This window comes from Flaviflexus huanghaiensis, assembly GCF_014118685.1.
In the GTDB taxonomy this organism is placed as follows: domain Bacteria; phylum Actinomycetota; class Actinomycetes; order Actinomycetales; family Actinomycetaceae; genus Flaviflexus; species Flaviflexus huanghaiensis.
Genome location: NZ_JACFAK010000003.1, coordinates 1 through 57671, shown reverse-complemented (window position 1 = coordinate 57671; position 57671 = coordinate 1). Strand labels below are relative to the sequence as shown.

The following is a 57671-nucleotide window of genomic DNA, read 5'->3' as shown; positions in this document are numbered from 1 at the left end:
CGACGAGACGTTCGAGTGGGCTGAAGATCAGCTTGCGTCGATCATCGCCGAACAGGAGGAAACGGCTGCAACGCTGTTCGGTCCCGGCACGAGCGTGGCGGAGGCGATCGACCGGCTCAACAAGGATCCGGAGCGCCAGGTGCATGGCAGGGAGAACCTTCGGGAGTGGATGCAGAAGACCGCCGATGAGGCGGTCGAGGGCGTTCTGTCGGAGTTCGATATCCCGCAGGAACTGCGCCGGATTGACGCCCGTGTCCTCTACCCGGGTACCGGCGGCATCTACTACACCCAGCCCTCCGATGATCTGAGCCGGCCGGGTCAGATGTGGTGGTCTGTTCCCGAGGGGGTCGACACGTTCAACACGTGGTTGGAGAAGACGACGGTCTTCCACGAAGGGGTGCCCGGACATCATCTCCAGATCGGCACTGCCGTCGCCTCGAAGCACCTCAACACGTGGCGCAGGGCCGCCGCATGGGTGTCCGGCCACGGTGAGGGCTGGGCCCTCTACGCGGAACGCCTCATGGCCGATCTTGGCTTCCTCGACGATCCGGCGGACTACTTCGGGATGCTCGATTCCCAGCGCCTACGCGCCGCCCGCGTCCGGGTCGACATCGGCGTTCACGTCAAGGGTTGGACAGCCGAGCAGGCATGGGAGTTCCTCACCGAGAACGTCGCCATGGACCGGTCATTCCTCGCGTTCGAACTCAATCGATACCTCGGCTGGCCCGGTCAGGCCCCCTCGTACAAGATCGGTCAACGCCTGTGGGAGGCAGAGCGGGATGCGGCTCTCGCGAGGGGCGAATCGCGCCGCGAGTTCCATTCGCGGGCCCTCGCCCTCGGCACTCTCGGTCTGGACGTCCTGCATGAAGCTCTGTCTCGCTAGCGCCTCGCCCGGCCGGCTCAAGGTGCTGACCGGGGCGGGAATCACGCCCGAGGTTATTGTCTCGACGGTTGATGAGGACGCCATCTTTCAACGCATGTCGGGGTCATCTGCCTCCGATGTTGTCCTTGCTCTGGCACGCGCGAAGGCGACGGCCGTTGCCGAGACGTCGGGCAGGGAGCTTGTCATCGGATGCGATTCGATGTTCGTCATGGACGGACAGATCCTCGGCAAGCCGTACACGGCCGACGTGGCGCGGTCGCGGCTACGAACGATGGCGGACCGGGCTGGCGTGCTCCTCACGGGGCACTGGCTCATCGCTCCGTCAGGGAGCTTTGGCGGCGTGTCCGAGGCAACGGTCTATGTCGCTGCGATGTCGGAGGCGGAGATCGAGTCCTACATTGCGACCGGTGAGCCCCTCCACGTCGCAGGGTCGTTCACGATCGACGGATACGGCGGTCCCTTCATCGACCGTATCGAGGGTGACCCTCACGGTGTGACGGGGTTGTCCCTGCCGCTGCTGCGCCAGCTCCTGGCGCAGGCAGGTCTGTCGGTAACGGAGCTGTGGGATGGGATCTAGCGCCGACGGCATCGTCTACTGCGCATGCGGGAACAGGCATTGGGGCCACGCGGGTGCGGCCGGGATCCTTGCGTGGCGCGACGCCGATGATCCTGAGGTCATCATGCAGCTACGTGCCGGGTGGTCGATGTCGGGGGGAACGTGGGGAATCCCCGGTGGGGCAATCGACTATGGTGAGAGCCCGATCGAAGGTGGCATGAGGGAGGCCCGCGAAGAGGCGGGGCTCGGCCCTTCACGGGTATGGGCGGCGACAACGCTTCACCACCCCGATTGGTCTTATACGACCGGCGTCGCGGAGGCGTCTAAGGGTCAGCGTGCGATCGCAACCGACCACGAATCGGATGCGATGGAGTGGGTGCGCTGGCGGGACCTTGAGGACAGGGTTCTCATGCCCGCCTTCCATCAGAGCATGCCCCTGCTCGAACCGCTTCTCGGTCGCTCTCTTCTCGTTATCGACTCCGATCTACTTGCGGGCGTCGGGCACGGGGCTGTGTCCGAGCTCGGTTACTCGGGGATTCCGTCAACCATCTTGCCGAGCGCTGTCCAGGAACCGATCATTGATGGCCTGGCGGCCGCGAGGGACGGTGACTTTAGGCGGACTGTCGCCCTCTTTCCCGACATCGTCATTCGGGGCCATGCTCCTGCTATTGAGCCAGCCACCCACGTCGGCGCAATCCCGGTCTCAATCGACCAAGCAGACTCCCAAACCGCCAACAGTGCGGCTTACACTCGCGTGTTCACCGTTGGGGCTGCCGTCGACGGCAGTGACCCGATCGATCCCGATGCGTTCTTCTCGGCCCTCGAGAACGCACGCCGGAGCCGCTCTTAGGCACACTGGTACGGCCGTGGCCCGCGAATGTCCGCGGGCCAGGAACAGGGCATCCGTCGCTACACGAGTGGTGCGGCCACGAGCCGCTCCGCGGCTGCGTCGACTGCCTCGTCGCTCGCCGTCAGCGACATCCGGACCTTCATCTTGCTCATCTGACCATAGAAGGTCCCCGGTGCAACGAGAATGCCGCGCTGGGAGAGCGCTCCGACAATGCCCCAGGAATCGAGGGTGCCGCTCTCATCCTCGAGCCACAGGTAGAGTCCGGCCTTCGTCTGCGGATCCGCTGTGAGTCCCGCAGCTGCGGTCGCCCGCATGAGCACGTCTCGTCTCCTGCGGTAAATCTCCCGCTGGGCGGCAACATGCTCGTCGTCGCCGAGAATCGCCGTCATGGCGGCCTGGACCGGGCCCGGCATGAGGAAGCCCATGTGCTTGCGCATTTCGATCAGGGGCGCAAGGATCGCCGGGTCTCCCGCGATCATCGCGGCTCGATAGCCGGCGAGATTGGACTGTTTCGAGGCGGAGTAGAGGGCGAGCAACCCGGTCTTGTCCTCGCCTGCGATGTCGTCCGCAAGGATTGAGGGGACGCCGTCGCTTATATAGGGCTCAGCCCACGGCAACGCCGCGTAGCACTCATCGGACGCGATGACGGTGCCTGTCGCCCTGCCCCACTCCACAATCCTCCGCAACTGGTCAGCATCCAGGACGTAGCCATGCGGGTTACCCGGAGAGTTGAGCCAGACGAGCTCCGCCTCCGGCCACGTTCCCGGGTCGGTCGCTGTGTCGATGGGGATCGGGTCCGCCCCGCTCAGCCGAGTGCCGACGTCGTAGGTTGGATAGGCGATGTCGGGGATGAGGACGTTGCCGGTCACGCCGAGTAGCGCAGGCAGAAGCGCGACCATCTCCTTGCTACCGATCGTCGGTAGCACTCCGTCGAGGGGGACGGTCGCTCCACGAGTACGGGACCACCAGTCGACCATCGCCTCCCGGAGCTCGGGCGTGCCGAGAGCGGGCGGGTAACCCGGGGACTGAATAGATGCTTGCAGAGCGGCGGTGGCGATGGGCGGCGTCGGGTCGACAGGCGTGCCGATCGACAGGTCAGCAGTGACCCCCGGATAGGCGTAGGCGGCCGTCTTGTAGGGCGTGAGAGTATCCCACGGGAAGTCGGGCAGGCCTTCCCCCAGGAGCGGCATCAGTCGTTAATTCCCTCGGGGAGGGCCGCGACGATGGGATGGTCATAGTTGATGACACCCATTTTTGCCGCACCTCCCGGCGAGCCGATCTTGTCGAAGAACTCGACATTCGCCTTGTAGTACTCCGCCCATTCCTCCGGAGTGTCGTCCTCGTAGTAGATGGCCTCGACGGGGCACACGGGCTCGCAAGCGCCGCAGTCCACGCACTCATCGGGGTGGATGTAGAGCATCCGCTCACCCTCGTAGATGCAGTCCACGGGACATTCATCAACGCAGGCCCTGTCCTTGATGTCGACGCAGGGAAGCGCAATAACGTAGGTCACGATTCAGAGTCCTCTCATCCAGATGTGCAGAAAGTATCCCATTTTTCCGTACTTAACCACAGACCGCCGCGTGAACGGGCTGATATGTCCACGAATACGAGTTATCGAAGATCATTTCACCCTCCCTCTTGACAGTGCGACGCACGTCCACGGTGAAGCCAGGACCCCCGGCCGGATAGGGCTCACAGGTCGGGGACGTGTTGACCTCCGTACGTGGCTGACGGAAGTTGTAGGGCTCCGACACGGTGATGTTGACGTCAAAATACTGCGTCGACCAGAGCCGGGATCGTACCTGGCCGCCCTCGACCCACGTCTCGACGAGCGCGCCATACGGGCTCGTGTTGCGCCACTTCATGTCGACGTCAGGCACCCACACGGTGGCCTCAACCCCCATCGGGTATCGATCGAAGTATTTCGAGTGCGGCTGGTGAGCGACGTCCTCCATGCCGGCACGGTAGCCGATGTTGAACGTGTTCGTCGACAGCTGCGAGAGCCCACCGCCAAGCGCGGTCGAGTTGAAGCCGTCCATGACAACCCCGGACGAGACGTAACCGTTCTCCGCCGTGATCGGGCTAATGTGCTCGAGGAGCGAGAAGGTTTCCCCTGGGCGGATAAGTACGTTGTTCGTCCTCGACGTGCCAAGGATAAGGTTCTCAGTCCGCACAGAATCGTTGGTCAGCGGGGTGGAGATTTCAGAGACGACCTCGTTGATGCCGAGAGCTTCGGCATCGGCCGTCGTGAACTCAGGTTCTTCCTCGCTCACCACCGCTGCCACGGTGCGCGTTTCCGTCGTCGCCACATCGACAATGGCCTGGCCGGTCGCCTCCCGGTCGATGACCATGCCCTTTTCGCTCGGTTTGATGACGGGGCCGACCGCGTGGTCTTCAATGATGATCTGAGCGTCCTTCGGAGCATTGAGGTCATCGCCCGCCCCATCGGAAACCCGGTCAACAAGGTCATCCCTGTCGAGCTTCATTGTCAGCTCCCCGTCGACCGTCTCAAAAGAGGCTGCGGCAGCCAGGTCAACCGGCTCGAGGACGACCTCGCGCTCCCCCACGGTCACGGTGAGTGGGGCTGCGACGAGTGGCTCCGCCTGCTCGGCCCTCACCCTCTCAACGTCCTCATCCGTCACCTCGGGTTCCAGGTCGACGGCCTCAAGCTCGATCGGACGGGACTGCGACAACCAGCCGTCAGAGAGCACCGCGACGGCGCTGTCGACGTCGATGCCGGTGCCGTTCATCTGTGGCTCGGTTTGGATCGTCGATCCTGCGAACGAAATCCCCGCATCTGTCGGCTCGGTGCCGAGCTGCTCGTTAAGATCGTCGATCGCGGAAGCGAGCGCACCGTCATCGAACGTGAGAACCGGGGTGAGTTCCGCTGATCCGCTCAGGTGGCGCCACATGTTGACCGGACTGAACGACAACCCGGTAATCCCATCAACCGTGGCCGACCCGTCGATTTCGACGCCTGTCCCAGCGGCGTCGACGACGCCGGAGATGTCGGTGCCGACGACCGTGACGGGCACCGGTTGACGAATGACGTCGTCGAGCTCTGATTCGATGGTCGCAGCGGCATCAGACTCGGACATGCCGCCGATGTCAACGCCGGCGACGGTCGTGTTGGGTGGTATCCGCCCAGCAAACCAAAACGCAGCAAGAACGTACACGACGACAAGCACAGCGCCGACTCCGGCGACGATCCAGGGCCATAGGCGCCTACGTTCGTCGACGGCTCCGTCGTCCTCGACCGTCCACTCGTCATTCCATGTCATGTGGTTCCCTTTCCAACGACAGTCTAACGCGGCTCATGACAACGAAACTGAGCCATGCGAGTAGACCGCCAAGGATAATGGCGAGCGGCCCACCGTAGAACCACCACCGGCTAAGTTCCGGCGACAGTGACCCAAGAGAATCACCTTCGACGGCCACACTCGTTGCGGCGAGGGTGACAAGGTGGCCAAGACCGAAGCCAAGCCAGCCTGGAATGCCAGCGAACAGCGTGAATGCCATCGATCCGAGGAGGACGCTGAGGAGCGCGACGATGAGGCCCGTGGTGCCCCCATCGATCCCTCCCGAGTGAGTGACTGTCCCGAGGAGGGCCGTGAACCCGCCGAGTAGTAGCCCGGCGAAGATGATGAATCGCCTGGCATGAGTCGACTGCTCGGGCCCACGGGCGAGCTCCCGGAACGTGCTCACTGTCGGCCTTGAGCCCGCCTGCGATTGGCGCGTGCCCGCTCGTGCGAGTCGAGGATGACCTTGCGGATGCGAATGATGTCGGGCGTAACCTCGACACACTCGTCATCTTCGATGAACTCGAGAGACTCCTCAAGGGTGAGCTTGCGCGGCGGGACGAGGGACTCGAACACGTCAGCCGATGCGGCTCGCATGTTCGTCAGCTCCTTCTCCCTCACGACGTTGACCTCCATGTCCTCGGCACGCGGGTTTTCTCCCACGACCATACCCTCGTATACCTCTTGGGTCGGCTCAACGAAGAAGGTACCCCGATCTTCAAGTCGCAGGAGCGAGAACGGGGTGACGGCGCCCTGCCGGTCCGCAATAAGGGAACCGGTCACGCGGGATTCGATGGCGCCCGCCCACGCGTCGTAACCGGCGAACAGCGAGGATGCGATGCCGGTGCCGCGGGTCTCCGTCAGGAAGTACGTGCGGAAGCCGATGAGACCCCGAGAGGGGACCGTGTACTCCATGCGCACCCAGCCCGTGCCGTGGTTCGTCATCGTTGTCATCCGGCCCTTGCGTCCAGCCATGAGCTGCGTGACGGCGCCTAAATGCTCTTCTGGCACGTCGACAGTCATGTGCTCGTACGGCTCGAGGAGCTTGCCGTTCTCATCGAGCTTCGTCACAACCTGAGGCTTACCCACCGTCAGTTCGAAGCCCTCTCTCCTCATCTGCTCGACGAGGATGGCGAGCGCGAGCTCGCCCCTGCCCTGGACCTCCCACGTGTCGGGGCGTTCTGTCGGGAGCACGCGTAGCGACACGTTGCCGACAAGCTCGCGGTCAAGACGGTCCTTGACCTGGCGGGCAGTCAGCTTGTGGCCCTTGACCTTCCCGGCTAGCGGGGACGTGTTCGTGCCGATCGTGAGCGAGATCGCTGGCTCGTCGACATGAATCTTCGGAAGGTCAACGGGGTTCTCCGGATCGACGAGAGAATCGCCGATCGTGATCTCGGGGATCCCTGCAATGGCAACGATGTCGCCAGGCCCCGCCTCCGTGTCCGTCACGCGGTCGAGACCGACGGTGCGCAGGAGCTCCGAGATCCGCGCCGACTTCATCGTCCCATCCTGCTGGCGCCACCCGAGAGTTTGGCCCTTTCGGACCGTGCCGGAATGGACGCGGATGAGAGCAAGCCTGCCAAGGAACGGAGAGGCATCGAGATTCGTGACCTGCGCGGCAACTGGCGCCTCATCGTCGTACGTCGGGGCGGGGATGTTGGCGAGGATCGCATCGAACAACGGCTCGAGATCCATCGAGTCAGGCAGAGTTCCGTCCGCGGGCTGGACCGCCGAGGCGCGCCCAGCCTTGCCGGAGGCGTAGATGACGGGCACATCGAGGATCGCGTCGACGTCGACCGTCTCATCGACATCGCCCTCAAGGTCCGAGGCCAAATTGAGCAGAAGATCGGTCGTCTCGGACACAACCTCATCGATCCGCGAGTCCGGTCGATCAACTTTGTTGACGACGACGATGACAGGCAACCGACCCGCCAGTGCCTTGCGCAGGACGAAGCGAGTCTGCGGTAGCGGCCCCTCCGACGCATCGACAAGAAGGACGACACCGTCGACCATGGACAGGGCCCGCTCGACCTCTCCCCCGAAGTCGGCGTGGCCGGGAGTGTCGACAACGTTGATCGTCACACCATCGGGAGCGCCGTGTTTGACTGCGGATGGCCCGCGGTACGTGATTGCGGTGTTCTTCGCGAGGATCGTAATCCCCTTCTCACGCTCGAGATCACCCGAATCCATGACACGCTCGCCCGTCGACTCGACGGAGGCGTGAGAGTCGAAGACGTCCGACTGCCACAGCATGGCATCGACCAAGGTTGTTTTGCCATGGTCGACGTGGGCGATGATGGCGACATTACGGATATCTGATCGAGTTGATTTCACCGGCGTAGCTCGGTTCCTTTCTCGGCGCGAAGCGCGTGCGAATGGCCTCGAATAAGGCCCCGATAAATCGTAGCCGTCGCGGCGAGCGATCACGCGACAGAGCGAGCCAGATCACCACACGTGCACCCTGACAGCCACCGGTGTTCGGGGGGTGCACCGAACTGCCACAATGGAACAATGACAGAACCGATCTATCGCCTGCGATCGACGGGCCAGTTCATCCGTTTCGGGGTCTCGCTCATCTTCATCGCCCTGTTCGTCATCTCGCTTTATATCGATCCGGCCTCGGAGGGCGTCCTTGCGCCCCTCATCATCGCCGCCGGTGCGACGTTGATCGCCTACGTTTTCTTCCTTCAACCAGCACTGCGCTTGGACCGCGACGGCATCCACATCCAGAACTGGTTCGTCGACAGGTGGATCTCGTGGCGTGACTACGACACCCTCGACACTCGGTTTGGGATGCACATCGTCTCCGCCGACCATTCGGACCCGGTGAGCTCCTATCCCGGATCCGGCGGGCTCGCCCGCGGCCGCGAACAGCTGAAGCCCGGCAATCCCCTAGCGAAGAGCGAACCGAAGCGAAACTACATTCCGGTGCACGACGCCGGCCAGTACAGCCTGCACCCCCCGATGAGAGAGGCGAGCTCCCTCATCTCCCGAATGGCACGCGAGTTCACCCGCACCGCGCCCCATCGTCCCCGCACGACAACCGTTAACCTCATGCGGATCGGAATCGTCATCATCGGGCTCGCCCTCATCGTCCTCGAAATCCAGGACATCGTGTCCTGAACGCACGCCGATCTCTACAGCTCCGCAGGCTCCGCGCCAACATCGCAGCAGTGGCGATACTGACCGGCCCTCGAAGGATGAGCCGAACATAAAACAACGAACGAGACATAGAGAAAGGTGCGGACCATGCGGCCCGCACCTTTTCTCGATCTGTCAGATCTTGAGCTCGGAAATATCCTCTCCGAATTCGCGCAGGAGCGCGTGACGCTCCTCACGGCGGCGCTTCTGCTCGAGCGGCTCCGGCACCGGGGCGGCTGCGATGAGGCGCTTCGTGTACTCCTCCTTGGGATTGTGCAAAACGTCGGCGCGCAGGCCCTGCTCGACAACCTTGCCGTTTTGGAGAACGACGACTCGGTTGGCCATGAGGTCGACGACGGCGAGGTCATGGGAGATGAAGAGGCATGCGAAGCCGAATTCGTCTTGCAACTCAGCCAGCATCGTGAGGACCGTGGCCTGGACCGAGACATCGAGGGCCGAGGTGGGCTCATCAGCAATGAGGAGGGCCGGGTTGAGGGCGAGTGCGCGCGCGATCGACACGCGCTGGCGCTGACCGCCGGACAGCTCGTGCGGGAACCGGTTGAAGGTTGACCGCGGCAGCTGGACGGCGTCCAGCAGCTCGTACACTCGATCCTGCTGCTCCTGCTTCGTGCCGACCTTGTGGACAACGAGAGGCTCCGCAATCGTGTCGCCCACGGGGAAGCGCGGGTTGAGGGAGGCGGCAGGGTCCTGGAAGACCACGCCGACGTCCTTTCGGACAGCCTTCTGCTGCTGCTTGTTGCGGCCGATCATGTTCTCGCCGAACAGCTTCACCTCACCGCCAGCGACCGGTTGGAGGCCGAGGATGCACTTGCCAATTGTCGACTTGCCCGACCCGGACTCGCCGACGAGGCCAACAATCTCACGCTCAGCGACGTCGAACGACACTTCATCGACCGCTCTGAAAGGCTCTTTGCCCCAGACTTCGTATTCGACGACGAGGTCCTTTGCCTCGAGCACTGTCTTCGACAGGTCGAGAGAATCCTTCGTCAACTCCTTGAGTCCGAACTGGGCGCGGCCCTGGCCAAGGTGCGGCACGGCCCGCAGGAGGCGCTGCGTGTACGGGTGCTTCGGATGGTTGAGAACCTCCGTCACGCTGCCCGACTCGACGATGTTGCCGCGGAACATGACGTGCACACGATCGGCCATGTCCGCGACGACACCCATCGAGTGGGTGATGAGGAGGATGCCGGTATTGAGTTTGTCCTTGAGGGAACGAAGAAGGTCGAGAATATCGGCCTGAACGGTCACATCGAGGGCAGTCGTCGGCTCGTCCGCAACGATGACTGCAGGGTTGCACGAGATCGCGATCGCGATGACGACGCGCTGGCGCTGACCACCCGACAATTCGTGCGGGTACTGATTGATGCGGCCCTCTGGGTTATCGATGCCAACCATGCGGAGCAGTTCGACGGCGCGCGCCTCAGCGGCGCTACCGTAGGCGATCTCGTGGAGCTCAAGAGCTTCCGTGATCTGGCTACCGATCGTGAGAACCGGGTTAAGGGCTGTCATCGGCTCCTGGAAGACCATGGCGATGTCGCCGCCACGCAGGCGCCGCCATCCTCTCGCAGACATGGAGCGGACTGCATGGCCTGCGACAGTGATCTGACCGTCGACTGCGGCGTTGCCCGGAAGCAGTCCGAGCGCCGACATTGACGTCACTGACTTGCCGGATCCCGACTCGCCGACGAGGGCGACGACTTCGCCCGGGTGGATGTCGATGTCGACACCGCGGACGGCGTGCACACGGCCGAACTCGGTTCCGAACTGGACATCGAGGTCGCTGAACGACAGGACCGGATGTTCAGTCTTCTCGTGGACCTTAATGATGTCCTTGCGGCCCGCCTGCCGGTGAGCCTCTCGGTCCTTCTTCGCTTTCCTGCTGCCGAAGATCATGCCTTGGCCACCTTCTTGAATCGCTTGGACTTGCCCTTCTGACGGGGATCGAACGCATCTCGCAGGCCGTCGCCGATGAAGTTGACGGACAGGGCGATCGCGAGAATAAAGCCCGCGGGCCAGTAGAACAGCCACGGCTGGCTCGAGAACTTCTGCTGGTACTGAGAGATGAGGAGTCCGAGAGACGTGTCAGGGGACTTGACGCCGAAGCCTAGGAACGACAGCGATGTTTCGAGAAGAATCGCTGCGACGATCGCGAGCGTCGCAGAGACGATAATCGTGCCGAGGGCGTTCGGGAGAATGTGCTTGATGATGATGCGGGGTGTCGAGGCACCCAAGGCCTGTGCCGCATAGACGAACTCACGTTCGCGTAGCGACAGGACTTCGCCTCGTACGAGACGGGCGAGGGACGTCCACGAGAGGATGCCGAGCAGGAAGGCGAGCATGATGATGCCGCCCCCAAGTCGCTCGTTGGCGAGCTGTCCGACGACCGCGGCGAGGAGGAGCAGCGGGATGACGATGAACAGGTCGGTGATGCGCATGAGGATTGTTTCTACCCAGCCGCGCAGGTAACCCGACAGCGCGCCGATGACCGTGCCGATAAGGGTCGAGACGATGCCGACGATGAACGCGATAATGATCGAACGCTGCGTGCCGCGCATGATGAGCGCGAAGTAGTCCTTGCCTGCCGTGTCCTGACCCATCGGGTGCTCACCAAGAGTGAACCAGCCGAGGGTCGGTGCGCGATCGTTGATGATCGGGTGCGTCGACTCATAGCCGTATTTCCACCAGCCAGGAACGGGTCCGAAGCCGATCGAGGAGAATGCCAAGATAATGATGGCAATAAAGACGAAAAGAGAGAGCATTGCAGCGCGGTGGCGGACGAAGCGTCGCAGGACGAGCTGTCCCTGCGAGTACGACTTGTTCGTCGTCGAGTCCAAGACTTCGTCATCGAGCTCAGCGACATCGAAATCTCCAGTTGCCGCCACGTAGGCCTTCGGATCGGTGTTATCCATTACGAGTCACTCCTCAAAATTCCATAGACCATGCGACTCACCGTCTGATCCTCGGGTCGATGTACGCGTACATGATGTCGGCCAGCATGTTCATGAGCACGGCGATGCCGCCAGTGACGATAAAGAAGGCCATGACTGGGTCCGGATCGACGTTTCTCAGGCCCGTCTCGAACAGCTCACCCATGCCCTTCCAGCCGAACACCTTCTCGGTGATAACCGCGCCGCCGATAAGAGAGGCGAAGTCGAACGCGACGATGGTGGTGATAGGAAGAAGCGCGTTGCGGAACGCGTGGCGCGTCATAACCGTGTGCTCCGGAAGGCCCTTCGCACGGGCCGTGCGGACGTAGTCCTGGCCGAGGACCTCAAGCATCGACGAGCGCGTGTAGCGCGTGTAGGAGGCCACCGACATGAGGGTCAGCGACAGCGTCGGAAGAATGAGGTGCGTCGAGGTGTCCATGAGGGACAGCCAGAAATCGTCGGCGCCTCGGAAGTTCGGGGACATCGAGCCGATCGTTGAGATCGGCCTGCCCCGGACGAGCTCGACGTATTCATTCCAGTTCCGCGCGAGGTAATCGACGATAACCGCGAAGCCGACGGAGACGACGGTCCAAATGCTCGCCCACGTGATCGAGCGTTTCGCGTACCCGCCGAACACCTGACTAATGACGACGGCAACGGCGATGCCCGCAAGGAGAAGCAAGCCGAGGAAAGACCACGTCGGCTGCTCGAGACGTCCGGCAAAGATGATGACAATGAGGAGCATGGCGCCGGCTGAGCCGAGAGCGCTAAATATTGCACGTTTGTTGGAGATGCTCGACAGGAGCGCAGTGAAGAGAACTGCTGCGGCGATGCCGGTCGTGGTCGGAATCCACAGGCCCGCGACCGGATTGTCAACCCAGGCGGTCACGTCGAGGACGACCAAGACCGCGGCAGCACCAATAAAGGCAGCGGCACCGCTGATCATTCGCTTCCGCAAGTTTCCGGCAATAATCGCTTGCACAAAGACCGCAAACAAGCCCGCCACGAACACGATGAATAACGTGTTAAACGCTGGTTCTGCTAACCAGTTGTTGAATCGGATCGCGCCGAATTCTTTGAGCAGCACCGCGAAGACGAAGGACGGCAGCGAGTAGAAGACAAATGCGATGAAGGTGACGCTGTAGTCGAAGCCGGAGTACTGGCGGATCGCCGCCATGACGCCGAAGAAGACACCGACGAGGATGCCGAGGATCGTCGCGAGCAGGACTAGGCGAATCGTTGACTCGGCAGCATTGGCGAGCAGCGCGTTGACGTCCTGTCCGGAGCGGTTCTCCCCGAAGTCACACTGGAGTCGGACACATCCGAGGATTCCTCGGAGCCAGTCCCCGTAGCGGACTATCCAGGGGTCGTTCAGCCGCATCTGAGCGACGCGCTGATCGATGCGGTTCTGACGATTGGCATCGTTCTGTTCACGAAGATCCGCAAGAGGGTCGCCCGAGTGGACCGTCAGGCCATAGACCAGGAACGATGCGAAAAAGAGAATCATCAGGGATATCCCGATTCTCTTCATTACAAATTTGAACACGTCTCGTACTTCTTTCTGGAAGGTGTGCCCCAAGCTCTCCGGAAGCTGATCCGCCCGCGACAAGTACGTTGAGTGAGGGTGGCCTCGAAACACACTGTACGCATTGTAGGGGGACGTTCCCCCCTGCGCGAAATCTATTTTCCGCCCGTGACCTGCGCCCGGGTCGACGCATAGTCAAAGTGAAGCCGCGCAGCGGCAGGGAGCAGGCTGTGTACTGTTCCCGCCGCTGCGCGGCTTTCAATTGGGACTTTCAGAGTTCGGAGACCCTACCAGGTCCACTCTTCAGCGTTCCACACAACGCCGGTCTGCGTGACGTTGCGCTCAACGTTCTTCAGACCTTCGGTGTGGGCGACGATGCCCGGGTGGGCGTAGATGGGCAGGTTGAAGAGATCGTTCCAGAGCTCGGTCTCGATGATCTTCTTCGACTCGAGCCAGACGTTTTCGTCCAGGCTGCCATTGATCTTGTCCCACTCGGCATCGACGGTCTCGTTCGACCACGCGTGGTAGTTCTGCTGACCATCGGTGTGGTAGATGTTGCGGCCCGAGACGATCTGGCCGGAGCCGGACCATGCGAAGAGCGCAGCGTCGTAGTTACCGGTGTCGAGGGCGCCGCCCGGTGCGAAGAAGTCGGCGGAGCCGATGTCCTCGACAGTGATGCCGGCCTCTGCACACGAGGACTGGATCAGAGCGACGGTGTCGGAGCGACGCTGGTTCGGTGCGGAGTAGCCGATGCGGACGGTCGGGTTCTCGACACCGGAGGCCTCGACGAGCTCGGTCGCACGCTCAATGTCAACGGTGTCGTAGCGGCCGTCGTAGGCTGCGTCGAGGACCTCGTCGTAGTCGGCATCGGTCGGGAAGTACTCGCGGAGGTTCATGACCTCAGTCTCCTCATCGAGGGGACGGACGAGACGCTCGACGATGTCTTCGCGCGGTGCGCAGTAGGCGAATGCCTCACGGAGCTCAAAGCCGCCGTTCGCATCAGAGAAGACGGAGCCTTCGGCCCAGTTGAAGTCGAGGTGCTCCCAGATCATGGTCGGACCCGTGAGGATCTCGATGCCGTCCATCGCCTCGAGCGAGTCGAGTGCGTCCTGGGTGCCCTGCGGCTCGATGACGTTGACGTCCTGGTTCTCGAGTGCCTGGAGCTGACCCTCGCGGGCGATGAAGCGGAAGACGAGCTCTTCAACGCCGGGGGCCTCGCCCCACCAGTCCGGGTTCGGGACGAGCGTGATGTACTCGCCGGGCTGCCAGCCACCCTCCATGTAGGTGAAGGGACCGAAGGACGGAACCTCTTCGATGGGCTGGATCTCGCCGGGGTTCGGGGAGTACCAGTTGTTCCAGGCGTCGGCGACCTGCTGGGCCACCTCGAAGTCCTCGTTCTTGAAGGCCTCGAACAGCTCTTCCTTCGACAGTCCGACCTTCTCGGCCATGACGTGCGACGGAAGCGCGAAGGAGATCACGAGCTCCCAGTCGGGGTTCGGAGCGTTGTAGGTGACGGTGAACGACTTCTCGCCGGTCTCGCACTCGGGGCCGTTCTCAACGGGGAGCGCGTAGGTGCCGGAGTCAGAGACGTGGTCGAAGAGGGGGGCGCCGCTGCCGTCCTCGTTCGTGTTGCCGGCCTCTGCCTGACCGTCGAGGATCCACTGCGGGTTCTGGGAGACCCAGTCCATGTAGTAGTCCTCGCAGGTGATCGGGGTGCCACCCTGGTAGACGGCCTCCTCGTTGATCGTGTATTCCACGGTCAGCGGGTCATCCGAGATCATCTCGTACGAGCCGAGGTCAGTGCCGTTCTGCCATTCGCCGTTCGCATTGAAGAAGCCGAAGCCCGTCGCCATGCGCTCGTTGATGACCGAGTTGTGGGTCGAGTACGTGCTCGACAGGAAACCGTTGTAGCCGTTGTACTCATCGGCGCCCGTCGTGAACGACACGACGCCGTCGGGGCCAGCGGCGTCGCCGTCGGTGGTCTCCGTGTCGGTCCCACCTGTTGTCTCTTCTGCGTCATCGCTATCCGCGGTACATGCGCTGAGCACCAATGCTGCAGCAGCCGTCGCAGCGATAAGCGAGTATGTCTTTCTACGCTTCACTGTGTCACCTTTGATCTGTGTATGGAAATTGCTTCGCGGCATTCATCCCGAGGGACGAAAGCCGCGGAGCCTGCTTGTCCAACAGGGTTGAAACCCAGTTGTCTTAAGTCACTGCAGTATACATAACCACCTGATGCTGTCGACCACATCGACCACGTGACGAGCCGATTTATCAAGTTGTTACAATCCCTCAACCGGACCTCGGAAGGGGTTCCCTCCGAGCTTCTACGCGGACGCACCGCTCCCCGAGCACGTGGCTAGGCGATTTCCCAGAACGCGGCGATGGTCTTCTCCATGGCCTTGATGTCGTCAACGTGGCTGAGCTCGCGCACGGAGTGCATCGAAAGCAATGGAGCGCCCACATCAATCGTTCGGATTCCAAGGCGTGTCGCTGTCAGCGGCCCGATAGTTGACCCGCATGGCACATCGTTTCGCGAGACGAAATCCTGGCCGGTGACGCCCGCACGCCTGAGCACTTTGCTCCAGAGCGCAGCACCCCAGCCATCTGTCATATATGCCTGGTTCGCGTTGTGTTTGAGAAGCGGCCCTGCGCCCAAGACGGGACGATGTGCGGGATCGTGCTTGTCAACGTAGTTCGGGTGAACGGCGTGCCCACAGTCGACGCTCAGACACGTCGAGCGCGCAAAAGCTTGCTGCACTTCTTCCTCAGTCTCAGCACCGAGGGCTGCGGCTGTCCGCCGCAGGACGGTCTCGAGGATAGGACCAGCCGCCCCCGTCGGCGTGCGCGAACCGATCTCTTCATGGTCGAAGGCCGCGAGTACAGCGACAGATCCGCTTGTCTCCGCCAGTTTCTCCATCGCCGTCAGCGCGGCATGAACAGAGAGGAGGTTGTCCTGGCGACCCGCCGCGAAGAACTCCCCCTCGGGCCCGATCCTCTCCGGCGCCTGGGTATCTGCCGCGACCAGGTCGTAGCCAATGATCGGCTCATCGAGATCCGCAGCTGCGCCGATCACGGCGAGGAGGTCCGCCCCGCTGACCGAGAAGATCGGATGAAGGTGCTGCTGCCTATTGAGATCGACCCCATCGCGGGCCGACCGATCGAGATGGATGGCGAGCTGGGGAATGACCATGATTGGGCCCGTGCGGACCATGTGCTCGCCGGAGTCGGTGAACACCCTTCCCGCAAGCGCGAGATCTCTGTTGAGCCACGAGTTGCCGAGCAGGCCGCCGTAGGTCTCGACGTTGACCTGCCCGTACCCTTCGACAGCTGACTGCGGGTTGGGCTTGACCTTGAAGGTTGGCGAATCGGTGTGCGCACCGACGATGGAGAAACGAAGGTCATCGACTTCCGCTGGGACCCACCAGGCGATAGCTGCGCCATCTCTCACCATGACGTGGCCGCCAGGCGAGGCGTTCCATGGAGCCGCCTCTTCCTGTCTGCGATATCCGGCGTTCTCGAGGCGGCGCGCGACCTCGCGCGCCGCGTGGAACGAGGAGGGGCTTGCTGTGATGAATGAAGCAAATAGGTCCATACGAAAACCGTACCGGAGAGCCTGCCCCTCCCCCGCGCCGCCAACACCCGGCTGCGCCATACACACTCAGCCTCGAGGTTGCGCATCTCACACGCTCCTTCAAATCTAAAAGGTTGAAGGTTCAATTACTATCTGGCACACTGGTCATCAGCGCGGCACCCCGCCGCCTCGATACTCATCCGACAGCAAAGGACAATCTCATGGCGAATCTCAACACCCTCTCCGGCACCTACACACTCGACCCGTCCCACACCCAGATCGGCTTCATTGCTCGCCACGCGATGGTGACGAAGGTCCGCGGCGGCTTCACCGAGTTCGAGGGCACGGCATCGACCGGCGAGAACCTTAAGGATGCGAAGATCAGCATCACGATCAAGGCTGACTCGGTCGACACTCGCAGTGAGGACCGCGATAACCACATCCGCGGCGGAGACTTCTTCGACGTTGAGAACTACCCGGAGATCACCTTCGAATCCACCGACGTCACCGCATCCGGCGAGACACTGTCTGTGACTGGTGACCTCACCATTAAGGGCACGAGCAAGCCCGTCACGATCGACTTCGATCTCGTGGGTGTGGCGGTCGATCCCTACAACAACGAGCGTGTCGGCCTTGAGGGCTCGGTCGTCGTCAACCGCAAGGACTGGAACATCGACTTCGATGTCCCGCTCAAGACCGGCGGCCTCCTCGTCTCGGAGAAAATTACCCTTGAGTTCGAGATCTCGGCAATCAAGAACGCCTGATCAACTAGATGCGCGGTGCCCGGCAGTTTACTGCCGGGCACCGCCATGTCCAGGGCACACAAGGTGCCCCCGGTGTGTGCCGGCCTCGTCAGGGCTTGAGGCGAGGGCGCCACATGTAGTACTCCGGCGTGGGCGCTGGCGTCGCCAGCTCGCCGAGGTGGATGAAGCCGCGTGACTCGTACAGCTTGGCGCTTCGCATCGACGTCGCCTCTAGCTTGATCGGATGTGTCCCACACCGCTCAAGCCCCATATCGAGCAGAGCGGATCCGACTCCCTTTCCGCGGGCGGCGTCATTCACCGCGATAACGGCCAGGTACCAGGCCGGGAAGGGCATCCGGACCCGGCTGATCGCTTTGAGATACCTCAGAAGCAACAGCCGCGCACCCTTCGCTTGCCCGAAAAGCGCGAGGGCCTGGGCGGGAGACGGCTCGGGAAGTTCGACGCCGGGCGGTAGCCAGACCGCGCAACCGAGGTATGCCTCGCCCTCTCGAGCGACATCGATGTGGCCAACCTCGAGAACTCGTTCGGTGACGATTCTGTAGTACGCCGTCGTCAGCGCGGCCGGGTCAGCCGCCTTGCGCAAAATCCAACCGATCGAGGGGTCGGCGGCGAACGTGCGCCCGAGATGATCGGCGATGGTCTCGATGTCGCTTGGCCGCGCAGCTTCGATCAACATGACGCCACCCGTGCTTCGATCCGATTGACCGCGGCCTCGAGAGCCGGGACGGGTATCCCCGCAGCCTGCCCTCTTCGTATGAGGTCGTATCCGAGGGCATCGAGCTCGGTCCTACTACCCGATTCAACGTCGCGTGCGAGCGATGATGACGAATCTGGTGCGACCTTCGCCAGGCTCGCCTTAATCTGCTCTGGTTGCGTCAATAATCCGGATGCCGAGGCAATCGCGGCAACCTCGGCGATGAGTGCGTCGCCCCCTTGGCACGCGGGACCAAGGGGTAATCCGGTCGATGCCGTGAGGAGCGCCATCGGGGCAAGGAAGCGCAACTTGCGCCACAGGACATCCATCTCTCCGCCGCCCAGCTGGACCTCGATACCGCTTTGGGTGAGCATGCCGGTCACCTCCCAGTCCGCCGCCGCATCCTCGACCTCGACGACTGTGAAGGTGGAGTGATGGAGAATTTTGCCGGGTGCGACTCGCTCGGCGACGATCCTGATCGAGCCGCATGTGACCCGCGGTGCGGGGAGCTCATGGACGCGCTCGACATGGGCGAGGCCATTGAAGAGAGTGAGGACCTCCTTCGGCCGCGAGCGCGCGACAGTGTCCTCAATGTCGGGAAGTGAATACGACTTCGTCGCGATGATGATCGAAGAGCCTGGGCTCGGCTCCGTTCGCGCATCCACACGTACGACCGCGTTCCCAAACTGAGCGGAGGACAGCTCGAGGCCGCGCTCGTTGATGACCGCGGCTGTGGCAGGGGTAGCGACCACCTCTACGTCGAGACCGCTCTTCTTTGCGAGGACGGCGAGGACGCCGCCCACTCCGCCCGGACCGATAATGCTGAACACGGTTTCCAAATTACTCGCTAGGCCTGACGGGGCGAAATTTCCGCCGTTGCAACGAAAGTCCTACAATTTCGGACATCCGAAACTTTAGAGTGAGATTCGCGAGAGGGGAGATGCGGATTTGGACAATATTCTGTTGGCTTTCGCCGTAACGACTGCCGCGGGCATGGCAACCGCCATCGGCGGGATTATCGCGTTCTTCTCTCGAAAGCAGTCAGCTGGCTTCCTCTCGGCGATGCTCGGGTTCTCCGCCGGCGTCATGATCTATGTGTCGATGATCGAGATCTTCCCGCAGGCGCTGGAGGCGCTGACCTCCGATCATGGGGATCGGATGGGCACGTGGGCTACGGTGCTCGGATTCTTCGGAGGCATCGGCCTCATCGGCTTCATCGACAAGGTCGTGCCGGCGGAAATGAACCCCCATGAAATCACGAACGCGACGACGGGCATCGACGCCAAGCAGCGAGCACGTCTCATGCGCATGGGGCTCCTGACCGCCGCAGCCATCGCCATCCACAACTTCCCCGAAGGTTTCGCGACCTTTCTGTCGACCGCCAACGACCCCGAGATCGGCATCCCGATCGCCATCGCCATCGGCATCCACAACATTCCTGAGGGCATTGCGGTGTCCGTTCCGATCTTCTATGCGACCGGCAGCCGTCGAAAGGCCTTCTGGCTCACTGCCGGATCGGGGCTTGCCGAACCCCTCGGGGCGCTCGTCGGCTATCTCGTCCTCACAGCCTTCGTGTCGGACACACTCATGGGACTGTCACTCGCAGCGGTGGCAGGAATCATGATCTTCATCAGCCTTGACGAGCTCCTACCGTCCGCAGAAGAGTTCGGACAACACCATGTCGCCATATACTCGATGGTCGCCGGAATGGCGGTCATGGCTCTGTCCCTTCTTCTCATGATGTGAGGCTCGGGTCGACTGCATCTCTCCCGCGGCTGGCAGCCGCAGTCTCGAGAGAGCTGGTCAGAGCTCGGCCTCGTCGAGGGTCTTGACCGCCAGTTCCCGGCCGACCTCGATGACCTGAGCGGCCTTGTGGAAATCGAGCGTTCCGCTGACAGAGGTGGGGATCGTGATCGTCACGTTAGCGGGGTGAGCTGCGGCCCGGTAGCGCTCGATAAGGGACTGCATCGTCTCGAGCGACATATTGACGACGCTCATTGTGTTGAGATCCTCCGGCAGTCTGCCCACCTCGTACAGTGGCGGCGCCTTCCGTGAGTTCAGCTCCGCGGATTCCGAGGACGTCGGTTCGACGCCGTTTGACACCGACTCTGCGGCCTCCGACGAGTCGTCGTCGCTCTCTTCGCCTCGCTTGAACACGCCGACATCGATCAGCCCGGCCATTCCTCTGCGCAGACGCTCCGAGAGTGTCTCCCTGTCCTCGTCGGTGTCGAGGGGGACCGATATTGGGCGGACCCTGTTGGGTCGACCGGTCAACGAGACGGCAACCGTGAGCTCGGACGGGACCGCCGTTGTCGGCTCGACCGGAACGGGGTTGAGCAGGCCGCCATCGGCGAGCAGCCTGCCGTTGATGACGACGGGGGTGATGAAGGTCGGCAGTGCGCTTGAGGCCCGCATCGCCATCTCAAGAGAGCCGCGCTGAAACCAGACCTCCCGGTAATTGACGATGTCGGTCGCCACTGCCGTAAAGGGAATTGGGAGATCTTCGATGTTGACGTGGTCAATCATCTTTCCGATCGCGCCGAAGATGCGGTCTGCTTTGATCATGCCAGGCTGAGAGAGTGTGAGATCGTAGAGGCGCAAGACGTCAAGCTGTGTCAGCCCCGTCGCCCACGTCGTGAACTCATCGAGATTCCCCGCCGCCTCAAGGCCGCCGATGATCGCGCCCATCGAGGTTCCCGAGATCGCGACGATCTCGTGGCCGCGCTTCTTCAACTCTTCAATAACTCCGATGTGCGCATAACCTCGTGCGCCACCGGATCCGAGGACCAGCGCAATTCTCATGACTCCCCCTCCGCTCGTGCCTTCACGCTACTCGGGCCGCGAGGCCAGTGTGCGCGGATTGCCGCGGGTCCCCAGGAAGACCAGGTTCTTCACGCACTCATGACGGCCTGCGTGGCCTTCTCATAGTTGGGCTCGTCGGACGTATTGGGAACCTGCTCGGTGTAGACGACCGTGCCCTCTTCATCGATGACAACGACCGATCGCGACAGAAGCGTCGCGATCGGCCCATTGGCCATGGCGACTCCGTAATCCTCTCCGAAGGTCGACCGGAACGCGGAGGCGGTGACGACGTTCTCGATCCCCTCGACCGCACAGAACCGATTGAGTGCGAAGGGCAGGTCGCGGGACACGCAGATGACGGTCGTGTTGGGTAGCTGGTCGGCGATCTGGTTGAACTTCCTCGCAGCTGTCGCACACACGCCTGTGTCAATGGAGGGGAAGATGTTGAGAACGATGCGGCGGCCGCTGAAGTCGGACGCGACGATGTCCTCAAGATCCGGGCCGACGAGCGTGAAATCGGGGGCTGGCGAGCCAACTTCCGGCAGGGCGCCCACCGTCTGAACGTTCTGACCGCGATACATAATATCCATGCCGCCATTGTCCGCCTGGCAACGCTCGGGCCTCGACAGCTTTCCCACACGGCGAACGGACGTACGTTGTCTGTCCGAGGTAGATCGTAGGGTGGAAGGCATGAAACAGTCCGTGACGTTCATCCATTCAGCTGACTGGCAACTCGGAATGACCCGCCGGTACCTGAGCGACGAAGCTCAGGCCCGATTCACGGGCGACAGGGTTGCGACTGTGAGGACTATCGGCGACCTGGCAGAGGAAGAAAACGCCGAATTCATCATCGTCGCTGGCGACGTCTTCGAACATCCCAATCTGTCGCGCCGCGATATCGGCCGCGCCTGCGAGGCTATGGGAGAGGTCAGAGTTCCCATCTACCTCCTGCCCGGCAACCACGACCCTCTTGGTCCCGGCTCGATATGGACGAGCCCGGACCTTAAGGACAGTCTGCCGCGCAATGTCACCATTCTCGACCACCAAGGCCCCTTTGCCGTCTCCCGCGATGTCGAGATTGTCGCCGCGCCATGGCGTTCGAAAGACCCCGGCCGGGATCCTGTCGTCGGGATTCTCGACAAGCTCGAACCTACTGAAAAGACCCGTATCCTCGCTGGCCACGGCATGCTCGACGAGCTCGATCCTGATCGTGATTCGACAACCACCGTCGATACGAGTGCGCTCCGGACGGCCATCACCGACGGACTTGTTGACTATGTCGCCCTCGGCGACCGTCACATCTGCTGGATCGACCCGGTCACGAGCGCCGTCAATTATTCCGGTACCCACGAATCGACGAGCTTCCGTGAGCCGACCCGTGGCACCATCCTCTCCGTCACGATCGACGGAGACAACGTTCATGCGGAACCCCGTGAGGTGGGCACATGGCTCCACACCGACGTCAAGCGCGAGCTCACCTCAGCCGCGGACCTCGACCTGTTGCGCGGAGATCTCGCAGCGATCCGGCAGAAAGATCGCGCAATTGTCCGCACGGAGCTCTCTGGGACCCTGTCGATGGCAGTCGGAGCCGAGCTGGAGAGGCTTCTCGACGACCACAGCGAGATCTTCGCCGCAATCTACCCGTGGGAGAGGAAGCAAACCGAGCTCGTTATCATTCCCGATGACTCCGACGAGGATGCTCTCGGCCTGTCCGGCTTTGCCGCGAGCGCTCTTGCCGAGTTGCGTGAGCGTGCTGAGGGCGGGAGCCAAAGCGCTAACGATGCATTGAGACTTCTCTATCGGCTCGGCGGTGGGCGGTGAAGCTCATCTCCCTCCGAGTCAGAGATTTCCGCGGCATCGAGCATGAGACGGTGTCCTTTGGGGACGGGATCACCGTCGTCGCCGGCCGTAACGAAGCAGGCAAGACATCCCTCGTCGACGCCTTCGATTTCCTTATCAAGCACAAGGCTTCCTCAACGCGGAGTGAGATTCACCGGGCCCGGCCCGTCCAGACGGAAGCCGGCCCGGAAGTCGAGGCCGCGTTCATCATCGGCGATGAGCAGGTCTCCTACAGAAAGCGCTGGCTGACAAAGCCAGAGACGGTTCTCACCTTCACAGCTGGCCCGCGCGCTGGAAAGACACTCGTCGCTGACGAGGCTCACGCGGCAGCAGAAGAGCTATGGAGTAGCCTCGACGGTCAGCTGTGGGAAGCTTCGCGACTCATGCAAGCGAGCGCGCTCGACCAGAGCCCGCTCAGCTCATGCACCGCGCTTCAGCGGGCCCTTGAGGCTCAGGCTGGCGGCACGGTCGATGACGGTTCGAGTGCCCCGCTCATGGAGCGGGTTTCCGCTGAAGCCGACAAGTATTTTCAACCGAAGCGGGGCGGCTACAGCAGGCTGACGAAGGCCGCAATTGATCGCGTGGTCGCAGCCGAGAAGCAGGTGTCGGACGCGAAAGAAGCCCTCGACGAGCTCTCCGATCTCGTCGCGAAGCTCACTGACCTCGAGGCCGACATCAACGAGCGAGAGAGTGATCTCAAAGACCAGAGACGACACCTCGATGAGCTGTCCGAGCTAGCAGAGTCAGCGAAGGCTTACCAGGATGCGCTCGATCGGGCGACAACCGAGCTCGAGAGCGCGCAGCGTGACTGTGACGATGCCAGGGCGCAACTCGCGGCACGCGAGGGGCTCGTGACAGCAACGAACGATGCGACAGCCTCGCTTGACGATCTCCTGGCGGCGGAAGCGGAGGCGAAGGAGACGCTCGCTCCGCTCGAGACGAGCGTGACCGAGTCTCGTGAGGCGATTACGCACCTGAAGTCACAGCTGTCAGACGTGAAGAGGGACCTCCAGTCCGCGAGGCGGTTTGAGGAGCACAGCCGCACGAGGGCCGACGTCGACAAACTCAAGGGCCAGCTGGCCGACTCCGACCGACTGACGAAAGATATCGCACAAATTGAGACCCAGCTGGTCCGGGTCGACGACGCGTCCCTCGATCGGCTCGTCGACCTTGATCACGACATCGCCGTCGCCGAGGCCGCCGCGCAAGCCGGTGCCGCCCACATTCGCGTTGAGGCTGTCGGCGACGCACAGACGCTCCTCGTGGGCGGGGATGAGAGGGTGGTTGGGCCGGATTCCTTCGAGCAGGCAGTCCTGGACGAGGTTGTCATCGAGCTTCCCGGCCAACTGCGAGTCACCGTCACCCCGGATACCGGAGCCGGGGGGAGCAGGCGTGATATCGACCGCCTTCGGGAGGAGAGGCAGGACATCCTCGATGGTGCGGGAGTCACGTCGACCGCCGAGCTGAAGGACGCGCTCCGCCGCTTCGCGGAAACGACACTCAGCATCGAGCGGCTCAAGGAGCGCCGATCCGACAGGCTCGACGGGCGCGATGAAAGTAGCATCCGCGATGAGCTGGCGCGCCTGATGGCGTCCCTCGAGCGGAACGCAGACGCCGTCGAAGGCGATGTCGAAGCTCTGACCGCTCGCCAGGATCAGCTCGACGTTGAACGTGAGGCGGCGGAGGCGATCCTCGATTCTCGCCAGCGCGAGGCCGAGAAGCTCACCAAGCGACTCGCAGAGACGGCGGGCCAGGTAACGAACCAGCGTGCTGTTGTCGCCCGCGCCGAACGCGAGCTCGCAGATGCTCGCTCGCACTGCCCCGATGACGAGGTAACGTCCGCCTTCACCGCCGCATCCGAGGCCCTGTCGGCTGCTAAGGCGGCATTCAGGGAGGCAGAGAAGCGGCTGGCCGAGTCGGGCGGTGCTGTGGCCCTCAAGGATTATGAGCTCCAGGTCAGGCACGTTGAGGGACTGCACAAGATGCTGGCGCAGACGAAGCAGGAGTGGCACATCGCCAGCCGCCTCCTCGAAGAGAAGAAACGGGACAGCATCCAGGACACTCACAATGAGGCAGACAGGGAATTGGACCGTGCAGTTGCCGAGCGGGACTCCATCCTCGCGCGCGCGGAAGCGGCGCGGCTCCTGGAGGAAGTTCTTGCACGGCACCAAAAGGAGACTCGTCGCCGGTATATCGAGCCGTTCCGGGTCGCTCTTCGAGATTTGGGCCGGGCGACCTATCAGGATCCGACGTTTGACGTTGACGTATCCGATGAGCTCGTCGTCGACAGCCGGTCGATGGGAGGGGTGACGCTTCCGTTCGATAACCTGTCGACCGGCGCGAAAGAGCAGATGTCGATCCTTATCAGGCTCGCGACAGCCTCACTCGTGTCACCCGACGATGCTGTGCCCATCCTCTTCGATGACACGCTCGGCTATTCCGATCGATCCCGGCTCCGCCGCATCGTCGACACGATCGAATCTCGCGATGGGGTCGGCCAGATCATTATCTTTACAGCCAATGAGGACCGGTTCGCGGGCCTTGACAGCGCCACCCGTGTCCGGATCTGAGCCGCGTCGCGGCGTCTTCCCCGTCATCATCAACCTGCCACCTGGGGACAGTCTCGCTGAGAGCCTGCATGAGGCTCTCGCCGCTAAAGGCGCGACACTCTCACTCGATTCAGTTCGGGCCGCGATCGATCGGGGGGACGCGGGGCTGATAGATGAGCGACGTGCCTACGTCCACCGTCCCGTCCCAGACGAGGTGGACATCGACCTTCCCGTCATCGTCGACAACGAGCGCCTCATCATCGTCGACAAGCCTGCCGGGATCGCCGCAACGCCGCGGGGCGCTTTTGTCGCGAGATCTGTGCTCGTCCAGGCGCGTCGCCGGTTCGGCGATGATGTCGTCTGTGCGCACCGTCTCGACCGCGCTACTGCCGGGCTCATGCTGCTTATTCGAGAACCTGCTGTCCGCGGTCATTACCAGACGTTGTTCGAGCGCCGCCGCGTCGAGAAAACCTATCAGTTCATCGCTCCTTTGCGCGTCATCCCGCCCATCTATTCATCGCGACTCGAGCAGCGCGGGGCGACGGTGTCGGAAGTGCCTGGTGAGCCGAACGCCGTTACCGAGTTCAGGCTCATCGAGGCGCGTGGCGAGTGGGGGCGGTATGAGGCGCGCCCATTGACGGGACAGATGCACCAAATCCGCGCCCATGCCGCCGCCCTTCGCGTTCCCATCCGGGGTGACACCCTCTACGGATCACACGGCGGCTTCCCGGAGCGGATCGACCTGTTGGCTCTCGGTCTCGAGTTCACTGACCCGGTCGACGGAAGTCCGGTTGTCGCGCGCTCCCGCCGCACTCTTTCTTTTCCCACCGACTGACTGCACACGTCGACAACAATGGGCACGAAAACGCGGCTCGATGGCGCGTATCCTGTCATGGGAGGAGAACATGTCTTTGTATAGCAACGTGACAGATACGGCTCTCATTTTTGAGGGCGGCGGCATGAGAGCTTCCTATACTGCGGCCACTATCGAAGCGCTTCTCGGGAACAAGATCTACATCGACTGGGTCGCAGGGATCTCCGCCGGTTCGTCAAACACGATCAACTACCTTTCTCGGGCTCCCGACCGTGCCCGGAAGTCCTTCACCGATATCGCGTCGGATCCCAACTTTGGCAACATGAAGACGTTCCTGCGGGGGCAGGGCCTCTTCAACGCCCACTACATTTACCAGCAAACATCGGGACCCGATGGGGTGCTGCCGTTCGACATGGAGACATACCTGGCGAACCCGGCACGAATCAGGATCGGCAGTTTCAACGCGCTGACGGGCGACACGGTCTATTGGACGCGGGAGGATCTCGCCACCCCCGCCGACATCATGAACCGCGTCCAAGCCTCGTCGACGATGCCGGGGCTCATGCCGGTCGTCAAAATCGGTGACGAAGAGTGGGTGGACGGCGCGATCGGGACGTCCGGCGGCGTGGCTCTCGACGCCGCCGAAGCCGATGGCTTCGACAAGTTCCTCGTCATTCTCACCCAGCCCCGCAACTATTGGAAGACCCGGCCGAGAAACCCGCGATTCTTCGAGAGAGTGTTCCGCCGGTACCCCGCCGTCGCGGAGGCCCTCATCACCCGAGCCGACCGGTATAACGCGACAAAGGAGAGGCTGCTCGAGCTGGAAAAACAGGGGAAGGCCGTTCTCTTTTTCCCTGAGCACATGACGGTGACGTCGACGGAGAAGAACGTGGACAAGCTCCGCGCCTCCTACGCTGCGGGCCTTGCCCAGTCCAGGCGCGAACTACCGAAATGGCGAGAGTTCCTCGGGCTGTAGACAGCAGCGAATCGGCAGGTCGTGCGGTCTGGCATCACGGCGTGGCGCCGGTGTCCTCCCATTCCCGGCCTCGCAGTCCGTTCTCTACCGGGCGGTATCTGCTTGAGCATGATTGGCCGGGCCGTGAGATAGTTGGCGCTATCCGCGGTCAGGTGAGGACTGGAGGCGAGTGATGGCTGGTGGACTCGTTGCGCTTCTTGACGACGTGGCTGCACTTGCGCGTCTTGCAGCAGCATCCGTTGATGATGTCGTCGCAGGCACGATGAAGGCGAGCGCAAAGGCCGCTGGCGTCGTCATCGACGATGCGGCCGTCACACCGCAGTATGTAGACGGCGTGAGGCCGGAGCGTGAGCTCCCAATTGTCCGCCGAATCGCGGCTGGTTCGATCAGGAACAAGCTCGTCTTCATCCTGCCGGTCATTCTCATCCTCTCCCAGTTCTTGCCCTGGGTGCTCACTCCCCTGCTCATGCTCGGCGGCACCTACCTGTGCTACGAGGGCGCAGAGAAGGTGTACGAGAAGGTTCGGGGCACGCATGCGGAGAAGGAGGCCCCGGCGGTCCTTCACGGCAAGGCGGCGGAGGATCGCATCATCCGCAGCGCGATCATCACCGACTTGGTTCTGTCAGCCGAGATCATGGTCATCTCCCTCGATCAGGTCATCGACGAGTCGTTCTGGGTGCGGACCGCGATTCTCATCGTTGTTGCCATCGTCATCACGGTCGGCGTCTACGGTGCCGTCGGCCTGCTCGTCAAAATGGACGACGTGGGCGTGCGGCTTGCGCAGCGAGATTCGGCCGTCTCGAAACGGATCGGCATCGGTCTTGTCAACGCAATGCCGAAGGTCATGAACGTCATCACGATCATCGGAACGTTCGCCATGCTGTGGGTCGGCGGCCACATCGTTCTCAACGGCGTCCACGAGTTCGGCTTCGACCCGATCCACGACGCCATCCAGTACCTCGCTGACGGCGTCGTGGGTGTCGCAGGTGTCGGCGGGTTCCTCGCCTGGCTGGTCGACACTGTCATTTCCCTCGTCTTTGGCCTCCTCTGGGGCCTCATCATCTTCGCCATCGTCCATCCCATCCTCAGTCGACTCCATCGGAAAAAGGTCGAAACACAGCCGGCCGTGGAATCGGTGCGTGAAGATCATCCCGGTGGCCCTCAGCCTGAGAGTCCTCCTCGGCAGGAGCCCGGCGCACACTGATGGGAGTGCGTGACGCGCTCGGGGCGGTAGAACCGTACCGTCTTCGATAGTGTGGGAAGGAACCATTCTCAACGAGGAGGGCCCCACGCATGTCGCCCATAATCTACACGTACACCGATGAAGCACCGATGCTGGCAACAGAATCGTTCCTTCCTATCCTCCAGGCGTTCGCATCACAGGCTGATGTCGCCGTGGAGACCCGAGATATCTCGCTGGCAGGTCGAATCATCGCCGCGCTCTCGCCATACCTGCCCGAGGGGCAACGGACGAAGGACGACCTGGCGGAGCTCGGTCAGCTGGCGAAGACTCCTGGGGCGAACATCATCAAATTGCCGAACATCTCGGCTTCCCTGCCGCAGCTCAAAGCCGCGATCGCGGAACTGCAGGCGAAGGGCGTCGCAGTTCCGGACTATCCCGACCATCCGACAACGGATGAGGAGCGCGATGTCAGGGCACGATATGACTCGGTGAGAGGATCGGCCGTCAACCCCGTCCTTCGCGAGGGCAACTCCGATCGTCGTGCCCCGCAGGTCATCAAGAACTACACGCGTAAGAACCCGCATTCGATGGGTGAATGGGCGGCTGACTCGCAGACCGCTGTGGCGACTATGTCGGGCGACGACTTCCGCTCGAATGAGAAAACGGTGGTCATGGACGGCGATGACGTCCTCTCGATCATCCACGTTGGCGATGCTGGCGAGACCGTCCTGCGCGAGTCGATTCCCGTTCTCGAGGGCGAGGTCGTCGATGCGACGATCATGTCCGCCTCTGCCCTTGACCGCTTCCTTGTCGAGCAGGTCAATGCGGCGAAGGACGCCGGGGTCCTCTTCTCCCTCCACCTCAAGGCGACGATGATGAAGGTGTCCGATCCGATCATCTTCGGCCACGCCGTCCGGGCGTTCTTCCCCCGCACCTTCGCGGAATACGGTCCGCAGCTTGAGAGTGCGGGCCTGACGGCAGACAACGGACTTGCCGTCATCTTTGACGGGCTTGCGAACCTCGACAACGGTGACGAAATTCGAGCATCGTTCGCGAAGGACATGGCGGCTGGCCCCGCACTTGCCATGGTCAACTCGGACCGTGGAATCACCAACCTGCACGTCCCCTCCGACGTTATCGTCGACGCGTCCATGCCGGCAATGATCCGCAGCTCGGGCCACATGTGGGGCCCGGACGGGAACGAGGCCGACACTCTGGCTGTCATCCCCGACTCGTCCTATGCCGGGGTGTACTCCACCGTTATCGCGGACTGCAAGAAGCACGGCGCCTTCGACCCGACGACGATGGGCACCGTCCCAAATGTTGGGCTCATGGCTCAGAAGGCTGAAGAGTACGGCTCACACGACAAGACGTTCAACATCGGGGCAGCCGGGACAGTCGAGGTCCGCAACTCTGCGGGCGACGTGCTCTTACGCCATTCGGTCGCCGCTGGCGACATCTTCCGTGCGTGCCAGACGAAAGACGCCCCGATACGGGACTGGGTGTCCCTCGCGGTACGCCGTGCGCGGATCTCGGGGATGCCAGCGATTTTCTGGCTCGATCCAGAACGCTCACACGACCTTGCGCTCATTGAGAAAGTTCGCACCTACCTGCAGGACGAGGACACGGCCGGTCTCGACCTGAGGATCCTCTCCCCCGTTGAGGCAACCCAGGTGTCGATCGACCGTCTTCGGCGCGGCGAGGACACGATCTCCGTGACCGGCAACGTTCTGCGTGACTACCTCACAGACCTGTTCCCGATCCTCGAGCTCGGTACGTCAGCGAAGATGCTGTCGGTCGTTCCGCTCATGAACGGCGGCGGCCTCTTTGAGACCGGGGCCGGCGGCTCAGCGCCAAAACATGTTCAGCAGCTGCAGGAGGAAAACCATTTGCGATGGGATTCGCTCGGCGAGTTTCTTGCCCTTGCCGAGTCTCTGCGCCACCAGGCCCGCACAGATGGCACGGAGCACCCACGTGTCCTCGCCGATGCTCTCGACATTGCGACAGAGCGGCTTCTCGATGAGGGGCGCTCCCCGTCGCGTCGCGTTGGCGAGATCGACAACCGCGGAAGCCACTTCTACCTCGCCATGTACTGGGCGCGCGCACTTGCCGACCAGGATGAAGATGCTGAGCTTGCCGCCGTCTTCACGCCGGTTGCTCAAGCACTCGAGGAAAACGAGACCGCGATCGCTCGGGAGCTCATTGAGATCCAGGGGCACCCGGTTGATCTCGGCGGTTACTACAGGCCCGATCCCGAGACAACGGCGGTGGCCATGAGGCCCTCCGCAACGCTCAATGCGATCATCGATCCGCTCCGTTAGCACCCCCGCCATCCGCACTTAACCGGATGAGTGATCGTCGTGGGGCTGGTGCGATAGTCGCCAGCCCCACGACGGTCACATATCGAGCGGGTCGTTCTTCAGCGTCTCAGACAGCCACTCACTAAGCGCTCCGCGACTGTAGAGCTCGTCGATCGCCTGTTGCTGGGCCTGGTCTTCGAGATCGATGACAATGCGAACCCGGTCATCCGCTCCGCGGCCGACGATCGCCTCGCCGTCCTCGCTCCCTGCCCATTCGAGCGAGGGTCGGCACCCGAGATCAACGATTGCTTGCCAGAGTCGCTCAGCACGCTCCTCGTAGGGTGGACTAAAGCGCTTCTCGACGTTCTCGGGAGCATCGGGCAGACCGTCAGGCACACGAGGGAACGGCCCCTGGGAATCCTCGATACGGTGAGGGATCGGACGGAGCACGTCACCGGCCTGGACGACCCCCTGCTGGGTTGGCAGTGCCCACAATCCCAGCTCGTCGATTTCGACCCCGTCGAATCGGGCCGTACCGACAGCGAACGACATACCGACGAGGTCGATGAGGTGGGAGTCGTCTTTCACGACGACCGCCGCTTCGGCTTCGCGCGTCACCCTGTCAGTAAACAGGACCTCGGTGCCGGCGGAGGCGACGGCCAGCGAGAGCCCAGCGCCGATCGTCTGAGGCCGGCGCTCGACCATGCTGAAGTCAGCCCGGATCTCCAACGCTGCAAGGTCGGAGCCGGGGGTATGCACTGACACGACCTCCATCCCACCATCCTATGTCGCGGATCACTGCGGATGTCGGCTATGGGGTAGTCGGGGAAAGAGCTGACGCTGTCGGTGGCCGGATCTTGAACGCTGGCGGTCCCCGGTTCACAGGGCGTGGGAAGAAGTGGGAAGATCGGTACAGCGATCCGGGAGCGCCCCGGGAGAAGGAGAGATCATGAGCGAGACTGCAGACATTGGAGTTGTCGGACTGGCGGTGATGGGAGCGAATGTCGCCCGCAACCTTGTGAGCCACGGCTACACGGTCGCCGTCTACAACCGGAGCTACAGCCGCACAGAGAAACTCATGACGGAGCATGGGCACGAGGGCACGTTTATTCCCTCCGCTGATATCGCGGACTTCGTCGCATCGCTTTCGCGCCCCCGTGTCGCCATCATCCTCGTCCAGGCAGGTGCGCCCACAGACGCCGTCATCGACCAGCTTGCGGAGCATATGGAGGAGGGCGACATTATTGTCGATTGCGGCAACGCCTACTTCAAGGACACGATCCGCCGTGAGGCCGCGATCCAGACCCAGGGCCTCCACTTTGTCGGCGCCGGCATCTCCGGAGGGGAGGAAGGCGCACTCGAGGGTCCCTCGATCATGCCTGGTGGCACCCGTGAATCATACGAGCGGGTCGGCCCCATGCTCGAGACGATCTCCGCCCACGTCGACGGCGAGCCGTGTTGCGCTCATATCGGAACCGACGGTGCTGGCCACTTCGTCAAAATGGTCCACAACGGCATCGAATATGCGGATATGCAGCTTATCGCCGAGGCGTACGATCTCCTTCGTCAGGTCCTCGGTGACACTCCCGAGCAGATCGCCGACATCTTCGATTCTTGGATGGGCACCGAACTCAACTCCTATCTCATCGAGATCACCGCGGAGGTTCTGCGCCAGTACGACGCCGACACAGGCAAGCCACTCGTCGATGTCATCGTCGACGCCGCAAGCCAGAAGGGCACGGGTACATGGACTGTTCAGACCGCGCTCGAACTGGGCGTACCCGTCACGGGAATCGGTGAGGCAACGTTCGCGCGCGGCCTGTCCTCATCCCCGCTTCAGCGTGGGGCCTCCGGCCCGCTCGAGGCGCACGCGCTCACAATCGACGTCGAGGATCGTGAAGAGTTCATCGAGCAGGTTCGCCAGGCGCTCTATGCATCAAAGATCGTCGCCTATTCCCAGGGATTCGATCTCATCCAGGCCGCAGCCGACCAGTACGGCTGGGATATCGACAAGGGTGAGCTTGCGAAGATCTGGCGGGCTGGGTGCATCATTCGCGCGATCTTCCTCAACGACATCACGGAGGCGTACCGCAACAATCCGGACCTGCCGTTGCTCATGGCGGACGAGAACTTCGCGCCGAAGATCAACGCCTCCATTCCGGCCCTGCGCCAGATCGTCTCACGAGGCGCGCTGACGGGCATCCCGCTACCCGCGTTCTCGTCATCTCTTTCCTACTTTGACGGGGTTCGTGCCGAGAGGCTACCTGCGGCCCTCATTCAGGGCCAGCGCGATTTCTTCGGTGCCCACACGTACCTCCGTGTGGACAAGGAGGGCGTCTACCACACCGAGTGGTCCGGTGACCGCACGGAGTCCCACTGGGACTAACCCCACTGCGTTCAGCACCTCTCCCGCGCCTGCGTCCCCATGTGGATAGCGGGCGCGGGCCTGTTGTGGAGGCCTAGCCTGTGCCCATGGATAATCTCATTCGCCCCGGCTGGGCGGAGCGCAGCACCATCGAGCGCGAGTACTACGACACGGAATGGGGCATGCCGGTCACGACTGAGACTGGCGTGTTCGAGAGGCTCACCCTCGAGGTGTTCCAGTCGGGGCTCTCGTGGACGACGATCCTCAAACGGCGCGACGCATTCCGGAGTGCTTTCGCTGGGTTCGATCCGGCAACCGTCGCCACGTTCGACTCGGGTGACATCGACCGGCTACTTGCAGATGCGACGATCATTCGAAATCGCCGGAAAATCATCTCGACGATCAATAATGCCCGTGCGACCCTCGACCTTCGCGATGATCCTCTGCTAGGCCAGCGAGGCGCCATTGAGGCAGGTCTTCCGGTCCTCATTTGGTCGTATCGCCCCGCCTCCCACACTGTCATGGCAGAGCGCGACCAACCCAGCCAGTCGGCTGAATCAGTCGCGCTCGCAAAGGATCTGAAATCCCGGGGCTTCCTCCACTTGGGGCCCGTTACCGCCTACGCGATGATGCAGGCCATCGGTATCGTCAACGACCATCCGATCGGCTCGTGGCGGAGGGACCCCGCCGAGGAAGCGGTCGCAGCCGTTCTCGCAACAATGCCTGCGTAAGAACGGCCCCGCGATCAGAGCCCGAAGTCGCGGCGCCGCTCGGCTGGGACGAGGTCAATGTACTGCTCGTTCTTGCTTATGACGCTGGCGACGTAACCGCACTGCGGAAGGACGTTGAGTCCGGACGCCCGTGCGTCGTCGAGGAAATTGGCAACAAGCTTGCCGCCCAGTCCTTCGCCCTGATGTTGCTCGCCGATCTGGGTGTGAATCGCGACGATCGTGTCGCCCTCGCGCCTGTAGTCGATAAACCCGACTGTCTCTCCGTCAACATGTGCTTCGTAGCGGGAGCTCTGCTCGTTGTACTTCATTTCTGTCATTAATCATCAACCTTCACGACGTCGCCGGTAAGCGCGTCAACCTTGACTTCTGAGTCGTCGTTGATTTCTACTTCGTAGCTCTGCCGCCCATCGTCCCACGATAGCTCCCAGCCCGTCACGCGTCCGGGGCGCTCGGCCACAGCGGAATCAATCGCCCCCTCATAAGCGATGAGGGTGTCGAGTTCGAGCGGCCTCTCCGGGTCGTCCTCGCTGTCCGACTCTGACTCGCGGATCTCGCCCGTCGTCGCATCGATCCGGATTTCCCAGTCCTGCGCATCTGACATGATGTCGATCTCCCACTGCCAGGCAGAGTCCTCCCAGTCGATGGCGATCTTGTACGGGTTCTCCTGCGAACCGGACTCGGATCTCGCGATCTCGAGCGCCTCATCGAGGCTGACGTCAAACACGTGCCCGTCGAGGTCGGTCGCTCCGTCGGGACGGGCGGCGTCCCGACCGTCAGCGTCGTCCGTGTCATCGGTCGCCGTGTCGTCACTGTCGGTCGTGGCGGTGTCGCGGGTCGCGATAGTCGTGGCGTCGCTCGTATCCGATGCGACGTCTTCTTCGCCGTCACCGCACGCTGCGAGAGTGAGCACGAGCGCCGCTCCAAGTCCAAGCATATTCACCTTCATGGGGCCAGCCTTTCTCGCCGATTAGCTTTCACACAGTGTTCCAAATGGCCCTGTGAGGACGGTGGAAGCCCGGTCACCGCACCCTGGACAGTATGTCCTTGACGCGCGGCAGGACCTTCGTGCCGTAAAGCTCAAGCGAGGTCATGAGCTGCTCATGCGGCATCGGGCCATTGGAATATTTAAAGTCGAAGCGGTCGAGGCCAAGGATGCGGACATTCTCAGAGATCTTCTGCGCAACGGTTTCGGGCGAGCCAACAAACAGCGCCCCGTGCTCGATCTCCTCGACAAAGCTCTCGTAGGTCGGATCATCCCACCCGCGTTCCCGCCCGATCCGGATGCGGTTTGCACGGAACGGCTCCCACAGCTCGGCGCGGGCCTGCTCATCCGTGTCGGCGACATGGCCGGGCGAGTGCATACCGAGAGGCATTGGTGTATCAACCCCGAACTCTTTCTGTGCCCGCTCATACAGGTCAACAAACGGTCGGAATCGAGCTGGTGCACCGCCAATAACAGCGAGCATCATGGGGATGCCGCGGCGCACGGATCGGATGACGGACTCGGGCGAGCCGCCGACCCCGACCCATGCAGACAGCCCGTTCTCGGTGCGCGGCATGAGCATGGCGCCTTCGATCGGAGCTCGGTGCTGGCCCGACCATCGAATGGGACGCTCTTTGAGGGTTTCGGTAAAGATCTCGAACTTCTCCTCAAAGAGAGTGGTGTAGTCAGACAGTTTGTAGCCGAAGAGCGGGAACGACTCGGTGAAGGAGCCCCGGCCAACGACGACCTCTGCGCGGCCCCTGCTCACCGCATCGAGTGTTGCGAATCGCTCGAAAACCCGCAGCGGGTCCTCCGAGGAGAGGACCGTGACAGCTGTGCCGAGTTTGATGTGGTTCGTGCGCGAGGCAATGGCGGCAAGAATCATGTCCGGTGCCGAGATCGCGTAGTCATCGCGGTGGTGCTCACCGAGTCCAATAGCGTCGATGCCGAGGGAGTCGGCAAGAACCGCCTCCTCGACAACATCCCTAATGACCTGGGCGGAACTCTTCGGATGACCGTCTGCATCCACCGTCATATCGCCAAATGTGTTGAGGCCGAACTCGACGTCTTTCATGCTGTCCTTCTCTCGCTGGGGGTCACAACCCTTTAACAGTTGAAGTCGCAACTATATTCCATGGTTCGTCTGTGGCCTCTCCGCCATCCTGCATCGTGGTAGGCGGGCGCCTCGTCTCGACTTCGGTCAGGCAAGACCTTTAGCCTTAACCGAACGAGAAACGCGTGGGGAAGGATGCATATGACCATCAGGACTGCCATCGTCGGATACGGGAATCTCGGCAGGGGCGTCGAATCCAGCATTCTCCGTCAACCGGACATGGAGCTCGTCGGCATCTTCTCACGGCGGGCCGAGCTCGACACGGACACTCCCGTCTACCCTGTCTCCGACATCAACTCCTACAAGGACGAGATCGATGTCCTCTTCCTCTGTCTCGGTAGCGCAACCGATATCCCAGAGCAGGCGACGGCGTTCGCTGCGTCATTCACAACTGTCGACACGTATGACACGCACTCGAAGATCCCAGCTCACTACGGCGCGATGGACGACGCTGCCGTCAGCGGGGACAACGTCGCGGTCGTGGCCACGGGCTGGGATCCGGGGCTCTTCTCTTTCAACCGCACCCTCGCTGCCTCGCTGTTCCCCCAGTCGCAGCAGAACACGTTCTGGGGCACGGGAGTCTCACAGGGGCACTCTGATGCGCTACGGCGGATCGACGGCGTCACAAGGGCCGTCCAATACACCATTCCGCGGGAGGACGCGGTCAATGCAGCACGGGATGGCGCGGGCGGTGACGTGACCGGACACAACGCCCACCTTCGCCAGTGCTGGGTCGTCGCGGACGAGTCGGAGCATGACCGGATCCGTGAGGAGATCGTGACGATGCCGGACTACTTCGCCGGCTACGACGTCGAGGTCCACTTCATCTCCGAAGAGGAGTTCACCCGCGACCACCAGGGGCTGCCGCATGGCGGCCGCGTCATTACGACCGGTGAGCTCGGCGGGACAAACGCAACGGTCGAGTTCTCGCTCACACTTGGCTCTAACCCTCATTTCACCGCAGCCGTCCAGGTGGCCTACGGCCGTGCCGCCTACCGTTTGAAGGAATCGGGCCTGTCCGGTGCCTTCAGTGTTCTCGAGATCCCGCCCTACCTGCTCGCACCAGAATCACTCGACGAGCTTCTCGCACGCGACGTCTAACCGAGCCTGGACCCGCTACCTCGCCGCGACCGCGCCGGGGTAGCATCGGCCCTACGACACGAAGGAGCAGAATGGCCTACCACGCGGATTCATCGGACCTGGACTCGAAGGAAATTCTCACCTGGGATGGCTTCGGCGACGCCACGCGAGAACTAGCCCAGAGCATCGCAGATTCGGGATTCAAGCCGGAGGTCATCATCGCCGTCGCGCGCGGCGGACTCCTTCCCGCCGGGGCGCTCTCCTACTCTCTCGGAGTCAAGCTCTCTGACGCCATTAATGTCGAGTTCTACACCGACGTCGAGGAGACACTGCCCGACCCGATCCTCCTCGCCCCACTCCTTGATACAGACAATCTTGCGGGCAAGGATCTCCTTGTCGTCGATGATGTGGCTGACTCGGGCCGCACGCTCGCTCTTGTGATCGACATCCTCAAGACATTTGGTGGCGATGTGCGATCTGCGGTGCTCTATGGCAAGCCCCATTCCGTCGTCTCCCCCGACTACGTCTGGCGGCACACCGACGAATGGATTGTGTTCCCCTGGTCCGCCCAGCCGCCTGTCACGTCTAACTGACTCTCGGCTCGGCATGCCGAGCCGACTGCTGGCGGACAACCGCCAAGGATCCAGCCGGCCTGCAGTTGGTCGCCAGCGTCGCCGACACCCGTCGGAACCCATTCCATGTCGCACGAGATACCTTTTCCGAACCCGGCGGCCCCTTGCGCAACTACGATCGAGGGAAGAGGAAGGAGCGACATGCGAATCGGAATCATCGGAGCGGGCGGTAAAGCCGGCTCCGCCATCTACAGGGAGGCCCTGGGGCGCGGTCACGACACGACCGCTATCGTCCGTAGCCGCGGCCGGGCCCGCGGAGTGCTTGGTAGCGACGTGACAATTCTCGAGAAGAACGGCTTTGAGCTTGAGAGAGCCGACGTCGACCAATTTGATGCTCTCGTCAACGCGACAGGTTTCATTCCGCCCGAGGCCGGCAAGCACGTCGACCTCACACGGCACCTCGTCTCAATCGCCGACTCGGGCAAGCCGCGCCTTGTCTTCATCCTCGGAGCGGGCTCGCTCGTCGCCGGCGATGATCGGCACCCCTTTATCGAGGACATGAGACTCGAGGAGGACTCTGACCAGTGGATCGCGATCCCCGAAAGTCAGCTGGACCAGCTCACGCTACTCGAGGGCGTCACGGACGCTGACTGGGTCGGCGTCTCACCGCAGGCCCTCTTCTTCGACGGACCCGCCACAAAGCCGGTCGTCGGCACTGACGAGATCATGATGTCCGCCGACGGATCATCACACACGTCGACAGGGACCATGGCGGTCGCCATCCTCGACGAGCTGGAGAACCCCGCTCACAGCAGGGTCCGGTTCACGATTGGCGATGAGTAGATGCCGGCCGTCTAGACCGCGCGCACTGAGGCAGGGTGGGAGGGGCTATCGCCCTTCCCACCCTGCCTTCTCAGGCATGTCCCCGCTGGGAGCCAGAGCCCTTACCAGTCCAATCCGCACGCGGATCTATCGTGCCCCGCTCCACAGGATGCTTTTTGGCGATGATTGACGCCGATCATGGAGCGTTCTGACGCCGGTCCGTAGATTCGAGTCATCATCTAGAAAAGGACTGGACATGAACATCGGTATGCGACTGCGAGGGTCGTGGGCAAATCCTGCCATGGCTGGCCTCGCCATCGTCGCCTCGTGGACGGCAGAGCTACTCGGCAGCGAGACGTGGGGTAATGTCTTCATGATCACCGCCGCGATCATTGCAGGCCTGCCTATCCTCAAGAAGGCACTAAGTGCACTGCGGGTCGGCAGCATCGCCATCGACCTGCTTGTCTCTGTGGCAGCGGTCGGCGCCATCATCATCAATAACTATTGGGAAGCGGCGGCGGTGACGTTTCTCTTCTCGTTCGGCCACGCCCTCGAAGTAAGAACGATGAACAAGACGCGCTCCGCGCTGTCTGATCTCATCGAGGTGGCACCCGATGTCGCCATCGTTGTGCGCGACGGCGACCAGGTCGAGGTGCCAGCTTTCACCGTCAAGCCTGGCGAGACTGTCATCATCAAGAACGGTGCCAAGGCGCCTGTTGACGGCGTTGTCGTTGCTGGAACTGGCGCGCTCGATCAGGCTTCCATCACCGGAGAGTCAATCCCGGCAGCGAAGGGCCCAGGAGACCAGGTCTTCGCTGGCACCATCTCAACAGGAGGTCTGCTCCAGGTGGAGGCCACCGGAGTCGGTGCCGACACGACCCTGGCGAAGATAATCACCCGTGTCGAAGAGGCAGCTGAGGCGAAGGCAAAAACCCAGGCCTTCATGGACCGGTTCTCCCAGTGGTACACCCCTGGAATTATTATCCTTGCGCTCACATTTGGGCTCATCACCGGCAACGTCACGCTTGCGCTCACTCTTCTTGTCATCGGCTGCCCCGGTGCGCTCGTCATCTCCATTCCCGTTGCCATCGTCGCCGGCATCGGCCGCGCCGCGAAGGACGGCATCCTCATCAAGGGCGGCGAGTTCCTTGAAAACTCAGCGAGGATCGACGCGGTCACACTCGACAAGACTGGAACCCTCACCGAGGGCAGGCCTGTCCTCACGGACGTCGTGACGATGGGGGGCTCATCATCAGAGGTGCTGCGCTGGGCTGCGATCGCCGAAGCTGGCTCCGAACATCCGCTCGCAACACCGATTCTAGAGGCGGCTGCCGCCGAGGGGCTCACGACCCCCGGCTTCCCGGACTCGACCCACCCGGTCGCCGGCAAAGGCATCATCGCCGAGGAATCCGGCACCCGCATCCTCGTCGGTAACATTGCTCTGCTCGAGCAGGAGGGTCTGACCGACCTCGGCGAGGCCTCTGCAACGGCCGACCGTCTCGCCTCAGAGGGCAAGACCCCGATGATTGTTGCCGTCGATAGTCGCGTGCTTGGCGTCATCGCAGTTGCGGACCAGGTCCGAGAAGAGGCGAAGGCGATGGTCGACGCCCTCCACCGTGCCGGCGTCAAGCGTGTCGTCATGCTGACAGGTGACGCGCCCCTCGTCGCTCACGCGATCGCGAAGCAGATCGGTATCGACGAGGTCCGCGCTGGCCTGCTACCCGAGGACAAGCTGACGGCGATTGAGGATCTGCAGAATGAGGGATACACGGTCGCCATGGTCGGTGATGGCGTCAACGACGCACCTGCACTCGCCACGGCCGATATCGGTGTGGCGATGGGGGTAGCGGGAACCGACGTTGCGATCGAGACCGCTGATATCGCGCTCATGGCCGATGATCTGCTGAAGATCCCCGAAGCGATCGGTCTTGCCAAACGGACAGTCGCCGTCATGAGGCAGAACATCGCGATCGCCCTCATCACAGTCGGAGCGCTCCTGGCTGGCGTCTTTGCCGGCGGGGTGACAATGGCGATCGGCATGCTCGTCCACGAAGCGTCCGTCCTTGTCGTCATCGTCAACGCAATGCGACTCATGCGGAGGCCGGAGAAACAGAAGGCAACAGTGAACAAGCGTGAGCCTGTCACTGCAGTCGCCTAATCCGCAATAAGCAAAGCCCGCAGTCGCGGGCTTTGCTTACGTCTCAATTCACACCTGCGAATCCTGGGATGTCTGCAGGGCGGCAGGGTCGGGTTGGCGGATGACAGGATCGGTTTGGATGACGGGGCGTGGCATGTTGAGTTCCGCCTCGCGCATGATCGCATGGACGAGCAGTGCCTGGCTCACAACGTAGACGAGCATGATCGTGAACGGACCGCCCGGAAGCTCAAGGTCCGTGAAGGCGGGAAGCAAGACGAGTGCGTTGAGCAGGAGGAAGAGGACGCCGCCGGCCGACCCGACCGGCCCCATTCCCGTGGCAGCGATGGCCATGATGACGGTGGCAACGGAATAGACGATGACGGTAATGAAGAGCAGGCCCGCGCCCTGGAAGGACAGGGCAAGGATAACGACGACAAGGACGACGTAGGGCACGGCCAGAATCGGCTTCGTAAGGATTGACCGCTTGCGATAGGGCCAAAATGCGACGGTATACGCGACTTGCGCCCCCGCGAAGGCGACCATCATCGCGAGGAGTGCTGCTCTGCCCGTCAGCATGAGAGGTAGCACATCACCGAGCCACCAGAAGACGAGTGCGACAAAGCCGAGCCTGACGATTCTGCTCCGCGGCGGCTCCGTCGCGGTGATGAGTATTGCCGCGAGCGCAGGCACAATGAGCGCCTGGCTCAGCTGAGTGATGAACGATTGCGGCGTGAAGATCTGCCCCGTCAGGTTGACGACCGTGACGACGAGAAGGGCGGATGTTGCCGCAATGTTCGAAGGGACTGCTGTTGCTCTCATGTGCATCCATTTGACGTGCGGCCTCTACGATCTGAGGACCGAGACTAGTGTGAATTGTACACGATTCTTTTTGGGTTTTTCATGCGTCTTCCCAGGTAGGCAGGGTAGGCCCACCCGGTGGTCGTCGCAGCTCGTCAGGATCGCGGCGCTGCCGGGGTGAGGAAGGGGACAGAGTCCTCCGTGTCGCGGCGCCGGCTCTGCCACAGAACAGGCTGACCGGCATCGCGTGAGGCCGGCACATCGATGATGCGCTGGTTGGACGAGCCGCGGAACGCCAGGTCGTGGTGGTACAGGCGCTGGATGAAGGGGCCGTCAACAAGTACGTCGCTGTGCTCGAGCAGCTCCCTCTTGTCCGGCGTCTCATGTCGGAGCTGCTCGTAGGTGTACCCCGACCAGGTCCAGATGGTCTTGGATTGGCCGAAGAGGCTCCGCACCCGGCGGACAAGCGGGAGTAGCACCGGGGTGGCAAGCATGGGCTCACCGCCGAGGAGCGAGAGGCCAGCAACGTACGGCTGGGCGAGGTCGTTGAGTATGCGTTCCTCAAGCTCAGTCGTATACCGGGTCCCATACTTGAACGATTGGGCAGCCCTGTTGTAACAACCCGGGCACGCGAAGGGGCAACCGGATACGTAGAGGGAGCAGCGGACGCCCTCCCCGTCGACGAACGTGAACGGCTTGTAGTCCGCCGTGTGCCCGGCGGAGAGGACGGTGCCGTCCCACTCGCCCGGCCTCGGCTGGGTGATGCCGTCCGCGTCGGTCACTGGCATGGATCAGCCATGTGCTTGACTCGGCTCGCAATTTCCGTGTGCCGGCCGTGGACCATGGGGCGCCGCTGGGGATTGCCGAGATAGCCGCACGTCCGTTTGACGACGTCGCATGTCTTCGGGTCATCGTTGCCGCAGTCGGGGCAGGAGAAGCCGTTGGCGGTCGGTGTGAACTCGCCTTCGAAACCGCACTCGTAGCACCTGTCGATGGGGGTGTTTGTGCCGAGGTAGGCGACCCTGTCGTAGGCATAGTCCCACACTGTTTCGAGGGCTTTCGTGTTGTGGGTGAGCTTCGGGTACTCGCAGTAGTGGATGAAGCCACCCTTCGAGTACTGCGGGTATTCCGCTTCGAAGTCGAGCTTCTCGAACGGGGTCACTGTCTTGCGGACGTCATAGTGATACGAGTTCGTGTAGTAGTCCTTGTCGGTGATATCGACGATGTCGCCAAACTTCTCACGGTCGAGCCGGCAGAACCGGTCAGTCAGCGACTCGGACGGTGTGGCGTAGACAGAGAACCAGTAGGGGTGCTCATCGCGCCACTCTTCCGCGTACTGATTGAGGCTGCGAACAATGTCGAGGGTGAATTCCTTCGCCTGCCTGTTGCGCTCCCAGTCGGGGCCGTAGAAGCTCGTCGCCGCTTCGTAGAGCCCGATATAGCCGATCGAGGCGGTCGCACGATGGTTGCGGAAGAACTCTGTCACCGTCGTTGCATCGTGTTCCTTCGGTCGGCCAAGCGCACCGTGCTTGTAGAGGATCGGAGCGTTCTCAGGCACAGCCTCTTCGCACCGCTGGATTCGGAAGAGCAGGGCGTCCTTGAGGATCTCCATCCGCTCGGCGAGGATCTTCCAAAACCTGTCCTTCTCGCCACGGGCTTCGATGGCGATGCGGGGGATGTTGAGGGTGACCACACCGAGGTTGTTCCGGCCGGCGTTGACCGTCTCACCGGTGCTCGGATCGACCCACTTCGGCAAGAAGGACCGGCATCCCATCGGCACTTTGTAGTCACCCTCGATCTCCGTCAGCTTGTCGTACGAGATGACGTCTGGGTACATGCGCTTCGTCGAGCACTCGAGAGCGAGTTGCTTGATGTCATAATTCGGGTCGGACGGTTCGAGGTTGACTCCTCTGCGAAGCCCGAACACGAGCTTCGGGAAGATTGCGGTGTGCTTCTCTTTGCCGATGCCACCGATGCGGACCTGGAGGATGGCCTTCTGAATCTCGCGCTCGAATACGCCTTCTCCCAGGCCGAACCCGAGGGTGACGAACGGGGTCTGCCCATTCGAGGAGTAGAGGGTGTTGATCTCGTACTCGAGCGACTGCATCGCATCGTAAATGTCCTTGCGCGTCTTCGCCATCGCGTAATCCTCGCGAAGATTCTCCGCAACCCACGTCTCAGCTTCGGCCAGGTGCTTTGCGTAGTTGATCCGTGCGTACGGTGCGAGAACTTCATCCGTCCGGTCGACGGAGCAGCCGCCGTACTGGCTCGATGCGACGTTCGCAATAATCTGGGCGATCTGGGCAGTCGCTGTGTTGATCGAGCGCGGAGATTCGACGCGCGCGTTGCCGATCTGGAACCCCTCGCTCAGCATCGACGGGATGTCGATGAGGCAGCAGTTCGTCATCGGCTGGAATGGGTTGTAGTCGAGGTCATGGAAGTGGATGTCGCCCTTGATGTGGGCGTTGGCGACGTGGCGGGGCAACATGTCCTTCAGCGCGTACGCCTTCGCAACCGAGCCTGCCGTCAAGTCGCGCTGGGTGTTGAAGACCGTCGCATCCTTATTGGCGTTCTCGTTGACGACCGCCCGGTCTCGGCTGAGCAGGCGACCCACCGAGTGCCGAAGGTCCATGGCCCTCTCCCGCTCAACGTCCCTGTCGTGCCGATACTCGATGTAGGCACGCGCCACCTGCGGGTATTCGGACCTCATGAGCCTGTTTTCGACCGCGCGCTGTATTGTGGGGATGTCGAGATTCTGGCCCCCGAGAGCATCAACGACATCTGACGTCATCGACGCCGTAAAGTCATGGTCCTCGATCCCGCAACTGGACAGAGCAGCGCTGATCGCGCGGTAGATCTTCGTCGCATCGAACCGCACCGTGCGCCCGTCCCGCTTCATGACGGTAGTGGTGACCGCGCTCTCCGACAACAACGACATCTTGTGCCCCCTTCAGTTTTAGACACTACATATAGTATCAGCGGAACTTACACGGGCGTAATTCGCTCAGCGTTCTGTGACTTTTCTGGCGACCTCCTGTCTAAGCCATTGCCAGCGACCGCTACGGTCGACCCCCCCAAGGTCCCTTGCGATGACTCTGCCGCCCTGCCAGTGTGACGGAAGGAGGCATTGTGACAATTCACAGCGCGGGACGAGCCGCCATCATCGCCGCGGCCGCACTTGTGGCTGGCGCCGCGCTCGCGGTCCGCCGGTCCAGCCGAGTCGGCGCAACACGAAACGAGGCCGCGCACATGCTTCCCGGCGACGAGTTGCTGGACGCGACCGTTCAGAACGATCGCGCGGTCACCGTCCCCGCGCCGCCGGAGAAGGTCTGGCCCTGGATCGCTCAGCTCGGCCAGAACAAGGCAGGCTTCTATTCCTTCGAACGTCTCGAGAACCTCGCCGGCTGCGAGATCACTAACGCTAAGACCATCCGTCCCGAGTGGCAGGACGTGAAGGTCGGCGACCCCTTCCCCTTGGCACCGGGCTTGGGCCTTCGTGTCGCGCTGGTCGCGCCTGGCGACCATCTCGTCCTCACCAGTGAGGGTGGCGAACATCCGGACCCGGACATTGACTTCGACGCGACGTGGGGCTTCCACCTCACCGCGACGGATGTCGCTAATTGTCCGGGCACACGGCTTCACATCCGCGAGCGCTACGCGGCTAGCAATCGTCGCACAGCCCTCATGCTCGACATCACCGGCATCATTAGCGCCGTCATGACCTGGAAGATGATGCGGACGATCAGGTACCTGGCGACGGCCAGCTAAATGACACAGACATGCGGCCTACTGGTGTCGAACCTCCAGGCCTGAGCTCTGGTCCAACATCCTCAATGTGGGCGAACTCCAGGCACTTCTGCACGCGAAGAGGTGCAGCATGACACGCACCCCAAGCCGACGGCGACGGTCCGAGCCCTCGGGGAACATGCGCGCCGAGCGAGCTTTGCCACACGTTTGAATCTGCCCGAGGCGTCGGACGCAACGTCCGACCCGGCGGCCGGGTCACCATCACGATTAGCTGTCCGCGGCTTTGGCTGCCTTCTTCACTGCGTCAGCTACTCGGGAGGAAACCTTGCGGTCGAAAACGGAGGGGATGAGGAACCCGGGGTGGAGCTCATCGTCCTCGATGCAGGACGCGATCGCCTCGGCCGCCGCCAGCATCATGTCATCTGACACAACGGTTGCACCCGAGTCGAGCAGTCCGCGGAAGAAGCCAGGGAAGACAAGAACGTTGTTGATCTGGTTCGGGTAGTCGGAGCGGCCAGTGGCGACGATCTCGGCATGCTTCGATGCGATGGCGGGGTCGATCTCGGGGTCGGGGTTTGCCATCGCGAAGACGATTGCCCCGTCGTTCATCGCCGCCACGTCGTCTTCGTCGAGGACGTTTGGGGCAGACACTCCGATAAAGACATCGGCATCAACAACAGCTTCCTTGAGAGTTCCAGAGAACTTCTCCTCATTCGTGTGTTCAGCGATCCACGTGCGATGGGTTTCGCTGTACGTCGTCCCTCGCTCGATGATGCCGCGGCGTCCGGCGGCGCGGATATGCTTCGCACCCGAGGCGAGAAGGAGACGAATGATGGCGTAACCGGCAGCGCCAACGCCGGAAATGACGATCTTGACGTCCCCGATGTCCTTACCAACGACCTTGAGGGCGTTGACGAGTGCGGCGAGGGTGACGATGGCGGTGCCGTGCTGATCATCGTGGAAGACAGGGATATCCAGCTCGTCTCTGAGACGAGCCTCGATTTCGAAACAGCGCGGTGCCGAGATGTCTTCGAGGTTGATTCCCCCGTAGGCGGGGGCGATGGCCTTGCAAATCGCGATGATGTCTTCTGTGTCCTTCGTGTCGAGGGCGACTGGCCACGCGTTGACTCCAGCGAACTCCTTGAAGAGGATCGCCTTCCCCTCCATCACCGGCATCGCTGCTTCCGGTCCGATGTCACCAAGACCGAGGACCGCAGTGCCGTCCGTGACCACCGCGACGGTGTTGCCCTTGATCGTGAGCCTGCGGGCCTCCGACTTATCTTCGGCGATCGCCGTGCACACGCGGGCAACGCCGGGGGTGTAGGCCCTGGACAGATCATCGCGGTTGCGCAGCGACACCTTCGATGTTGTCTCGATCTTCCCCCCGGAATGCATGAGGAATGTCCGGTCCGATACGCGCCGTAGCTCCGCGCCCTCACGCTGCTTGATCATCGTCGAGATTGACTCGACGTGTGCCTGGCCGCGGGTATTTGCCGTGATGTCGATGCACATGTGGTCGCTGGTCGACTCGATGACGTCGAGTGCGGTGATCGCGGCACCGGTGCGGGCGATCGCGCTGGCCAGATCGGATGTCTCGCTGAATAGGGGCGGGGTGTGAACACGGAACGTCACCGAATGACCTGGGCTGGGAAGCGCCACTGAAACTCCTCTTTGAGGCGTAGATAGGTTGTCTATCACCGTACTACGGGAGCGCAGAACGGTCTCCATTAAGAACCCCAGCCCTGCCAGCACCGATACCATCTGACTCCGCTAGGGTGGAGATATGCCGCTCGTCACAGTCTCTGCTCAATCAGGCCAGGTCAATGCCACCTGGTCCCTCCCCGTTCCGCCAGCCCACGTCTGGGACGGCATCGCCTCCCCAAAACGGCTTCACCTGTGGCTCGGAGAGCTCATCGAGGGAAAGATCGCGCCCGGCTCGACCTTCGCCGTTGACCACGGTCAGGGCGCCATCTGCCGGTCAACCGTCGAAATCTACGAACCAGGGACCGAACTCGCCTACTCCTGGAAGTTCTCCGATGAGCCATATTCGCGCCTCGCGTGGCGCATCGAGACGGAGGGCACGGGAAGCCTCCTCTCCATGGAACATAGCGGGCTCGGCGATCTGGCCGATTCGTATCGGGACGGCTGGCTCGCCCACCTCATCTATCTCGAGGGGCAGCTCCTCAACCTGCCGCTACCGATGCCGATGCTCATGACCGTCGCATCAACCATCACGGCGGCAAGCCAGGGAGCAGCATCGGATCAGAGTTCAAACGATGATGGGGCGACGCGATGACGAACACGGAGATCAACCCAGCCGAATACGAGTGTGCGTATGTCAAGGACCCCACACTCATCGATATCATCACGGCCCGGGACGTGCCTCTTGGTGGGCCTCGCGCCATGACCGTTCGCCGCACACTCCCCCAGCGCAAGCGTTCGCTCATCGGCCCCTGGTGCTTTCTCGACCATTACGGCCCCGACGATGTTGCGGCCACCGGCGGTATGGCGGTGCCGCGGCACCCGCACACGGGCCTCGCAACTGTCACCCTCCTGTTCCAGGGCGAAATCGAGCACATCGACACGACCGGGTTTGCAAACATCGTTCGACCCTCCGAGGTCAACCTCATGATCGCTGGCTCCGGGATCTCTCACTCCGAGTTCTCTACGGATGACACATCTATTCTCCACGGCGTCCAGCTCTGGTACGCGCTTCCGGACGCGGTCCGGAACTCTCAACCCGGGTCCCAGCATGTCGTCGCGACGCCAGTAAGAGTGCCCGGCGGTACCGTCCTCACCTACATCGGTTCGCTCGCGGGCGTCAACTCCCCCATTGACACTCGAGTTGAGGCGATGGCAGCGCAGGTCATTGTCGAGCCCGGCGAGACCGTCACTCTTGACATCGATCCACGCTTTGAACACGGGACCTTGCTCGATTCTGGGAAGGTCACCATCCACTCCTCGGGCGTTGATCAGACCCTCGGTGTAAGCGAACTCGCCTACACTCCGCCGGGAGCTACACGTATTGGCTTCACAGCCGGAGACGAACCGTGCCGGCTCATCCTCATCGGCGGCGCCCCCTTCGATGAGCGAATTGTCATGTGGTGGAACTTTGTCGGTCGTAGCCACGACGAGATCGTCGAATACCGGCGAGCCTGGCAGAGCGAGATCGGTGCATCGGACGGCGAGACCGGGAGCGTCCACTCACCCCGCTTTGGAGTTTTCCCACCGGGCACACCCAGCCCGCTGCCAGCCCCTGCCCTGCCACATGTGCGGATCACGCCACGCGCACAGCCGCGGTGACCACGAGGCGTTGAGATTCGTTGCCATAGGCTTGCGTGACGTTAATCGATACGTGACTGCAATCGCTTGCCCTGGCTAGACATGCACAGCCCTGTTAGCGTTTTAGAATGACCGATTTCCGCCTCCGCCGCCTCACTGCTGACAATCTGCACGACCTCGTGAAATTGGAGATGAGACCTGGTCAGGAGATGTACGTCGCACCAGTCGTTCAATCGATTGCCGAGGCGTACGTCAACCCAACCGCTTGGCCGCGAGCGATCTACAGAGGCGACACCGTTGTCGGCTTCGTGATGGCAAACTTCGACTCTGAGAACGAGATCAAGGCGTTCCGTTGCGGCATTTGGCGCCTCAACATCGCCGCAGATTTCCAGGGCCAGGGTGCCGGCTACTTCGCCGTGGAGGAAGTTGCCCGCGAGGCCCGGGAGCGCGGCTTCGACGAGATGACAGTCATGTGGGTCCCGGGAGTCTATGGACCGGAGGGCTTCTATCTGCGATGTGGGTTCGTGCCGACCGGCGAGATTCTCTTCGACGAAGTCGTCGGGATCCGCTCCACCGAACCGAAGGATCTGCCGCTTGAACGGTGACCGCCCTCACCCCAAGCGCGGTACTGTGTGAGCAGGAGACCAGGGAGGCCACAACACATGGCAAAACGTATTGGAGTCTTGACCGCGGGCGGGGACGCTCCCGGCCTCAATGCCGCAATCAGGGGGCTTGGGAAAGCCGCTGTCGGACACCACGGAATGGAGCTCATCGGTTTCGTCGGTGGCGTGCGCGGGCTCGCGGAAGATCGATGGATTCCGCTCGATCACAGTTCGCTATCCGGAATTCTCACGGCTGGCGGCACGATCCTTGGCACGGGCCGGGACAAGGTCCACAAAATGATCGTCGATGGCGAGCCCCGCGACGTCATCCCAACGATCGCAGAGGTCGTCGAGCGCAACAAATTGGACTGCGTTGTCATGCTCGGCGGCGGCGGCACGGCGAAGAATGCTCTCCGGCTGCACAACGCGGGCATCCCCGTTGTGCACCTGCCAAAGACGATCGACAAAGACATCGCCCACACCGACAACACCTTCGGGTTCTCAACTGCCCTGGAGATCGCGACGGACGCGGTCGATCGGTTGCACTCTACAGCCCACTCACACCACCGCGTCATCATCGCGGAGATCATGGGACACAAGGCTGGCTGGCTGGCTTTGGGCGCTGGGATATCTGGCGGTGCCGACGTCATCCTCCTGCCGGAGATCCCCTACCGGCTGGACTCCATCGTCGAAACGATCGAGCGGCGCAAAGGCCGCGGCACGAACTTCTCCGTCATTGCCATTGCGGAGGGTGCTCGCGACGTCGATGCCACCCTCGAGCTCAAGGCCGCGGAATCCTTGATCAAGTCAGCGTCCTCATCACAGGCCAAGACCCTCGCCAAGGAGAACTACGCCCGCATTGAGGACCGCCACAGGGAAAACACCTTCCATCTCGCCCGTGAGGTGGAAGCTGCGACGGGCCTCGAGAGCCGCGTGACAATCCTCGGCTACGTCCAAAGGGGTGGCACCCCGTGCGCCGCTGACCGCTTACTCGGGTCGGTGATCGGATCGGCGGCAGCCGAGCTCATCAAGGCAGGCCAGACGGGCATCATGGTCGCTTCCAAAGGCGACGGCGCTGCCCGCGTCCCCCTGGCGGACGTCGCGGGTAACCTCGCGCAGGTCCCAATCCATCACCCGTGGATCCGCACTGCCCGCGACGTCGGCACCGGCCTCGGCGACTGAGCTTCGTTCGTATCCTTCATGGTGTGAGGTAGGCCCAGAACCTCCCCGAGGCTCATCTCGCAGTGACCCACGGTCACGCCATATTTGTTGCGGTCCGCTATGAGAGGCGCGACCTGTCGACAACCGTGCCCGGCCCCAAAAGAACCCGACACAGAACGTGGATTTTGAGTTCACCAGGGTGCGACGAATGAGCGGCTGGGCGGCGTGGTTTTCGGAGCACCATCTTCAGGACGACTTCGAACGAATGCGCAACCACACGCAGTCACCCGACATCCCAAAAATCTGACGTCGGCTTCCTCAGCGGTTATACCAATTTTCGGACTCGTGTTGCCTTCTCCTTCTCTTGCCCTTACCATGACGTAAGACCTCAGAGGTCTGGGTTCACAAAGGAGTGAAGATGAGATCATTTTCTCAATTATTGGAGGGGCGACCGGACCCCGTTCGTGTCTCTGCTGATGCTGTCCTGGCGGCCCGAGAGGCTGCTGGCGACGACACCCTGTACGTTGTCCTCGACGACGACCCCACGGGCACCCAGTCGGTGGCTGACCTGCCAGTTCTCACCGCGTGGGAAGCGGATGACTTCCGCTGGGCGTTCGCCACCGGCAAGCCCGCAGTCTATGTCATGACGAATTCACGCTCACTGTCGCCCGGTGACGCGGAGCGCGTCAATCGCGAGGTTGTCGCCGCCGCGACGGAGGCGGCGGAGGGAGCGCGGGTCGCGTTCGTCTCCCGCTCCGATTCGACTCTTCGCGGGCACTTCCCGCTGGAGCCGCTGACGATCGCCGACGAGGTGCTCGCAGCGTCAGGCACCGCCGTCGACGGCATCGTTGTCGTTCCCGCATTCGGAGACGCTGGCCGGATAACGATCGGCGGCGTGCACTACGCCGGGTCTCGGGATGCAGGGTTCGTGCCTGTCGGGACATCGGAGTTCGCGCGTGACGCGACCTTCGGCTATTCCTCGTCCTCGCTACCCGGATGGGTGGAGGAGAAGAGCGACGGGAAGATCTCGGCTGATGATGTCCTCGTTCTCGACCTCACGACGCTGCGCACAGACCGCGAGGCGTCAGTCGCTCTGCTCCGCTCTGCCAAGGATTCGCGAGTCATTGCGGTCGACATCGTCGAAGAGGATGATCTGAGGCTTCTCTCGCTCGCCCTCATCGATGCAGAGACCGCAGGATCGACATTCATCTACCGCGTCGGGCCGCCTTTCCTTCGGGCTCGCATCGGCCAAGAGGTCCACCCGCCGCTCACCGTCGAGGAGATCCGTGCCTCGCGTGCGAAGGGCGACGTCGCCACGGGAGGACTCGTCGTGATCGGGAGCCACGTCGACCTCACCACCCGCCAGCTGGATCATCTCCGCCAGGTCGAGGCGCCCGTCGAGTTTGAGATCGATGTCGCCAAGATTATCGACCCGACGCTACGCGACGACCACGTCACCGAGGTAGCCGAACGCGCAGCAACCGAACTCAACGCCAGCAACGTTGTCGTCCGCACATCACGAACGTTGGTCACGGGCGCTGATGGCGACGAATCCCTGGATATATCCCGCCGAGTTTCCGCCGCCGTCGTCGAGGTGGTGCAGCGTGTCCTCGCAGCCAATCCGCCGCGTTTCATCATCGCCAAGGGAGGCATCACGTCTTCGGACGTTGCCACCAACGGCATGGGCATCCGCCACGCGCAGGTCATCGGCCCTATGTTGCCTGGCATCGTCTCGCTTTGGTCCGGTGAGGACGGCCCCGGCGCCGGCATCCCCTACGTCGTGTTCGCGGGCAACGTCGGTAGCACCGACTCACTCGCACTCGTCGTCAACAAGCTTTCCCAGGCGTAACCACACACATCACAGAAGGACACACCATGAACATCGCAGTTCTTGGACTCGGAGCGATGGGCCTTGAGATGGCCCGCTGGCTCAAAGAGTCATTCACCGTCACCGGATTCGACATCGCTGACGCACGCGTGGAGCTCGCGCGTGAGGCCGGCATCACCTGCAAGCCGACCGCGAGGGCAGCGGCCGATGGCGCCGACATCGCCCTCGTCGCCGTCCGCAACAAGGAACAACTCGAGGAGCTGCTCTACGGCATTGACGGCATTGCCACCGTCATGCCTCGCGGATCCGCAATCATTCTCACGTCCACGGTCGGGATCGAGGCTGTCGAGACAGTCGCCTCCCGCCTGCGGAGGGACAGCATCGGCTTGGCCGACGCCCCCGTCTCAGGCGGGCCAGCCCGCGCCGGAAAGGGCGACCTCCTCGTGACGGTCGGGGCCTATCCCGACGTCTACGAGCACTGCAGGCCGGTCCTCGAAGCCATGGCGTCAAATCTCGTCTGGGTCGGTGAGGCACCAGGCAAGGGACAGTGCATGAAGACCGTCAATCAGCTGCTCTGCGGCGTCCACATCGCGGCGGCCGCGGAGGCACTGGCTCTCGCCGGTGAGCTGGGCCTGGACCAGACGACTGCGCTTGACGCGCTCATGTCTGGTGCCGCCTCCTCTTTCATGCTCGGCGATCGCGGACCACGCGCCATCCAGGCATACGACGGCGAGGAAGCCGAGGTGAAGTCTCGAATCGACATCTTCGTCAAAGACATGGACATCGTCACGTCCGCAGCCAAGTCGGTGGGGATGGCCGTACCTGTCGCGGCGGCAGCTGAGCAACTCTACCTGCAGGGAATGAGCCGCGGCCAGGGCGCCATGGACGATTCCTCCATCATCAACGTCGTCACACCCAGGAGGGGCTGATCATGGGCACTGGAACACTCCTCGGAATCGCACTCGGTGCGATCATTGTCCTGCTCTTGCTCGTCATCCGCATCAAGATGTCGGCATTCGTCGCACTGCTCCTCGTCGCTTTCGGCACCGCACTGGCGACCGGCATCCCTGCTGCGGACGTCGTTCCCACGATGACGACAGGCATGGGCAACACGCTTTCCAGCGTCATGATCGTCGTCGGGCTCGGTGCCATGCTCGGCCGCCTCATCGAGGTCTCGGGCGGCGCCGATGCGCTGGCTGAGCGGTTCTCGAAAGGGCTGGGGCCAAAGAGGGTCGTCGCGGCCGTCACTGCGGCAGCGTTCGTCCTCGGCATCCCTGTCTTCTTCGACGTCGGCTTCATCATCCTCGCGCCCATCGTCTTCGGCTTTGCGCGGGCGGCGAAGGTTCATCCCCTGACAATCGGCCTCCCTGTCGCCGGTGCCCTTCTGACCGTCCACGTTGCACTGCCGCCCCACCCGGGCCCAGTCGCCGCAGCCGGCATCGTGGGAGCCGACAACGGCATGATGCTGCTCTGGGGGTTGCCGATCTGCATCGCCACAGCTGTTATTGGGTACTTCGCCGCCAAACTGCGGCTGTTCAGGCCCGATGGCGTCACCCTGCTGAAATCTCCGGCGACGCGGTCTTCCGAGATCACGCCTGAAGGTGGCACGGTGGCGATCAAGAGCCGCCTGAACGCACCGACCGTCCTCGCCCTCATTCTGCTTCCGATTCTGCAGATCATGATCGGAACCGTCGGCAACATGACGCTCGAAGAAGGCTCCCGCATCCGTGATATCGCAGGTCTCGTCGGTGCTGCACCCGTCGCACTGCTCACAGCCGTCATCGTCGCTTATCTCGTTGTCGGCCATAACCAGGGCTGGTCGCTGGAAAGGCGAGGCAGCGTCCTCGACTCGGCTCTGCCGGACGTTGCCATCATCGTGTTCGTCACGGGGGCGGGCGGCGTGTTCGCAAATGTGCTCGTCACCTCTGGCATCGGCGCCGCTCTCTCAGAGACGCTCATTGAGATGAACATGCCGATCATCCTCGCGGGCTTCCTCATCTCCGCCGCTCTACGCGCGTCCCAGGGGTCGGCAACGGTTGCCATCCTCACGTCGGCCGGGCTCATGTCCCAGCCCATTCTTGATGCCGGCTACAGCTCGACCCAGACGACGCTCGTCACGCTCGCGATCTGCTTCGGCGGTCTCGGACTGTCACACATCAATGATTCCGGCTTCTGGATCGTCACGAAGTACCTCGGCCTGACTGTCAAGGACGGTCTGAAGACGTGGACAGTGCTGTCGACGATCTTCGGCGTCGCCGGCTTCCTCATCACCTGGGGCGTCTTCACGCTCGTGTCCTGACCGATGGGGCCGTGCGTACTGCACGGCCCCATCGTCCCGCGCCGCTCACCGGTTCGCGCGTGCCATCACGTCGGCGGCCCCAGGACGAGACACGACTTTGCGCCTCTCAACAGGACTTTTGCCAAACCAACCGAGCATTTAGGACGTACGTACTACTTTTCTCACTGAGCGACTGTATTCTTGCTGACGTCGGCTTCCATCACCGGGCACACTGATGCGCCACGGGGGTGGATGAGGTCGATCATTCGTCTTTCACCAGCCAGGCCTCACACGGCCCATAAGAGAAACAGTGAGCATGACCGGATACAACGAAGTACTGGCCAGGAACAGTGAGAACGCCCCGCAGAGCGGCAGCTTCTCTCAGACCGTGGCCTTCTCCCACTACAACAACCTTTCCGCCCAGCTCCCGATTGACCCCGCCACCGGCGAACTGGTCGACGGCGGCGTCGCGGAGCAGGCCAGACAGTGCCTGAACAACATCAAGGCAGTGGTCGAGAGCATCGGCCACACGATGGACGATGTCGTCCGGCTCAGCGTCTTCCTCACGGACGTCGCCGATCTCGGCACCGTCAATGACGTCTACACGACCTTCTTCACGGATTATGTCCCGGCCCGCACGACGGTGGGCGTCGCTGCGCTCCCGATGGGCGCGCTCATCCAGGTCGAGGCAGTGATCTCTAACGGCGAGGGAACCATCCCGAACGCGCCTCAAGCAGGTGATCTCGTCAAGGTCACGAACAATTCCGCGCACGCGCCCGTCAACGCACTATCGACGCAGACGGTGGCGTTCTCGCACTATAACCATCTTTCCGCCCAGCTTCCTGTCGACCCAGCATCCGGCGAACTCGTCGCGGGTGGACTCAAGGAGCAGGCCGCGCAGTGCCTGGCGAACGTCAAGGCCGTTCTCGAAGGTATCGACGTGCCGTTCGATGACATCGTCAAGGTCACCGTCTTCCTTTCAGATCTGTCTGAGCTCGACGCATTCGACGAGGTTTACTCGACCTTCTTCCCCGATTCCGCGATTGCCCGCTCGGTCGGCTACGTTCCCGCACGTACCGTCGTCGAGGCCGCACTGCCCATGGGTGCCCTCGTCCAGGTTGAGGCAGTCGTCTCGCACGGCGACGGCACTCCCCCACAGGAGGTCGAAGATCGCCACGGCATCGTGATCTGGGCGCGCAACACCGACGACGCCCCGAAGAACCCGCTGTCGACCCAGACTGTGGCCTTCTCGCACTACAACAACCTCTCCGCCCTCCTCCCCCTCGACCCCGCCACCGGCGATCTGGTCGAGGGTGGCGTCGCCGAGCAGGCCGACCGTTGCCTTGCGAGCATGAAAGCTATCGTCGAGTCCATCGACCACTCGATGGAGGACATCGTCAAGGTCAACCTCTTCCTCACGGACCTGGCTGACATCGATTCCGTCGACGAGGTGTACGGCCGCTACTTCCCCGGCGGGACTCCCGCCCGTCGCACCGTCGGTGTCTCTGCCCTGCCGGGCGGTGCCCGGGTGCAGATGGATGCCATCGTCTCGAACGCCGAAGGCACACCGCCGAGGATCTGATTCTTCACTCCCTCATGTCTGTGCCCGCCCCCGGTGGCGGGCACAGACGCGTCTAGCGAACATCCCGCCAGCCCCACGCCTATCGCCATTCGCTTCGAGTGTGTTTCACTAACGCATGGGGATCATGAACCGATACAGATCAACCGGGGCAGATCTGCCCTTTGGCAACATGTTGGCCGCGCACCGCGGAGTGGCTATGGAGGGCTTCTTCTGGCGCATAACAGAACCGGACACCGGGCGCGTTATCATCGCTCTCTGCGGCGTCAACCAGGGCCCGAAGGGCCCGTGGGCCACCATCGGGCTGGCGTCGTGGCCGAACGGGTTTCTTCGTACCACTGCCATTGAGGGAGCATGGGCCCACCGCTCGCGACTCGGCGTCAGGGGAGGGAGCACAGTAGCTCCAGCCTTTAACGGCAATCGAAACCGACTCACCGTCGACCTTGGGGACGATGCGCGGCTTGAACTTCGGGTCGATGACAGAGCCGACTGGCCGCATGCGGGGCTGGGCGGTTCGAGCATCTTCCACATGGTTCCCGCGCTCAATCAGTACTGGCATCCGTGGATGCTCGGAGGTAAAGCGAGCGGCACGGCCGTTCTCGGGGACGAGACCTGGGAATTTGAGAATGCTCAGGTGTACGGAGAAAAGAATTGGGGCAGGGAGGGCTTCCCCGAGGCGTGGTGGTGGGGCCAGGCCCAGGGCTTCGAGGAACCCGATGCGTGTGTCGCCTTTGCGGGCGGGATCGTCACGAGCGGGCCCCTGAAAACCGAAGTGACCGCGCTCGTCGTCAGGCTCCCGGGCGGGCCGGTATTGAGGCTCGGCAACCCCATCATCAGCCCCGTCGTCACAACAACAACCGACGAATCCTGGCACCTGTCCGGCCGTGGCTACGGGTGGCGGGTCGAGGTCAATGCGTCAGCGCCGCTCGACCAGGCGTTCGTCCTACCAGTTCCGCTACCGAGCGAACACCGAAACACCGCTGGCGATCTCGAACATCTTGTTGGGGACCTCGAGATTACGGTCCACCGGTTCGGCTCTCACATCTGGTCGGGAAGGACGACGCTTGCTGCTCTCGAGCATGGCGGGCTCGATCGCGCGCGAGACGAGCTACGTCGCCGCGGGCTCAACCTCGAGCGCACCGACGCCCCACCCGCGGGAACGAATCCGTGAGTACGCGTCGACATCAGTCCGCGAAAGATGCGAGCGCGTCCACACCACCCGCTCGGTAGCTTTCCGCTTCCCTCGGGTTGCCGGGGACCGGGCGCCTGACCCAAACATCCCGCAGGCGGCTCGCCTCGGCAGTGAGGTCATCGCCGCTCGCCCGCAAGAGCTCGCCGAGGGCGGCGGTCTGGCCCTCCCAGTACTTGCCAGCAGGGAATGGCGTCCCGTTCTTCGCCATGACGCACGCGCTTCTGTCTCCGAGCAGCGCAGCATGTGACTGCGCCGCCCTCAACCGTGCCTCGCGGACATCATCCCTGGTCACCATTGGGCGCCCCCTTCGACGTTCTCCTGATTGCTCGATCTTATGACTGAGCTCCCCGAGGTGGACACCCGGGCCGCTCAGTCGTGAGAACTCGACACGCATCGCGCCAGGCGTGTGATCGGTAGGCGGAACCATTATCTATAAGCACTCTCTCGACGGTGACGCCACGGTCAGCGAACCAGGCGACCGGGCGAGTGAGTACCCCGATCGCGGTCGCAGCCTTCGCTCATCAACAGATCACACGCGATTCACGCAACAACGTCCCTGGAGAGTGCACCTAGATGTGATGTCCAGGGACGTTGTTATGGGAATCCTGTGTGATCTGTTGAAGGGCGAAGGCCTCCTGTTGTGAAGTGGAGCTGTCTAAGAAACCGCTTCACATACCAGGAGGCCTTCATGGTCCACGCTA

51 protein-coding genes and 1 pseudogene (1 of these 52 running past the window's edge) are annotated in these 57671 nt (G+C 62.5%); 28 read left to right on the top strand and 24 right to left on the bottom strand.

Features of this window, described 5'->3' with window-relative positions; all coding sequences use genetic code 11:
* The 3 genes in view from H7E91_RS03160 to H7E91_RS03150 are tightly spaced (each overlapping or abutting the next) and all read left to right on the top strand, a layout consistent with a single transcriptional unit that may run on beyond the window.
* On the top strand, positions 1-883 hold the 3' portion of the coding sequence (locus H7E91_RS03160; protein ID WP_182353662.1) for a DUF885 domain-containing protein. Its footprint begins 671 nt before the window's first position; 883 of the gene's 1554 nt are visible here — the last part of the coding sequence; its start codon lies off the left edge, out of view; the stop codon is at positions 881-883.
* A complete protein-coding gene (locus tag H7E91_RS03155; RefSeq protein WP_182353661.1) occupies positions 864-1460 on the top strand; it encodes a Maf family protein in 597 nt (198 codons plus the stop codon). The genes H7E91_RS03160 and H7E91_RS03155 overlap by 20 nt, the downstream gene beginning before the upstream one ends.
* A complete protein-coding gene (locus H7E91_RS03150; protein WP_182353660.1) occupies positions 1450-2289 on the top strand; it encodes an NUDIX domain-containing protein in 840 nt (279 codons plus the stop codon). The genes H7E91_RS03155 and H7E91_RS03150 overlap by 11 nt, the downstream gene beginning before the upstream one ends.
* A 59-nt stretch (positions 2290-2348) precedes the next feature.
* On the opposite strand, the gene dapC is transcribed toward H7E91_RS03150, so the two are convergent.
* From dapC to typA, 5 genes are read right to left on the bottom strand one after another with little or no spacing between them, the layout of a single operon-like run.
* Positions 2349-3479: a succinyldiaminopimelate transaminase gene (gene dapC, locus H7E91_RS03145; RefSeq protein WP_182353659.1), complete on the bottom strand. Its 1131-nt coding sequence runs from the start codon at positions 3477-3479 to the stop codon at positions 2349-2351.
* Positions 3479-3802 (bottom strand): ferredoxin, encoded by a 324-nt coding sequence (gene fdxA / locus H7E91_RS03140; RefSeq protein ID WP_182353658.1) that lies wholly within the window; start codon positions 3800-3802, stop codon positions 3479-3481. Before fdxA ends, dapC begins: the two co-directional genes overlap by 1 nt.
* A gap of 52 nt (positions 3803-3854) precedes the next feature.
* Complete coding sequence (locus H7E91_RS03135; RefSeq protein ID WP_182353657.1) at positions 3855-5573, bottom strand: VanW family protein; 1719 nt, start codon at positions 5571-5573, stop codon at positions 3855-3857.
* Positions 5560-5997 carry a hypothetical protein gene (locus tag H7E91_RS03130; RefSeq protein WP_182353656.1) on the bottom strand — a complete coding sequence of 146 codons (438 nt, stop codon included), beginning with the start codon at positions 5995-5997 and terminating at the stop codon, positions 5560-5562. The genes H7E91_RS03135 and H7E91_RS03130 overlap by 14 nt, the downstream gene beginning before the upstream one ends.
* A complete protein-coding gene (gene typA / locus H7E91_RS03125; RefSeq protein WP_182353655.1) occupies positions 5994-7925 on the bottom strand; it encodes a translational GTPase TypA in 1932 nt (643 codons plus the stop codon). The genes H7E91_RS03130 and typA overlap by 4 nt, the downstream gene beginning before the upstream one ends.
* Positions 7926-8102: 177 nt before the next feature.
* Between typA and H7E91_RS03120 the strand changes: the two genes are divergently transcribed.
* Positions 8103-8714 (top strand): hypothetical protein, encoded by a 612-nt coding sequence (locus H7E91_RS03120; protein ID WP_182353654.1) that lies wholly within the window; start codon positions 8103-8105, stop codon positions 8712-8714.
* Between the two features lie 153 nt (positions 8715-8867).
* Here the strand turns inward: H7E91_RS03120 and H7E91_RS03115 are convergent, their stop codons facing one another.
* The 5 genes from H7E91_RS03115 to H7E91_RS03095 all read right to left on the bottom strand — a co-directional run bounded on the left by H7E91_RS03115 (position 8868) and on the right by H7E91_RS03095 (position 16800).
* Positions 8868-10646 carry an ABC transporter ATP-binding protein gene (locus tag H7E91_RS03115; RefSeq protein WP_182353653.1) on the bottom strand — a complete coding sequence of 593 codons (1779 nt, stop codon included), beginning with the start codon at positions 10644-10646 and terminating at the stop codon, positions 8868-8870.
* Entirely contained in the window at positions 10643-11662 is a 1020-nt protein-coding gene (locus tag H7E91_RS03110; protein WP_182353652.1) for an ABC transporter permease, read from the bottom strand. Before H7E91_RS03110 ends, H7E91_RS03115 begins: the two co-directional genes overlap by 4 nt.
* Before the next feature lie 37 nt (positions 11663-11699).
* Positions 11700-13187, bottom strand: coding sequence for an ABC transporter permease (locus H7E91_RS03105; RefSeq protein WP_241698350.1), 1488 nt, complete (start codon positions 13185-13187; stop codon positions 11700-11702).
* A 305-nt stretch (positions 13188-13492) separates the two neighbouring features.
* Entirely contained in the window at positions 13493-15307 is a 1815-nt protein-coding gene (locus H7E91_RS03100) for an ABC transporter substrate-binding protein (protein ID WP_338401713.1), read from the bottom strand.
* Positions 15308-15564: 257 nt separating this feature from the next.
* Complete coding sequence (locus H7E91_RS03095) at positions 15565-16800, bottom strand: M18 family aminopeptidase (protein WP_182353649.1); 1236 nt, start codon at positions 16798-16800, stop codon at positions 15565-15567.
* A 113-nt stretch (positions 16801-16913) separates the two neighbouring features.
* Between H7E91_RS03095 and H7E91_RS03090 the strand changes: the two genes are divergently transcribed.
* Positions 16914-17543 carry a YceI family protein gene (locus H7E91_RS03090; RefSeq protein ID WP_241698349.1) on the top strand — a complete coding sequence of 210 codons (630 nt, stop codon included), beginning with the start codon at positions 16914-16916 and terminating at the stop codon, positions 17541-17543.
* An 88-nt stretch (positions 17544-17631) separates the two neighbouring features.
* On the opposite strand, the gene H7E91_RS03085 is transcribed toward H7E91_RS03090, so the two are convergent.
* Together H7E91_RS03085 and H7E91_RS03080 are read right to left on the bottom strand one after the other, a co-directional pair.
* Positions 17632-18219: a GNAT family N-acetyltransferase gene (locus tag H7E91_RS03085; RefSeq protein ID WP_182353648.1), complete on the bottom strand. Its 588-nt coding sequence runs from the start codon at positions 18217-18219 to the stop codon at positions 17632-17634.
* The gene (locus tag H7E91_RS03080; protein ID WP_182353647.1) at positions 18213-19067 is read right to left on the bottom strand and encodes a 2-dehydropantoate 2-reductase N-terminal domain-containing protein; all 855 of its coding nucleotides are present in this window, start codon (positions 19065-19067) and stop codon (positions 18213-18215) included. The genes H7E91_RS03085 and H7E91_RS03080 overlap by 7 nt, the downstream gene beginning before the upstream one ends.
* Positions 19068-19200: 133 nt before the next feature.
* Between H7E91_RS03080 and zupT the strand changes: the two genes are divergently transcribed.
* The gene (zupT, locus tag H7E91_RS03075) at positions 19201-19983 is read left to right on the top strand and encodes a zinc transporter ZupT (RefSeq protein WP_206680339.1); all 783 of its coding nucleotides are present in this window, start codon (positions 19201-19203) and stop codon (positions 19981-19983) included.
* A gap of 57 nt (positions 19984-20040) precedes the next feature.
* Here zupT and H7E91_RS03070 read toward each other — a convergent pair whose 3' ends face one another.
* Both H7E91_RS03070 and tpx read right to left on the bottom strand, forming a co-directional pair.
* Entirely contained in the window at positions 20041-21039 is a 999-nt protein-coding gene (locus H7E91_RS03070) for a patatin-like phospholipase family protein (protein WP_182353645.1), read from the bottom strand.
* Between the two features lie 89 nt (positions 21040-21128).
* Complete coding sequence (tpx, locus tag H7E91_RS03065) at positions 21129-21629, bottom strand: thiol peroxidase (RefSeq protein ID WP_182353644.1); 501 nt, start codon at positions 21627-21629, stop codon at positions 21129-21131.
* 100 nt (positions 21630-21729) lie between these two features.
* Between tpx and H7E91_RS03060 the strand changes: the two genes are divergently transcribed.
* The 6 genes from H7E91_RS03060 to H7E91_RS03035 all read left to right on the top strand — a co-directional run bounded on the left by H7E91_RS03060 (position 21730) and on the right by H7E91_RS03035 (position 30721).
* Positions 21730-22860, top strand: a complete 1131-nt coding sequence (locus tag H7E91_RS03060) for a metallophosphoesterase family protein (RefSeq protein WP_182353643.1) — start codon at positions 21730-21732, stop codon at positions 22858-22860.
* Entirely contained in the window at positions 22857-25448 is a 2592-nt protein-coding gene (locus H7E91_RS03055) for an AAA family ATPase (protein WP_182353642.1), read from the top strand. The genes H7E91_RS03060 and H7E91_RS03055 overlap by 4 nt, the downstream gene beginning before the upstream one ends.
* Complete coding sequence (locus H7E91_RS03050) at positions 25435-26262, top strand: pseudouridine synthase (protein WP_182353641.1); 828 nt, start codon at positions 25435-25437, stop codon at positions 26260-26262. The genes H7E91_RS03055 and H7E91_RS03050 overlap by 14 nt, the downstream gene beginning before the upstream one ends.
* Before the next feature lie 70 nt (positions 26263-26332).
* Positions 26333-27217 carry a patatin-like phospholipase family protein gene (locus H7E91_RS03045; RefSeq protein WP_182353640.1) on the top strand — a complete coding sequence of 295 codons (885 nt, stop codon included), beginning with the start codon at positions 26333-26335 and terminating at the stop codon, positions 27215-27217.
* A gap of 172 nt (positions 27218-27389) precedes the next feature.
* Entirely contained in the window at positions 27390-28421 is a 1032-nt protein-coding gene (locus tag H7E91_RS03040; RefSeq protein WP_182353639.1) for a DUF808 domain-containing protein, read from the top strand.
* 89 nt (positions 28422-28510) lie between these two features.
* The gene (locus H7E91_RS03035) at positions 28511-30721 is read left to right on the top strand and encodes an NADP-dependent isocitrate dehydrogenase (protein ID WP_182353638.1); all 2211 of its coding nucleotides are present in this window, start codon (positions 28511-28513) and stop codon (positions 30719-30721) included.
* Between the two features lie 75 nt (positions 30722-30796).
* Here H7E91_RS03035 and H7E91_RS03030 read toward each other — a convergent pair whose 3' ends face one another.
* A complete protein-coding gene (locus H7E91_RS03030; RefSeq protein WP_182353637.1) occupies positions 30797-31474 on the bottom strand; it encodes a hypothetical protein in 678 nt (225 codons plus the stop codon).
* 175 nt (positions 31475-31649) lie between these two features.
* Here H7E91_RS03030 and gndA point away from each other — a divergent pair, with 175 nt between their 5' ends.
* Together gndA and H7E91_RS03020 are read left to right on the top strand one after the other, a co-directional pair.
* The gene (gene gndA / locus H7E91_RS03025; RefSeq protein ID WP_182353636.1) at positions 31650-33086 is read left to right on the top strand and encodes an NADP-dependent phosphogluconate dehydrogenase; all 1437 of its coding nucleotides are present in this window, start codon (positions 31650-31652) and stop codon (positions 33084-33086) included.
* An 86-nt stretch (positions 33087-33172) separates the two neighbouring features.
* Positions 33173-33796, top strand: a complete 624-nt coding sequence (locus H7E91_RS03020) for a DNA-3-methyladenine glycosylase I (protein ID WP_182353635.1) — start codon at positions 33173-33175, stop codon at positions 33794-33796.
* Between the two features lie 14 nt (positions 33797-33810).
* On the opposite strand, the gene H7E91_RS03015 is transcribed toward H7E91_RS03020, so the two are convergent.
* From H7E91_RS03015 to H7E91_RS03005, 3 genes are all read right to left on the bottom strand, one after another.
* Positions 33811-34113, bottom strand: coding sequence for a GNAT family N-acetyltransferase (locus tag H7E91_RS03015; RefSeq protein WP_182353634.1), 303 nt, complete (start codon positions 34111-34113; stop codon positions 33811-33813).
* Positions 34113-34742: a PepSY domain-containing protein gene (locus H7E91_RS03010; RefSeq protein WP_182353633.1), complete on the bottom strand. Its 630-nt coding sequence runs from the start codon at positions 34740-34742 to the stop codon at positions 34113-34115. Before H7E91_RS03010 ends, H7E91_RS03015 begins: the two co-directional genes overlap by 1 nt.
* Before the next feature lie 73 nt (positions 34743-34815).
* A complete protein-coding gene (locus H7E91_RS03005) occupies positions 34816-35853 on the bottom strand; it encodes an LLM class flavin-dependent oxidoreductase (RefSeq protein ID WP_182353632.1) in 1038 nt (345 codons plus the stop codon).
* Positions 35854-36033: 180 nt separating this feature from the next.
* On the opposite strand from H7E91_RS03005, the gene H7E91_RS03000 reads away from it, so the two are divergent.
* From H7E91_RS03000 to H7E91_RS02985, 4 genes are all read left to right on the top strand, one after another.
* Positions 36034-36993, top strand: coding sequence for a diaminopimelate dehydrogenase (locus tag H7E91_RS03000; protein WP_182353631.1), 960 nt, complete (start codon positions 36034-36036; stop codon positions 36991-36993).
* 71 nt (positions 36994-37064) lie between these two features.
* Positions 37065-37565 (top strand): phosphoribosyltransferase, encoded by a 501-nt coding sequence (locus tag H7E91_RS02995; protein ID WP_182353630.1) that lies wholly within the window; start codon positions 37065-37067, stop codon positions 37563-37565.
* A 180-nt stretch (positions 37566-37745) separates the two neighbouring features.
* Entirely contained in the window at positions 37746-38387 is a 642-nt protein-coding gene (locus tag H7E91_RS02990) for an NAD(P)-dependent oxidoreductase (protein WP_182353629.1), read from the top strand.
* Positions 38388-38622: 235 nt separating this feature from the next.
* Complete coding sequence (locus H7E91_RS02985) at positions 38623-40524, top strand: heavy metal translocating P-type ATPase (protein ID WP_182353628.1); 1902 nt, start codon at positions 38623-38625, stop codon at positions 40522-40524.
* Between the two features lie 48 nt (positions 40525-40572).
* Here the strand turns inward: H7E91_RS02985 and H7E91_RS02980 are convergent, their stop codons facing one another.
* From H7E91_RS02980 to nrdD, 3 genes are all read right to left on the bottom strand, one after another.
* Positions 40573-41322, bottom strand: coding sequence for a lysoplasmalogenase family protein (locus H7E91_RS02980; RefSeq protein ID WP_182353627.1), 750 nt, complete (start codon positions 41320-41322; stop codon positions 40573-40575).
* 134 nt (positions 41323-41456) lie between these two features.
* On the bottom strand, positions 41457-42089 hold the full coding sequence (gene nrdG, locus H7E91_RS02975; protein WP_182353626.1) for an anaerobic ribonucleoside-triphosphate reductase activating protein: 633 nt from the start codon (positions 42087-42089) through the stop codon (positions 41457-41459).
* On the bottom strand, positions 42080-44239 hold the full coding sequence (gene nrdD / locus H7E91_RS02970; RefSeq protein ID WP_182353625.1) for an anaerobic ribonucleoside-triphosphate reductase: 2160 nt from the start codon (positions 44237-44239) through the stop codon (positions 42080-42082). Before nrdD ends, nrdG begins: the two co-directional genes overlap by 10 nt.
* A gap of 191 nt (positions 44240-44430) precedes the next feature.
* Here nrdD and H7E91_RS02965 point away from each other — a divergent pair, with 191 nt between their 5' ends.
* The gene (locus H7E91_RS02965) at positions 44431-45069 is read left to right on the top strand and encodes a hypothetical protein (protein ID WP_182353624.1); all 639 of its coding nucleotides are present in this window, start codon (positions 44431-44433) and stop codon (positions 45067-45069) included.
* 246 nt (positions 45070-45315) lie between these two features.
* On the opposite strand, the gene H7E91_RS02960 is transcribed toward H7E91_RS02965, so the two are convergent.
* Positions 45316-46707 (bottom strand): NAD-dependent malic enzyme, encoded by a 1392-nt coding sequence (locus tag H7E91_RS02960; protein WP_182353623.1) that lies wholly within the window; start codon positions 46705-46707, stop codon positions 45316-45318.
* Between the two features lie 124 nt (positions 46708-46831).
* On the opposite strand from H7E91_RS02960, the gene H7E91_RS02955 reads away from it, so the two are divergent.
* From H7E91_RS02955 to H7E91_RS02915, 9 genes are all read left to right on the top strand, one after another.
* A complete protein-coding gene (locus H7E91_RS02955) occupies positions 46832-47344 on the top strand; it encodes an SRPBCC family protein (protein WP_182353622.1) in 513 nt (170 codons plus the stop codon).
* Complete coding sequence (locus H7E91_RS02950; protein WP_182353621.1) at positions 47341-48351, top strand: pirin family protein; 1011 nt, start codon at positions 47341-47343, stop codon at positions 48349-48351. Before H7E91_RS02955 ends, H7E91_RS02950 begins: the two co-directional genes overlap by 4 nt.
* Before the next feature lie 107 nt (positions 48352-48458).
* The gene (locus H7E91_RS02945) at positions 48459-48935 is read left to right on the top strand and encodes a GNAT family N-acetyltransferase (RefSeq protein WP_182353620.1); all 477 of its coding nucleotides are present in this window, start codon (positions 48459-48461) and stop codon (positions 48933-48935) included.
* Positions 48936-48992: 57 nt separating this feature from the next.
* Positions 48993-50114, top strand: coding sequence for a 6-phosphofructokinase (locus tag H7E91_RS02940; RefSeq protein ID WP_182353619.1), 1122 nt, complete (start codon positions 48993-48995; stop codon positions 50112-50114).
* Between the two features lie 397 nt (positions 50115-50511).
* A complete protein-coding gene (locus tag H7E91_RS02935) occupies positions 50512-51942 on the top strand; it encodes a four-carbon acid sugar kinase family protein (protein ID WP_182353618.1) in 1431 nt (476 codons plus the stop codon).
* 26 nt (positions 51943-51968) lie between these two features.
* Positions 51969-52850 (top strand): NAD(P)-dependent oxidoreductase, encoded by an 882-nt coding sequence (locus tag H7E91_RS02930; protein WP_182353617.1) that lies wholly within the window; start codon positions 51969-51971, stop codon positions 52848-52850.
* Positions 52851-52852: 2 nt separating this feature from the next.
* Positions 52853-54220, top strand: coding sequence for a GntP family transporter (locus tag H7E91_RS02925; protein ID WP_182353616.1), 1368 nt, complete (start codon positions 52853-52855; stop codon positions 54218-54220).
* Positions 54221-54515: 295 nt separating this feature from the next.
* Complete coding sequence (locus H7E91_RS02920; RefSeq protein ID WP_182353615.1) at positions 54516-55781, top strand: RidA family protein; 1266 nt, start codon at positions 54516-54518, stop codon at positions 55779-55781.
* A gap of 124 nt (positions 55782-55905) precedes the next feature.
* Positions 55906-56949 (top strand): tocopherol cyclase family protein, encoded by a 1044-nt coding sequence (locus tag H7E91_RS02915; RefSeq protein ID WP_206680338.1) that lies wholly within the window; start codon positions 55906-55908, stop codon positions 56947-56949.
* Positions 56950-56962: 13 nt separating this feature from the next.
* Here the strand turns inward: H7E91_RS02915 and H7E91_RS02910 are convergent, their stop codons facing one another.
* Positions 56963-57265, bottom strand: a complete 303-nt coding sequence (locus H7E91_RS02910) for a hypothetical protein (RefSeq protein WP_182353603.1) — start codon at positions 57263-57265, stop codon at positions 56963-56965.
* Positions 57266-57347: 82 nt separating this feature from the next.
* A pseudogene (locus H7E91_RS02905) lies at positions 57348-57485 on the bottom strand (IS481 family transposase); the annotation flags it as partial.
* Between the last annotated feature and the right edge of the window lie 186 nt (positions 57486-57671).

What these genes read in the sequence shown, in the direction of transcription:
- H7E91_RS03030 (WP_182353637.1), bottom strand. Translation starts at nt 31,474, where the DNA reads ATGGAGGTCGTGTCAGTGCATACCCCCGGCTCCGACCTTGCAGCGTTG.
- H7E91_RS02995 (WP_182353630.1), top strand. Translation starts at nt 37,065, where the DNA reads ATGGCCTACCACGCGGATTCATCGGACCTGGACTCGAAGGAAATTCTC.
- H7E91_RS02945 (WP_182353620.1), top strand. Translation starts at nt 48,459, where the DNA reads ATGACCGATTTCCGCCTCCGCCGCCTCACTGCTGACAATCTGCACGAC.
- H7E91_RS02980 (WP_182353627.1), bottom strand. Translation starts at nt 41,322, where the DNA reads ATGAGAGCAACAGCAGTCCCTTCGAACATTGCGGCAACATCCGCCCTT.
- H7E91_RS03010 (WP_182353633.1), bottom strand. Translation starts at nt 34,742, where the DNA reads ATGAAGGTGAATATGCTTGGACTTGGAGCGGCGCTCGTGCTCACTCTC.
- H7E91_RS03115 (WP_182353653.1), bottom strand. Translation starts at nt 10,646, where the DNA reads ATGATCTTCGGCAGCAGGAAAGCGAAGAAGGACCGAGAGGCTCACCGG.
- H7E91_RS02915 (WP_206680338.1), top strand. Translation starts at nt 55,906, where the DNA reads ATGAACCGATACAGATCAACCGGGGCAGATCTGCCCTTTGGCAACATG.
- nrdG (WP_182353626.1), bottom strand. Translation starts at nt 42,089, where the DNA reads ATGCCAGTGACCGACGCGGACGGCATCACCCAGCCGAGGCCGGGCGAG.
- H7E91_RS03155 (WP_182353661.1), top strand. Translation starts at nt 864, where the DNA reads ATGAAGCTCTGTCTCGCTAGCGCCTCGCCCGGCCGGCTCAAGGTGCTG.
- H7E91_RS02990 (WP_182353629.1), top strand. Translation starts at nt 37,746, where the DNA reads ATGCGAATCGGAATCATCGGAGCGGGCGGTAAAGCCGGCTCCGCCATC.
- H7E91_RS03005 (WP_182353632.1), bottom strand. Translation starts at nt 35,853, where the DNA reads ATGAAAGACGTCGAGTTCGGCCTCAACACATTTGGCGATATGACGGTG.
- H7E91_RS03095 (WP_182353649.1), bottom strand. Translation starts at nt 16,800, where the DNA reads ATGGACCTATTTGCTTCATTCATCACAGCAAGCCCCTCCTCGTTCCAC.
- H7E91_RS03060 (WP_182353643.1), top strand. Translation starts at nt 21,730, where the DNA reads ATGAAACAGTCCGTGACGTTCATCCATTCAGCTGACTGGCAACTCGGA.
- H7E91_RS03040 (WP_182353639.1), top strand. Translation starts at nt 27,390, where the DNA reads ATGGCTGGTGGACTCGTTGCGCTTCTTGACGACGTGGCTGCACTTGCG.
- H7E91_RS03150 (WP_182353660.1), top strand. Translation starts at nt 1,450, where the DNA reads ATGGGATCTAGCGCCGACGGCATCGTCTACTGCGCATGCGGGAACAGG.
- H7E91_RS02940 (WP_182353619.1), top strand. Translation starts at nt 48,993, where the DNA reads ATGGCAAAACGTATTGGAGTCTTGACCGCGGGCGGGGACGCTCCCGGC.
- H7E91_RS02935 (WP_182353618.1), top strand. Translation starts at nt 50,512, where the DNA reads ATGAGATCATTTTCTCAATTATTGGAGGGGCGACCGGACCCCGTTCGT.
- nrdD (WP_182353625.1), bottom strand. Translation starts at nt 44,239, where the DNA reads ATGTCGTTGTTGTCGGAGAGCGCGGTCACCACTACCGTCATGAAGCGG.
- H7E91_RS03110 (WP_182353652.1), bottom strand. Translation starts at nt 11,662, where the DNA reads ATGGATAACACCGATCCGAAGGCCTACGTGGCGGCAACTGGAGATTTC.
- H7E91_RS03120 (WP_182353654.1), top strand. Translation starts at nt 8,103, where the DNA reads ATGACAGAACCGATCTATCGCCTGCGATCGACGGGCCAGTTCATCCGT.
- H7E91_RS03000 (WP_182353631.1), top strand. Translation starts at nt 36,034, where the DNA reads ATGACCATCAGGACTGCCATCGTCGGATACGGGAATCTCGGCAGGGGC.
- dapC (WP_182353659.1), bottom strand. Translation starts at nt 3,479, where the DNA reads ATGCCGCTCCTGGGGGAAGGCCTGCCCGACTTCCCGTGGGATACTCTC.
- H7E91_RS03035 (WP_182353638.1), top strand. Translation starts at nt 28,511, where the DNA reads ATGTCGCCCATAATCTACACGTACACCGATGAAGCACCGATGCTGGCA.
- tpx (WP_182353644.1), bottom strand. Translation starts at nt 21,629, where the DNA reads ATGGATATTATGTATCGCGGTCAGAACGTTCAGACGGTGGGCGCCCTG.
- H7E91_RS03015 (WP_182353634.1), bottom strand. Translation starts at nt 34,113, where the DNA reads ATGACAGAAATGAAGTACAACGAGCAGAGCTCCCGCTACGAAGCACAT.
- H7E91_RS02955 (WP_182353622.1), top strand. Translation starts at nt 46,832, where the DNA reads ATGCCGCTCGTCACAGTCTCTGCTCAATCAGGCCAGGTCAATGCCACC.
- H7E91_RS03045 (WP_182353640.1), top strand. Translation starts at nt 26,333, where the DNA reads ATGTCTTTGTATAGCAACGTGACAGATACGGCTCTCATTTTTGAGGGC.
- gndA (WP_182353636.1), top strand. Translation starts at nt 31,650, where the DNA reads ATGAGCGAGACTGCAGACATTGGAGTTGTCGGACTGGCGGTGATGGGA.
- H7E91_RS02985 (WP_182353628.1), top strand. Translation starts at nt 38,623, where the DNA reads ATGAACATCGGTATGCGACTGCGAGGGTCGTGGGCAAATCCTGCCATG.
- H7E91_RS02925 (WP_182353616.1), top strand. Translation starts at nt 52,853, where the DNA reads ATGGGCACTGGAACACTCCTCGGAATCGCACTCGGTGCGATCATTGTC.
- H7E91_RS03105 (WP_241698350.1), bottom strand. Translation starts at nt 13,187, where the DNA reads ATGATTCTCTTTTTCGCATCGTTCCTGGTCTATGGCCTGACGGTCCAC.
- H7E91_RS03070 (WP_182353645.1), bottom strand. Translation starts at nt 21,039, where the DNA reads ATGAGAATTGCGCTGGTCCTCGGATCCGGTGGCGCACGAGGTTATGCG.
- H7E91_RS02920 (WP_182353615.1), top strand. Translation starts at nt 54,516, where the DNA reads ATGACCGGATACAACGAAGTACTGGCCAGGAACAGTGAGAACGCCCCG.
- H7E91_RS02950 (WP_182353621.1), top strand. Translation starts at nt 47,341, where the DNA reads ATGACGAACACGGAGATCAACCCAGCCGAATACGAGTGTGCGTATGTC.
- H7E91_RS03085 (WP_182353648.1), bottom strand. Translation starts at nt 18,219, where the DNA reads ATGTTGATCGAAGCTGCGCGGCCAAGCGACATCGAGACCATCGCCGAT.
- H7E91_RS02930 (WP_182353617.1), top strand. Translation starts at nt 51,969, where the DNA reads ATGAACATCGCAGTTCTTGGACTCGGAGCGATGGGCCTTGAGATGGCC.
- H7E91_RS02910 (WP_182353603.1), bottom strand. Translation starts at nt 57,265, where the DNA reads ATGGTGACCAGGGATGATGTCCGCGAGGCACGGTTGAGGGCGGCGCAG.
- H7E91_RS03135 (WP_182353657.1), bottom strand. Translation starts at nt 5,573, where the DNA reads ATGACATGGAATGACGAGTGGACGGTCGAGGACGACGGAGCCGTCGAC.
- H7E91_RS03020 (WP_182353635.1), top strand. Translation starts at nt 33,173, where the DNA reads ATGGATAATCTCATTCGCCCCGGCTGGGCGGAGCGCAGCACCATCGAG.